This window comes from Rhizobium sp. CFBP 13644 (assembly GCF_014842165.1).
Lineage (GTDB): Bacteria > Pseudomonadota > Alphaproteobacteria > Rhizobiales > Rhizobiaceae > Agrobacterium > Agrobacterium tumefaciens_C.
Map to the genome: position 1 here is coordinate 1 of NZ_JACYVF010000001.1, position 57671 is coordinate 57671.

At 56.4% G+C, this 57671-nt stretch carries 51 protein-coding genes and 2 tRNA genes (1 of these 53 running past the window's edge); 28 read left to right on the plus strand and 25 right to left on the minus strand.

The window, feature by feature from the left end; all coding sequences use genetic code 11:
- On the minus strand, positions 1–388 hold a 388-nt coding region (locus IFT53_RS00005), incomplete at its 3' end, for a GTP-binding protein (RefSeq protein ID WP_192096922.1).
- Between the two features lie 355 nt (positions 389–743).
- On the opposite strand from IFT53_RS00005, the gene IFT53_RS00010 reads away from it, so the two are divergent.
- Positions 744–1376 carry a TerC family protein gene (locus IFT53_RS00010; protein ID WP_192063810.1) on the plus strand — a complete coding sequence of 211 codons (633 nt, stop codon included), beginning with the start codon at positions 744–746 and terminating at the stop codon, positions 1374–1376.
- 356 nt (positions 1377–1732) lie between these two features.
- Here IFT53_RS00010 and IFT53_RS00015 read toward each other — a convergent pair whose 3' ends face one another.
- The 3 genes from IFT53_RS00015 to IFT53_RS00025 form a co-directional block, all read right to left on the minus strand.
- Positions 1733–2149, minus strand: a complete 417-nt coding sequence (locus IFT53_RS00015; protein WP_192063809.1) for a PAS domain-containing protein — start codon at positions 2147–2149, stop codon at positions 1733–1735.
- A 258-nt stretch (positions 2150–2407) separates the two neighbouring features.
- Positions 2408–2481, minus strand: a tRNA-Gly gene (locus IFT53_RS00020).
- Between the two features lie 25 nt (positions 2482–2506).
- A tRNA-Tyr gene (locus IFT53_RS00025) sits at positions 2507–2591 on the minus strand.
- 303 nt (positions 2592–2894) lie between these two features.
- Here IFT53_RS00025 and IFT53_RS00030 point away from each other — a divergent pair.
- On the plus strand, positions 2895–3776 hold the full coding sequence (locus IFT53_RS00030; RefSeq protein WP_192063808.1) for a TrmH family RNA methyltransferase: 882 nt from the start codon (positions 2895–2897) through the stop codon (positions 3774–3776).
- 37 nt (positions 3777–3813) lie between these two features.
- Positions 3814–4200: an acyl-CoA thioesterase gene (locus IFT53_RS00035; RefSeq protein WP_192063807.1), complete on the plus strand. Its 387-nt coding sequence runs from the start codon at positions 3814–3816 to the stop codon at positions 4198–4200.
- Between the two features lie 67 nt (positions 4201–4267).
- Here IFT53_RS00035 and IFT53_RS00040 read toward each other — a convergent pair whose 3' ends face one another.
- Both IFT53_RS00040 and IFT53_RS00045 read right to left on the minus strand, forming a co-directional pair.
- Positions 4268–5449, minus strand: coding sequence for a DUF1501 domain-containing protein (locus IFT53_RS00040; protein WP_192063806.1), 1182 nt, complete (start codon positions 5447–5449; stop codon positions 4268–4270).
- A gap of 3 nt (positions 5450–5452) precedes the next feature.
- Positions 5453–6985 (minus strand): DUF1800 domain-containing protein, encoded by a 1533-nt coding sequence (locus tag IFT53_RS00045; protein WP_192063805.1) that lies wholly within the window; start codon positions 6983–6985, stop codon positions 5453–5455.
- A gap of 72 nt (positions 6986–7057) precedes the next feature.
- On the opposite strand from IFT53_RS00045, the gene IFT53_RS00050 reads away from it, so the two are divergent.
- Positions 7058–7579 carry a DUF2946 family protein gene (locus tag IFT53_RS00050; protein WP_244656213.1) on the plus strand — a complete coding sequence of 174 codons (522 nt, stop codon included), beginning with the start codon at positions 7058–7060 and terminating at the stop codon, positions 7577–7579.
- A gap of 85 nt (positions 7580–7664) precedes the next feature.
- Complete coding sequence (locus IFT53_RS00055) at positions 7665–9080, plus strand: PepSY-associated TM helix domain-containing protein (protein ID WP_192063804.1); 1416 nt, start codon at positions 7665–7667, stop codon at positions 9078–9080.
- A gap of 95 nt (positions 9081–9175) precedes the next feature.
- Here IFT53_RS00055 and IFT53_RS00060 read toward each other — a convergent pair whose 3' ends face one another.
- Positions 9176–9529 (minus strand): DMT family protein, encoded by a 354-nt coding sequence (locus IFT53_RS00060; protein ID WP_042618555.1) that lies wholly within the window; start codon positions 9527–9529, stop codon positions 9176–9178.
- A 250-nt stretch (positions 9530–9779) separates the two neighbouring features.
- Here IFT53_RS00060 and uvrB point away from each other — a divergent pair, with 250 nt between their 5' ends.
- The 3 genes from uvrB to IFT53_RS00075 all read left to right on the plus strand — a co-directional run bounded on the left by uvrB (position 9780) and on the right by IFT53_RS00075 (position 15311).
- The gene (gene uvrB, locus IFT53_RS00065) at positions 9780–12764 is read left to right on the plus strand and encodes an excinuclease ABC subunit UvrB (RefSeq protein WP_192063803.1); all 2985 of its coding nucleotides are present in this window, start codon (positions 9780–9782) and stop codon (positions 12762–12764) included.
- A 171-nt stretch (positions 12765–12935) separates the two neighbouring features.
- Positions 12936–14759: an RNA-directed DNA polymerase gene (locus tag IFT53_RS00070; protein ID WP_192063802.1), complete on the plus strand. Its 1824-nt coding sequence runs from the start codon at positions 12936–12938 to the stop codon at positions 14757–14759.
- Between the two features lie 84 nt (positions 14760–14843).
- On the plus strand, positions 14844–15311 hold the full coding sequence (locus IFT53_RS00075; RefSeq protein ID WP_192063801.1) for a PRC-barrel domain-containing protein: 468 nt from the start codon (positions 14844–14846) through the stop codon (positions 15309–15311).
- 216 nt (positions 15312–15527) lie between these two features.
- On the opposite strand, the gene parC is transcribed toward IFT53_RS00075, so the two are convergent.
- Positions 15528–17807, minus strand: coding sequence for a DNA topoisomerase IV subunit A (gene parC, locus IFT53_RS00080; protein ID WP_192063800.1), 2280 nt, complete (start codon positions 17805–17807; stop codon positions 15528–15530).
- 224 nt (positions 17808–18031) lie between these two features.
- On the opposite strand from parC, the gene IFT53_RS00085 reads away from it, so the two are divergent.
- The gene (locus tag IFT53_RS00085) at positions 18032–19222 is read left to right on the plus strand and encodes a hypothetical protein (RefSeq protein ID WP_192063799.1); all 1191 of its coding nucleotides are present in this window, start codon (positions 18032–18034) and stop codon (positions 19220–19222) included.
- 133 nt (positions 19223–19355) lie between these two features.
- Here IFT53_RS00085 and aspS read toward each other — a convergent pair whose 3' ends face one another.
- Positions 19356–21146, minus strand: a complete 1791-nt coding sequence (gene aspS / locus IFT53_RS00090) for an aspartate--tRNA ligase (protein ID WP_192063798.1) — start codon at positions 21144–21146, stop codon at positions 19356–19358.
- Between the two features lie 300 nt (positions 21147–21446).
- On the opposite strand from aspS, the gene rnd reads away from it, so the two are divergent.
- The 3 genes from rnd to IFT53_RS00105 all read left to right on the plus strand — a co-directional run bounded on the left by rnd (position 21447) and on the right by IFT53_RS00105 (position 25337).
- Positions 21447–22613 carry a ribonuclease D gene (rnd, locus tag IFT53_RS00095; protein ID WP_192063797.1) on the plus strand — a complete coding sequence of 389 codons (1167 nt, stop codon included), beginning with the start codon at positions 21447–21449 and terminating at the stop codon, positions 22611–22613.
- 202 nt (positions 22614–22815) lie between these two features.
- Positions 22816–23841: an adenylate/guanylate cyclase domain-containing protein gene (locus tag IFT53_RS00100; RefSeq protein ID WP_192063796.1), complete on the plus strand. Its 1026-nt coding sequence runs from the start codon at positions 22816–22818 to the stop codon at positions 23839–23841.
- A gap of 134 nt (positions 23842–23975) precedes the next feature.
- On the plus strand, positions 23976–25337 hold the full coding sequence (locus tag IFT53_RS00105) for an esterase-like activity of phytase family protein (RefSeq protein ID WP_192063795.1): 1362 nt from the start codon (positions 23976–23978) through the stop codon (positions 25335–25337).
- A gap of 54 nt (positions 25338–25391) precedes the next feature.
- Here IFT53_RS00105 and ppx read toward each other — a convergent pair whose 3' ends face one another.
- The 5 genes from ppx to IFT53_RS00130 all read right to left on the minus strand — a co-directional run bounded on the left by ppx (position 25392) and on the right by IFT53_RS00130 (position 31309).
- Positions 25392–26912, minus strand: coding sequence for an exopolyphosphatase (gene ppx, locus IFT53_RS00110; protein WP_192063794.1), 1521 nt, complete (start codon positions 26910–26912; stop codon positions 25392–25394).
- A complete protein-coding gene (locus tag IFT53_RS00115) occupies positions 26909–29110 on the minus strand; it encodes an RNA degradosome polyphosphate kinase (protein WP_192063793.1) in 2202 nt (733 codons plus the stop codon). Before IFT53_RS00115 ends, ppx begins: the two co-directional genes overlap by 4 nt.
- Before the next feature lie 152 nt (positions 29111–29262).
- Positions 29263–29976, minus strand: a complete 714-nt coding sequence (gene hdaA / locus IFT53_RS00120) for a DnaA regulatory inactivator HdaA (protein WP_192063792.1) — start codon at positions 29974–29976, stop codon at positions 29263–29265.
- Positions 29977–29979: 3 nt separating this feature from the next.
- Positions 29980–31134, minus strand: a complete 1155-nt coding sequence (locus IFT53_RS00125) for an AI-2E family transporter (protein WP_192063791.1) — start codon at positions 31132–31134, stop codon at positions 29980–29982.
- 13 nt (positions 31135–31147) lie between these two features.
- Positions 31148–31309, minus strand: coding sequence for a hypothetical protein (locus tag IFT53_RS00130; RefSeq protein ID WP_155398889.1), 162 nt, complete (start codon positions 31307–31309; stop codon positions 31148–31150).
- A 64-nt stretch (positions 31310–31373) separates the two neighbouring features.
- Here IFT53_RS00130 and purM point away from each other — a divergent pair, with 64 nt between their 5' ends.
- Together purM and purN are read left to right on the plus strand one after the other, a co-directional pair.
- Positions 31374–32447 (plus strand): phosphoribosylformylglycinamidine cyclo-ligase, encoded by a 1074-nt coding sequence (gene purM, locus IFT53_RS00135; protein WP_192063790.1) that lies wholly within the window; start codon positions 31374–31376, stop codon positions 32445–32447.
- On the plus strand, positions 32444–33103 hold the full coding sequence (purN, locus tag IFT53_RS00140; protein ID WP_192063789.1) for a phosphoribosylglycinamide formyltransferase: 660 nt from the start codon (positions 32444–32446) through the stop codon (positions 33101–33103). The genes purM and purN overlap by 4 nt, the downstream gene beginning before the upstream one ends.
- Positions 33104–33141: 38 nt before the next feature.
- Here purN and IFT53_RS00145 read toward each other — a convergent pair whose 3' ends face one another.
- The 3 genes from IFT53_RS00145 to IFT53_RS00155 are packed head-to-tail and all read right to left on the minus strand — an operon-like array spanning position 33142 to position 36572.
- Complete coding sequence (locus tag IFT53_RS00145; RefSeq protein WP_342365782.1) at positions 33142–33747, minus strand: NUDIX domain-containing protein; 606 nt, start codon at positions 33745–33747, stop codon at positions 33142–33144.
- Between the two features lie 17 nt (positions 33748–33764).
- Complete coding sequence (locus tag IFT53_RS00150) at positions 33765–34361, minus strand: NUDIX domain-containing protein (RefSeq protein WP_192063787.1); 597 nt, start codon at positions 34359–34361, stop codon at positions 33765–33767.
- A 3-nt stretch (positions 34362–34364) separates the two neighbouring features.
- Positions 34365–36572, minus strand: a complete 2208-nt coding sequence (locus tag IFT53_RS00155; protein WP_192063786.1) for a molybdopterin-containing oxidoreductase family protein — start codon at positions 36570–36572, stop codon at positions 34365–34367.
- Positions 36573–36589: 17 nt separating this feature from the next.
- On the opposite strand from IFT53_RS00155, the gene IFT53_RS00160 reads away from it, so the two are divergent.
- Complete coding sequence (locus tag IFT53_RS00160) at positions 36590–37435, plus strand: 23S rRNA (adenine(2030)-N(6))-methyltransferase RlmJ (protein WP_192063785.1); 846 nt, start codon at positions 36590–36592, stop codon at positions 37433–37435.
- Here the strand turns inward: IFT53_RS00160 and IFT53_RS00165 are convergent, their stop codons facing one another.
- Complete coding sequence (locus IFT53_RS00165) at positions 37436–38392, minus strand: lysylphosphatidylglycerol synthase domain-containing protein (RefSeq protein ID WP_192063784.1); 957 nt, start codon at positions 38390–38392, stop codon at positions 37436–37438. It lies immediately after the preceding gene.
- Between the two features lie 207 nt (positions 38393–38599).
- Here IFT53_RS00165 and IFT53_RS00170 point away from each other — a divergent pair, with 207 nt between their 5' ends.
- Positions 38600–39328 carry a ribonuclease T2 family protein gene (locus tag IFT53_RS00170; protein WP_192063889.1) on the plus strand — a complete coding sequence of 243 codons (729 nt, stop codon included), beginning with the start codon at positions 38600–38602 and terminating at the stop codon, positions 39326–39328.
- A 21-nt stretch (positions 39329–39349) separates the two neighbouring features.
- Positions 39350–39946, plus strand: coding sequence for a glutathione S-transferase (locus IFT53_RS00175; RefSeq protein WP_192063783.1), 597 nt, complete (start codon positions 39350–39352; stop codon positions 39944–39946).
- 59 nt (positions 39947–40005) lie between these two features.
- On the opposite strand, the gene IFT53_RS00180 is transcribed toward IFT53_RS00175, so the two are convergent.
- Complete coding sequence (locus IFT53_RS00180; protein WP_042618574.1) at positions 40006–40665, minus strand: outer membrane protein; 660 nt, start codon at positions 40663–40665, stop codon at positions 40006–40008.
- A 368-nt stretch (positions 40666–41033) separates the two neighbouring features.
- On the opposite strand from IFT53_RS00180, the gene IFT53_RS00185 reads away from it, so the two are divergent.
- From IFT53_RS00185 to IFT53_RS00205, 5 genes are all read left to right on the plus strand, one after another.
- The gene (locus tag IFT53_RS00185) at positions 41034–41801 is read left to right on the plus strand and encodes an SDR family oxidoreductase (protein WP_192063782.1); all 768 of its coding nucleotides are present in this window, start codon (positions 41034–41036) and stop codon (positions 41799–41801) included.
- Positions 41798–43840, plus strand: coding sequence for an excinuclease ABC subunit UvrC (uvrC, locus tag IFT53_RS00190; protein WP_192063781.1), 2043 nt, complete (start codon positions 41798–41800; stop codon positions 43838–43840). The genes IFT53_RS00185 and uvrC overlap by 4 nt, the downstream gene beginning before the upstream one ends.
- Before the next feature lie 101 nt (positions 43841–43941).
- A complete protein-coding gene (gene pgsA / locus IFT53_RS00195) occupies positions 43942–44529 on the plus strand; it encodes a CDP-diacylglycerol--glycerol-3-phosphate 3-phosphatidyltransferase (RefSeq protein ID WP_042618577.1) in 588 nt (195 codons plus the stop codon).
- Positions 44529–44783 carry a molybdopterin converting factor subunit 1 gene (gene moaD, locus IFT53_RS00200; protein WP_192063780.1) on the plus strand — a complete coding sequence of 85 codons (255 nt, stop codon included), beginning with the start codon at positions 44529–44531 and terminating at the stop codon, positions 44781–44783. The genes pgsA and moaD overlap by 1 nt, the downstream gene beginning before the upstream one ends.
- 2 nt (positions 44784–44785) lie before the next feature.
- Positions 44786–45295 carry a molybdenum cofactor biosynthesis protein MoaE gene (locus IFT53_RS00205; protein ID WP_192063779.1) on the plus strand — a complete coding sequence of 170 codons (510 nt, stop codon included), beginning with the start codon at positions 44786–44788 and terminating at the stop codon, positions 45293–45295.
- On the opposite strand, the gene IFT53_RS00210 is transcribed toward IFT53_RS00205, so the two are convergent.
- The 3 genes from IFT53_RS00210 to IFT53_RS00220 all read right to left on the minus strand — a co-directional run bounded on the left by IFT53_RS00210 (position 45269) and on the right by IFT53_RS00220 (position 47257).
- Positions 45269–45862 carry a methyltransferase domain-containing protein gene (locus IFT53_RS00210; RefSeq protein ID WP_192063888.1) on the minus strand — a complete coding sequence of 198 codons (594 nt, stop codon included), beginning with the start codon at positions 45860–45862 and terminating at the stop codon, positions 45269–45271. The genes IFT53_RS00205 and IFT53_RS00210 overlap by 27 nt on opposite strands.
- Before the next feature lie 179 nt (positions 45863–46041).
- Positions 46042–46464, minus strand: coding sequence for a nucleoside-diphosphate kinase (gene ndk, locus IFT53_RS00215; protein ID WP_042618581.1), 423 nt, complete (start codon positions 46462–46464; stop codon positions 46042–46044).
- A 100-nt stretch (positions 46465–46564) separates the two neighbouring features.
- A complete protein-coding gene (locus IFT53_RS00220; RefSeq protein WP_192063778.1) occupies positions 46565–47257 on the minus strand; it encodes a glutathione S-transferase family protein in 693 nt (230 codons plus the stop codon).
- Between the two features lie 217 nt (positions 47258–47474).
- Between IFT53_RS00220 and IFT53_RS00225 the strand changes: the two genes are divergently transcribed.
- From IFT53_RS00225 to IFT53_RS00240, 4 genes are all read left to right on the plus strand, one after another.
- The gene (locus tag IFT53_RS00225; RefSeq protein WP_244656212.1) at positions 47475–48515 is read left to right on the plus strand and encodes a GGDEF domain-containing protein; all 1041 of its coding nucleotides are present in this window, start codon (positions 47475–47477) and stop codon (positions 48513–48515) included.
- A 64-nt stretch (positions 48516–48579) separates the two neighbouring features.
- The gene (locus tag IFT53_RS00230) at positions 48580–50463 is read left to right on the plus strand and encodes an ABC-F family ATP-binding cassette domain-containing protein (protein WP_192063777.1); all 1884 of its coding nucleotides are present in this window, start codon (positions 48580–48582) and stop codon (positions 50461–50463) included.
- Between the two features lie 122 nt (positions 50464–50585).
- Positions 50586–51428 (plus strand): polysaccharide deacetylase family protein, encoded by an 843-nt coding sequence (locus tag IFT53_RS00235; protein ID WP_192063776.1) that lies wholly within the window; start codon positions 50586–50588, stop codon positions 51426–51428.
- Between the two features lie 94 nt (positions 51429–51522).
- The gene (locus IFT53_RS00240) at positions 51523–52449 is read left to right on the plus strand and encodes a Gfo/Idh/MocA family protein (protein WP_192063775.1); all 927 of its coding nucleotides are present in this window, start codon (positions 51523–51525) and stop codon (positions 52447–52449) included.
- Positions 52450–52468: 19 nt separating this feature from the next.
- Here the strand turns inward: IFT53_RS00240 and IFT53_RS00245 are convergent, their stop codons facing one another.
- The 3 genes from IFT53_RS00245 to IFT53_RS00255 are packed head-to-tail and all read right to left on the minus strand — an operon-like array spanning position 52469 to position 55502.
- Positions 52469–53497, minus strand: coding sequence for a GGDEF domain-containing protein (locus IFT53_RS00245; protein WP_192063774.1), 1029 nt, complete (start codon positions 53495–53497; stop codon positions 52469–52471).
- A gap of 32 nt (positions 53498–53529) precedes the next feature.
- On the minus strand, positions 53530–53979 hold the full coding sequence (locus IFT53_RS00250; protein ID WP_192063773.1) for a DNA polymerase III subunit chi: 450 nt from the start codon (positions 53977–53979) through the stop codon (positions 53530–53532).
- A gap of 32 nt (positions 53980–54011) precedes the next feature.
- Positions 54012–55502 carry a leucyl aminopeptidase gene (locus tag IFT53_RS00255; RefSeq protein WP_192063772.1) on the minus strand — a complete coding sequence of 497 codons (1491 nt, stop codon included), beginning with the start codon at positions 55500–55502 and terminating at the stop codon, positions 54012–54014.
- Positions 55503–55776: 274 nt separating this feature from the next.
- Here IFT53_RS00255 and lptF point away from each other — a divergent pair, with 274 nt between their 5' ends.
- Together lptF and lptG are read left to right on the plus strand one after the other, a co-directional pair.
- Positions 55777–56946, plus strand: a complete 1170-nt coding sequence (lptF, locus tag IFT53_RS00260) for an LPS export ABC transporter permease LptF (RefSeq protein ID WP_192063771.1) — start codon at positions 55777–55779, stop codon at positions 56944–56946.
- Positions 56943–57671, plus strand: partial view of an LPS export ABC transporter permease LptG gene (gene lptG / locus IFT53_RS00265; RefSeq protein ID WP_192063770.1) — the 5' portion only. The gene runs 360 nt beyond the window's last position; the window shows 729 of its 1089 coding nt (coding positions 1–729); it begins with the start codon at positions 56943–56945; its stop codon lies off the right edge, out of view. The genes lptF and lptG overlap by 4 nt, the downstream gene beginning before the upstream one ends.

Consider the following 57671-nt stretch of genomic DNA (forward strand, 5'->3'; position numbering starts at 1 on the left):
GGAACACAACGATGGCAGGAACGCCAACCTGACGAGCAAGCAGGATGTGCTCGCGGGTCTGTGGCATTGGGCCGTCAGCTGCAGAGCAGACCAGGATCGCGCCGTCCATCTGGGCAGCACCGGTAATCATGTTCTTGACGTAGTCGGCGTGGCCGGGGCAATCAACGTGTGCGTAGTGACGGTTTGGCGTCTCATATTCAACGTGAGCCGTCGAAATCGTGATACCGCGTGCCTTTTCTTCCGGCGCTGCGTCGATCTGATCGTACGCCTTGTATTCGCCGAAGTACTTCGTGATCGCAGCAGTCAACGACGTCTTGCCGTGGTCAACGTGACCAATCGTGCCAATGTTGACGTGCGGCTTGTTGCGCTCAAACTTGCTCTTTGCCATCTGAATTGCTTCCTGTGAACGTGAAGTAGTTTTTCCGGCGAACCGGTTTGGTGTCGCCGTTTAAGGCTTTGTAAGCGAATGCGCAAGACTTAATTGCGAGCGCGCTGAATGCGCTGCCAAAAGCGACGTGATCGGGGGCATATGGTGTGCCTGATCCCTGCCGTCAACGTCCGCGCTCGCGCGCGACAATATGTATGAGCCAGCCAGTGCTCTTTACGAAGATGTGTTTAGTGTCCTATTGACAAGGCAATCGACCTGTGGGGACAGGCGACATCCAACAATTTTGCAGGCACTTCGACGAGCGCCTATATGCCGTTTCTCCCGCGGCACCAATCCGTTCCACTCGGGATCCGCTATGGAAATTTTCACCGCTGCCGGTTTTACGGCATTTCTCCAGGTCATCGCCATTGACCTCGTTCTTGCAGGCGATAATGCAATCGTCATCGGCCTCGCCGCTGCGGGCCTTCCTGCACATCTTCGCCGCAAGGCCATTCTAGTCGGCATTATTGCAGCGACGGTGCTGCGCATCGTCTTTGCCGCCCTCACCGTACAATTGCTGGCAATTGTCGGCCTTCAGCTTTTCGGCGGCGTTCTTCTGGCGTGGGTTTGCTGGAAGATGTGGAGTGAACTGCGCTCGCAGAACGTCCATATGGGCGACGACGAGACAAACGACGAAGCCGATCTGACAAAGGGCCAGAAGACATTCTTCCAGGCCGCCACACAGATCGTTATTGCCGATGTGTCCATGTCACTGGACAACGTGCTTGCTGTGGCTGGCGCCGCACAGGACCACCTCACCGTTCTCATCATCGGCCTGGTCGTCTCCATCGCACTGATGGGCCTTGCGGCAAACTATGTTGCCAAGCTGTTGCACCGCCACCGGTGGATCTCTTATGTCGGCCTTCTTGTTATCGTCTATGTCGCCGCCAACATGCTCTATCATGGCTTCGTAGAAGTTTGGCCTTATATACTGCCCTACATGAGCTGAGTTTCATTCAGCCTCTTTAAAACCGGAGCCCTTCAGGTCTCCGGTTTTTTTATGAGCGGCTGAACCAGCGGAAAAGAACAAACGCAAATCACCCCAACGAGGGGGCGCAAGTCAAAGATTTTGCCTGTGCAATTTCATGATTGCCGCAATCCACGGGCAAGCTTAGACAGCTATTAGTTTCGACAATACTAATGAATATAAAGGCTGTCTGAACAATGGCTTATGACTGGTCAGGTGGGCGTGCAAAGCGCTCTCGCCGCTTTAAATTCGGCTTTGCGTTTGCAGCACTCGCCGTCGTCGCTATCTTCGCGCAATACTACCTTGGCATATCATTCAGCCGAAATGGGTGACTGGTTCTAATCGACCAGTACCGGAATATTGCCGTTTGAGGCATCTTCAGAGCGCGCAGGCGTCGTGCTATCAAAGACCACACCGGTGAACAAAGACGCTACGCCGTCAATATAGCGATAGCAACGCCCGACCTCCGTAATTTTCGCAAATCCATCGCCACGGCGCACGCGATACACCATCTGGAATGGCTCTCCAGACAGAACTGAATTCTTAATACCTTCCGATACATGCGGCCTGTCATCCTCGTGGATGAGGTCGAGCATCCGCTGGGCGGGCAATCCTTGATTCAGCTCATCTGGCTCCAGGCCCGTGATTCTCGCAAAATTTTCATCCGCCCAAAAGAGATTCAAGCACACATCCCAGGCGTAGAAGCCACCATTGCTGATAGCGACATATCTTTGGATCTGGTTATTATCGAGCATCTCTTATTCCCGGGCACTGTTTATACCGCTTTGAGTGATTTGCATCTGGGGTAGCAATCACTGTTCTTTCCAACAATCTGGAAGCAACGATTTTGTTCCCGGCAGTGTCGCGATATTGCAATATTCGCGGATAAAGCAACGCGGCATCACGGTTGACGCTCGCTGGTTGAAAAGCGCCGAATCAATGGACGGTCGCCGGAGACAACTCTACGAGCAATGTCAAAGTGAAATGCATTGGGAATGGTAATCGAAAACCGTTGGAGCGGGTAGCGGGAATCGAACCCGCGTATTCAGCTTGGAAGGCTGCTGCTCTACCATTGAGCTATACCCGCGGCGGTGGTTTCGATCCGTGCAGAATGGTGGAGGAAGTTGGATTTGAACCAACGTAGGCTGAGCCAACGGATTTACAGTCCGTCCCCTTTAACCACTCGGGCATTCCTCCAGTATTCTGCGAGGATCAAGCAACCAAGCTTAACCAGATTTCCGAGGCCGGCGCGTTGCCGTTTCGTCGTCTGTGGCCGCGTATATGACTGCCCTCGCCGCGTCTGTCAACACGATGTGTGACGAAAATTTGCGAAAAATGCGAACAGAGTCATAGGCCTGTGGATTAACCGCGCGTGTCGCTGAAAGATGCCCGGCTAATTGACGCAAAGTCCTTGCGCAAATGCGTGGACGGCAGACCCAGGCGGCAATCAGAGGATTGGGAGGGACTGGTGCTGGCGCATTGCTGACGATATAAGGCATCATGAGCAAAGACGATCCCAACGATAAATCCACCCGCGACACCCATTATGCAACGCTGCGCCGTCAGGTCCGCGATGCCAAGAGGGAACGTGGCGAAATTCCAACGCCCGCTTTTCAAAAGCGCAGACCGCGTGGCGGTGAAGACTGGAAGGCACCGCAACTGGCGCCCGATCAGGTTCATCTTTATGGCCTGCATACCGTGCGCGCAGCGCTGGCCAACAAAGAGCGGCAGATCATCAAGTTGTCCGTTACCCTGAACGCACTGGCGCGTCTGGAAATCGGATCTGCTGAAGAACAGCCCTTCCCGGTGGAAATGGTTTCGCCGCAGGATATCGACAAGGTTCTCGGCCCTGATGCTATCCACCAGGGTGTCATGCTGGAAACCCGGCCCCTGCCCGCCAAAAAGCTTGGCGCTTTGAAGAGCAGCCCGCTGATTCTCGTTCTCGATCAGGTCACAGATCCCCACAATGTGGGCGCCATCATGCGTTCGGCCGTGGCCTTCAATGCAGGCGCCGTCATTACGACCATGCGCCACAGCCCGACCGAGTCTGGCGTTCTGGCAAAATCAGCCTCTGGCGCGCTCGAAATGATTCCTTATATCCAGATTACCAATCTGGCCGATGCTCTCGCTGAACTGCACAAGCTGGGCTTCACTTCCATCGGGCTTGATTCGGAAGGCCCCGCGCCGCTTGAGGGAACGTTTCAAGGTGAGAAGATCGCGCTTGTGCTTGGTGCCGAAGGCAAGGGACTGCGCCAGAAAACCCGGGAGACCGTTTCTCTGCTCGCGCGCCTCGATATGCCGGGCGAGATCAAATCGCTCAACGTTTCGAATGCCGCCGCCATTGCGCTTTATGCAAGCCGTCAGTTTCTAGCCAAAAAATAATCTAGCTTTTCATCCAGATGTCTTTACGGGGGCCACAATGCCAGAACAGATCAAGCCAACCGGCGAACTGACGCTTCGCACGCTTGCCATGCCAGCGGATGCGAACCCTGCCGGCGATATTTTTGGCGGTTGGGTCATGTCTCAGATGGACTTGGCAAGCGGCATTCGCGCAGCGGAACGGGCACGCTGTCGCGTGGTCACGGCGGCAGTCAAGGAGATGGCGTTCGAGCTGCCCGTAAAGATTGGTGACACCCTGTCGATCTATACGACCATCGCCCGCGTTGGTCGCACGTCCATTACCCTCACCGTTGAAGCGTGGGCGCAGCGCGCGCGATACGACATTCTTGAAAAAGTAACCGCTGGCACATTTATCATGGTGGCGATGGATAGCGAGGGGCGGCCAACGCCCATCGTCAAGGAATAGGCTTTCAACGAGGGGCGCGAAGCCATATCGCGCCCCTCTTTTGTTTCCGCGTTTAAATATTCAAGCATCAGACCTTGAGATAAGGCGACGACCTGTCGAAGCTGAGACCGGGGAAAATGCCGTTGGTCAGTGCCTCACTGCTCACATCGAACTGTCGATAGAGCATGGCTGCCGCGATTTCCCGCACATCGCCTGTTGGCATAAGGTCGCGGTCATCGAGCAGCCTGCCCTCACCCAAACCCGGCCAGTTGCCCAACACGCGACCGCCATCGATTCCGCCGCCCGCAAGAATGGCGACGCCACCGGTGCCGTGGTCCGTTCCGCCCGTGCCATTTTCGCGCACGGTGCGCCCGAATTCCGTCATCGCTAGCACGACGGTCTTTTTCCAGACATCCGCTCCCAGCGCATCTTTCAGCGTTGTCAGCGCGATGGTCAAATCTTTGACGGTGCGTGCGAACTGGCCTTTCTGCCCCGCATGCGTATCCCAGCCATCGACGGAAAATGCGGCGATTCGGTAATCTTCCTGCAACAGGCCACCCGCCAGCTTGGCGACATCGCGAATGCCCGCGCCTCGCTTTTCATCCTGAAACAATTGCTCGGCGGACATGTCGGTGCGCAAGGCTTCCGCGAGAACGCGATTGAAGTCCGGATCATTGGCGTAGAGCCGTTTGAAAAACGCCACATCATCAGGCCCCATCGTCATATTGGACGTGGAGGCCCAGACGTCTGTATCGTTTGGCCCGGCGAGAATGAGCTCCATCGAGGTATTGATATCGATCGCCTTGCGGTCGTCGGGACGCGGAATGGACGACAGGGCCCGGTTCAGCCAACCGGTGCGCTCGCCATGCACATGGTCGGCACCGCTCTCCAGAATATCTTGCCCATCGAAGTGGCTTCTCTGGTCCCGATAGGGGGTGGAAACGGCATGAATGAAGGAAAGCTCCTTGTTTTGCCAAAGGGGCATCAAGGGTTGCGCTGCCGGGTTCAAACCGAAATGACCGTCGAGATCGATCAGACCCGTATCCGGCGTCAGAGCGAGCGTTGGCCGAAATCCGGCAAATGCCGCATCGCCATAAGGCTGAACCAGATCAAGCCCATCCATTGCACCGCGCAGGACGATGGTCACAAAGCGATTATCGCCGGGCATGGCCGCGAAGCTGACGGGTGAGAGCACCGGCAACGCTGCCGCACAGCACGCGGTGGCGAGAAAGCTTCTTCGGCTGATCAGCATATCCTGAGAGAAGGCCATATCCTATCTCCTGTTGAATTCTGGTGAGGATAAAGCGAGCGTCATTCCGCTGACGCGGCTTGGCGCCTGGCTGACGACGCGGATGGTGTCGTCACGCGCCAATTCGCCCATGGCCGCTTCCAGAAACATTCTAGGCTCAATGTCACCACCCAGTGAACTTGATGCTTTGCGCGCCCAAAGAATGCGCTCGCTCATCTGACTGGGAGAGAGCCAGGATGCGACACCTTCCTCAAACCCGGCAGGACTTGGCGGTTGCCACACGGGCTGCCCCATGCGCCGCAAGGATGCGAGAGTGAGCGTGCGCGCTAGGCTTTGCTTGGGTTTCGGCTTTGCCGGTTGCTCAGCCATCGCGTTCATGTCCCCGGTCGGCTTTTCCATTGCGGTCTGGTCTCCGCCCGGCAGCATGGCTTTTATATCGCTGGTTACAGCTGGCGCTGCGGCCTGCCCAACCTCGTCATCACCATTTGGTGACATCTTGTCTTGCCAGTTCTTCTGAGTGATGCCGAATGCCCGCAGCCCGGATACGACATAGTCAAAGGGCAGCTTCATTTTCCGCCCGGGATCAGCCCAGGCGCGAGGATGATTGAGCATGACAGCATAGACTTTGAGCAGATGTCCCTTGCTGGCTTTCCATTCATCTACCATGGCCGCCACGATTTCCGGTGGAGCCTCATCGGCAATGAAGTGTGCCGCCAGCTTACGGCAGATGTGGACCGCCGTTTCGGGCCGCACCGCCAGATCGTTGAGCATATCGAGACAGTCATCAGCAGTGCGCTTGCGCCCGCCATAGGAAACGCCGAGAACCTTGATCTGACCCGGCTGCGCCATGCGAGGCCGAAACAGCATTTCGTTTCGGTCATCCACCGTCATTCCTGTCAGCACAAGCGCGGCTGAGCGCACATCGGCCTGCGTATAACCACTGCCCGCGCCGACTGTGTGAAGTTCGAGCAGTTCACGTCCGAGGTTTTCGTTGAGACCGCGCTTGTTTTTCTCAGCAGCAACCGATTCCGGGCCTGCCGAACGGTTTTGATCCAGATAGATCAGCATGGCGGGATGAAGGACTGCCGCCTGCAGCAGGTCCCCAAATGAGCCAGCCAAATGCGGACGGATAGCCTCGACTTCATAGAGCGGGGTTATAAGGCGCATTGGCAGCGCCTTGCGTGCATTGACGGAGAAATGATCCACCCAGAACGAGGCGAGCCGCTCATGAAAACCATAGGGAGAGAATACGGCCTGCATCACGCGCGCCATGCTGTCACGCTGAAAACTCTGTTCGGCTTGTTTCTGGATCAATCTGCGGCCATCGCGATCCAGTTCGCCGCCGTTTTTACCGCCACTTGTGGCGATGATCCTGTCCGCCAGATCGGACGATCTCTGTCGCGCCGCAAACGCACCGCCGATGGGGAAATAGGAATCTCTGAGCGGCGCATCGGCGAGCTGCACCAGCAGGTCGTCGGAATTTCGGTTCAGCACTTGCCCTGGCGAGAGCCCGTAACCATAGCGTACCGCCGCCACCGTTGGAGAAAACGAAGCCATTTCAGCCACTCCTGCCAACATGAAGTTTGGAGGAAGGATCACAGTCAATCCGGGCAAAAAGGTTGCGAAACCATGGCATTTTCCGGACATGGACAATTTGTAACGCAGCATCGCCATGCCGATACCCACAATCTGGCCTATTCTGCCGCAGTGACATTGCGGAAAAACTGTGGCAGATCACGATTCATGGGGTTCGTGCGCAGGATAATGCAGGATAGAAGCTCGGCTGGCGCGGTCGCCATGCTGGCGCTTTTGCTGTTTTTGTTGCAGGGTCTCACCACTGGCGTCGCCCATGGCAACATGGCGGCTATGTCTATTGGCGCAGATGGCGTTATCTGCTCCACCCACATGCCCGATGGCGCTACCGGCAAGCAGAACCAAAACCCGGCAAAGCAGGCAAACGACTGTTGCGGGACGCTATGCCGCCTGGCCTTCGCTGCTGCTGTCGCGCTCCTTGCCTCTCCCATCGAGCTGACTGGCGGCATCGCCACCTCCGTCGACCTCGCCTTCTTCTACCCGGACGTGACAAGTCCGCCGCCGACAGCAAACCGGGACTCGCAACCGCGCGGCCCACCCCTTTTTCCGCACCTTTGAGACATAAATTCGGCTTCGAATGCGCCCGTCGGTACAGGCCGGTGCGCATCAAGCCGCAAACCTCATCGTCTTGCGGAGACATTTCATGTCCGTCATCACCTCCTTCGAAGGGGAGCGCCAGGCTGCGCAATCCTCATCTATCAATCTCTACCGCGCCGTGTGGCGCTGGCATTTTTATGCTGGCCTTTTCGTTTTGCCCTTCATGATTTCCCTTGCCATCACGGGCAGTCTTTATCTGTTCAGGGATGAGTTCGACGCCATCATCCATTCGGATTTGAAACGCATCGAGGCATTGCAAAACGTGGCTCCAGCCGCGCCATCCGCTATCGTCGCATCCGCACTCAGCCTCGTTCCGGGCACTGCGGTCAAATACACCACCCCCACCGATCCCGGCGCATCGACGGAAATCACCGTCAGCACGGCAGATGGAAAACGCGCTGTTTACGTCAATACCTACACCGCTGAGGCGCTCGGCTCCCTTCCAGACCGCGGCACCGTCATGTGGACGGTTCGATACATTCACAGCCTGAAATATTTCGGCACGTGGACCCGCTACTTCATCGAGATATCAGCAGGCTGGTCCGTCCTTCTTGTGGCAACGGGCATTTATCTCTGGTGGCCACGCAAGCAGACAGGCGGCGTGATAACCGTGCGTGGCACACCCAAAAAACGGGTGTTCTGGCGCGACACCCATGCGGTGACCGGCATATTCGTTGGCTTTTTCATCGTCTTCCTCGCGGTTACCGGCATGCCATGGTCTGGCGTATGGGGCGCCAAGGTCAATGAATGGGCCAACGGCAACAATTTCGGATATCCCGCCGGTGTGCGGGTTCAGGTCCCCATGTCGAACGACCGTCTCGATGATGTCGCCAAAACTTCGTGGTCGCTGGAGCAGGCGAAAATCCCAGTCTCGGAAGGTCACGACCACGGCCAGCATGTCCACGAAGCGCCGACTGTAGCCCTTGAAAAAAGCTCAACCCTGCAACCCATAGGCATTGATCAGGCCATTACCCGCTTCAACGCCATTGGTCTTGTTCCCGGTTACGCGGTCGCCCTTCCCACAAAACCAACCGGCATCTACAGCGGCTCGGTCTATCCAGATGACCTGTCGAAACAGCATGTCGTCCATCTCGACCAATATAGCGGTAAGGCTTTGATCGACATGACCTATGCGGATTACGGCCCGCTCGGCAAAGGTCTTGAATGGGGCATCAACGTCCACATGGGCCAGCAATATGGCCTCGCAAACCAGATATTTCTCGTCATTGTCTGCCTCGCCATCATCCTTCTGGCCGTCTCCGGCGGCACCATGTGGTGGAAGCGGCGTCCGCAAGGCTCCCTCGGCATACCGCCCATGCCTCAGAACAAGCGGGTCCTCCGCGGCCTGCTGGCGCTCCTCGCCATTGGCGGCATCATATTCCCGCTGGTGGGGCTAAGCTTGCTGGTGATGTTGGCGCTGGACTTCATTGTTCAAGCGGTCGGCAAGCGCCGCACGGCTTAAGACAAGAAAGGCCGGGAACAAGCCCGGCCATCTCGCCTGTAAACTACAACTGAAGTTAAGATGCTACACCTCTATCATGGGTGCAGCACCTGGCATCAAGACTTGAACAGAAACGACGCGCCAAAGGCGATCAGGGCAAAGCCGATCACGTGGTTGATGGTCAGGCTCTCCTTCAGCCAGAACACCGAGAACAGCGCGAAGACAGTGAGTGTGATGACTTCCTGCATCGTCTTCAGCTGTGCCGTCGAATAGACTTCCGAGCCCATGCGGTTTGCCGGTACGGCAAGGCAATATTCGAAAAACGCGATGCCCCAGCTCGTCAGGATGGCCATGAACAACAGGCTTCCCTTGTGCTTGAGGTGGCCATACCAGGCGAATGTCATGAAGACATTGGACGCAATCAACATGACAACCGGCCAGATGTGCGCAGGGGTGATTGAAAAAGGCATGATGGACCTTCAAAAATGGGAGAGGAAAACGATGGAAAAAGGGAACTTGTCTCGTCTTTCGGCGTATTGCTTAACGCAGGGCACGGCTTTCTAAAACAGGATTTTGCCGTTCTGATGGCTGAATATGTTGGCCGCGTGAAGAACGCAGAACCCCGCATACGGTTCCAGCGACAGAAATGTTTCCTGTTTGTACTCTGTTTTTTGCCGTCGCCTCTTCACTTTCAACCGCACAGTCTCCATATTCGCGGGCATGGCCAGATCACCAAAAAAACCCTCCGACAACACCTCCCGCTCTGATGGCTTCGCAGAAATGCCACAAGCCGCGTTTGAAGGCGCGCCGCTCAGCGGCAGCGTTTCGGACTGGGTGAAGCAGCTGGAAGCGGAGGCTGAGGCGTCTTCCGTGGAAACGCAGCGCGAGGTCGCATCCAAAGCGGGCAAGCACCGCAAAAAGATCGAGATCGAGGCGCGCAAACAGGCCATAGCCGAGGCGGAAGCCGCCAAGCCGAAAGCTGCCGGAAAATCCACAGCCCAGAAGACATCGCGGGGCGTATCCATCGGTGCGTCGAACGATCCGAAGACCCGCGCCGCCGCTGGCCTTAACCCGGTTGCGGGCATGGATGTGAGCCTTGAGGACGCGGAGAACCTCGCCACCGGTGCAGTGACGGCCACTGTCGAGGCTCTCTCAGCGCTGATCGAGAGCGGCAATCCGCTGTTCAAGGACGGCAAGATGTGGACGCCGCACCGCCCTGCCCGTCCGGCAAAATCCGAAGGCGGAATCACCATCCGCATGGCATCGGATTTCGAACCGGCGGGCGACCAGCCCACGGCGATTGCCGATCTTGTCGAAGGCATCAATTCCGGTGAGCGCAGCCAGGTTCTGCTGGGCGTGACCGGCTCGGGCAAGACCTTCACCATGGCGAAGGTAATCGAGGCCACGCAGCGTCCGGCGGTTATTCTCGCGCCCAACAAGACGCTGGCGGCGCAGCTTTATTCCGAATTCAAGAACTTCTTCCCAGATAATGCGGTGGAATATTTCGTTTCCTATTACGATTACTATCAGCCGGAAGCCTATGTGCCGCGCTCGGATACCTTCATCGAAAAGGAATCCTCGATCAACGAACAGATCGACCGCATGCGCCACTCTGCCACCCGCTCGCTGCTGGAGCGGGATGATTGCATCATCGTCGCCTCGGTCTCGTGTATCTATGGTATTGGCTCTGTGGAAACCTACACCGCCATGACCTTCCAGATGGCGATTGGCGATAGGCTGGATCAACGCCAGCTGCTGGCAGACCTTGTGGCCCAACAATACAAGCGCCGGGACATGGATTTCCAGCGCGGCTCCTTCCGCGTGCGTGGTGATACCATCGAAATCTTCCCCGCCCACTTGGAAGATGCCGCCTGGCGCATTTCAATGTTCGGAGATGAGATCGACGCGATCACCGAGTTTGATCCGCTGACCGGCCATAAGACCGGCGATCTGCAATCGGTGAAGATTTACGCCAATTCGCACTATGTCACGCCGCGCCCAACGCTGAACGGCGCTATCCGCGCCATAAAGGAAGAGCTGAAAGGCCGCCTTGCCGAGCTGGAAAAGGCCGGTCGCCTGCTGGAAGCGCAGCGTCTGGAACAGCGCACCCGCTACGATATCGAAATGCTGGAAGCCACGGGCTCCTGCGCGGGCATCGAGAACTATTCGCGTTACCTCACTGGCCGCAGCCCCGGCGAACCGCCGCCGACCCTGTTCGAATATATCCCTGACAACGCCTTGCTGTTCATCGATGAGAGCCACGTTTCCGTCAGCCAGATTGGCGGCATGTACCGGGGCGACTTCAGGCGCAAGGCGACGCTGGCCGAATATGGCTTCCGCCTGCCCTCCTGCATGGACAACCGTCCGCTGCGGTTTGAGGAATGGGACGCCATGCGCCCGCCGACGGTCGCCGTTTCGGCCACCCCCGGCAATTGGGAAATGGAACAGTCTGGCGGCGTCTTTGCCGAACAGGTCATTCGCCCCACGGGGCTGATCGATCCGCCGGTGGAAGTGCGCTCCGCCCGAAGCCAGGTGGATGACGTGCTGGGCGAAATTCGCGAGACAGCCGCCAAGGGCTACCGCACATTATGCACCGTGCTGACGAAACGCATGGCGGAAGACCTCACCGAATATCTGCATGAGCAAGGCGTTCGCGTGCGCTACATGCACTCGGATATCGACACGCTGGAACGCATCGAAATCATCCGCGACCTGCGTCTCGGCGCGTTTGACGTGCTGGTGGGCATCAACCTGCTGCGCGAAGGTCTCGATATTCCCGAATGCGGCTTCGTTGCCATTCTGGATGCCGACAAGGAAGGATTCCTGCGCTCGGAGACATCGCTGATCCAGACCATCGGCCGCGCCGCCCGTAACGTGGATGGCAAGGTCATTCTCTATGCGGATAAGGTCACCGGCTCGATGAAGCGGGCGATGGAAGAAACCTCCCGCCGCCGCGAGAAGCAGGTGGCCTACAACACCGAACACGGCATCACGCCAGAATCCGTCAAGGCCCGCATTTCGGATATTCTCGACAGCGTTTACGAGCGCGACCACGTGCGCGCCGATATTTCAGGCGCATCCGGCAAGGGCTTTGCCGATGGCGGCCATATGGTTGGCAACAATCTGCAGGTGCACCTCAACGCGATGGAAAAATCCATGCGCGACGCCGCCGCCGATCTCGACTTCGAAAAAGCAGCCCGCCTGCGCGACGAAATCAAACGCCTCAAAGCCGCCGAACTCGCCGCCATGGACGACCCGATTGCCAAGGAAGAAGCCAAATCGCTGGAAGGCGGTGGCAAAGGCAAGAAAGGCACGAGCCCCCGCACCTCAACTGCGCGAGATACGTCCAATGGGGCAGAAGCTGGTGAGCAAACCGGAAAGTCCCTCTTCGCCAAACCATCCCTCGATGATATGGGCCCCGGCACAGACACCGCCAAACCCCTGTTCCGCAAGAACAACCTTGATGAAATGACGGTGGGACGCACGGAAAAGCCCGTCAAAGGCGCGGCACCCGCCAAGCCCAAAACCGAAGACGGCAAACGCTTCTCACCCCTGCTGGAAGGCCAACCCGAGCGCGCAACCAACCCCAAAGACGACCCCCGCCCAATCGCGCGCGGCAAGGTAGGCGTGGGGAGCTATGAGGACCCGGGCGAGCAGAAGCGCAAGGGACGGACGAAGGGGAAGACTGGAAGGCCGGGGCGGTAGCGCATCAGTTTCACCATGGTGCGCATCACCACTAGCACCTCTTTAGGTCACAATGAAAATAGACTGCGAATTACGCACACAACCGCGTAAGCGTGTTTTATTTGTATTACTAAACTAATAGTTGTAAGATCATCTGGCATTGGCACTATAATCTCAAAAAGTGCCATCGGGATGAATACATTGCAGTCTCCAAAATTCAAATTTGTTGAGAGAACCCTCTCATCGGTGTTCTCGAATTCGGCACTGCAAGAAGAATGGAAAAAAAGAGTAAAGTATCAGATAAGAAAACAAGCTATCTTTGATCCTATCGAGTATCGCGATTTAAATCAAAACTTAGATGAGATGATTGACGGTATTAAAAATGACATTAAATCTGGTACATATCAAGTAAAGCAGTCAAAGCGTTTCCTAATTGAGAAATCTGGCGGACTGTGCCGACAGATGACTATTGTTCATCCACGTGATCTACTTGTCTTAGAGCGACTTTCAAGATCTTTTCATCATGAACTCAAAAATAAATCGCCGAGTAAGTCGGCATTTTTTGAACCGGATGATAGAAATTTTGTGAAAGGTTTTCAACAGTCCGATTTTGAATATGGATCGTTTGCAAGTTGGAAGCGGTTTCAAACGGCTGTGTTCGGATTTGCGGACGAGAAAAAGTACGTCGTCGTAACAGACGTCGCAAATTTTTATGATTTCATCAACTTCCAACATTTGCGCAATATAATTTCATCTCTCGTAGATGTTCGCGAGGAAATACTCGATATACTTATTTATTTGCTCAATAGATTGACATGGACGCCTGACTTTATGCCTTTAACTCAGGTTGGGATGCCACAGATAGAAACAACCGCTACACGTGTTCTTGCAAACGCGCTCCTCTACGAGGTCGATCGAATTTGCGAAGATTCCTCGAGCTTGAATTACGCTCGGTTCATGGACGACATGGACGTTGGTGTTGATACCGTCGCGGAGGCAAAAAAAATAATCCGGGACATAGACTTAACTCTTCAGTCCAGACAATTGCGTTTGAATTCGTCGAAGACAAAAATTCTGTCTCGGGAAGAGGCCTACCATCACTTTAGGATAGAAGAAAACAGTACTTTATCGGTTTTGGAGAACTCACTTACTACATCTGAGTTGCAGGGCGGCGACAAACCTGAGGTCATGCCCCTGTATGAAAAATGGATAACAGTTGAGGATGCAGGACCGAAGAAAAAAGACTCTCTACTTAAAGACGGCAATGGTCCCAAAATTCACAAGCGAATTTTGAGTCTTATTCATAAGTCAGGCGAAAAAGTACCAGACTTTGTTTTGTTAGATCTTGTAGAAAATGACCCTGGAATGAGGTCTACCGCCCTCAGGTATCTCGCACACTCTGAAATTACAGAAGTGACTTTATTTCACCTGCTTACGCTGTCAGCGAATGGCACGTTCGTCGATGATGCCTCAATAATAGAGCTATCTTCCCTCCTACTTCACGCTAGAATCACAAAGACGAATAAGAATAGTTTTCGAATTTCGAGATTCATTTCAAAAATATCTAAATCGGGTGACATTCAACTGTATTGCGCAATGTTTCTCAGCGGAAAATTTCAAGATCATACTTCAGGTCTACGTTTATTAGAGAAGAATATAGTTAAAATTAGAGGGGATTTTTGGCTTTCTAGGGCAGCGGGTGGGATGGCACCTATTTTTCTGGGAACAAACCTCTGGAGCGATTTTTTAGGACTCGTCCGACTATTAAGGGCAGACGATGCTGAATCCGTCGTCAACTTTATGAGAGATTTGCAAAACACCAAAAAACTATCTCAAAGCCAGAAAGCTTATTTCGAAAGCCCGAATAGGAGCTTTCCGCAAAAAATTTATTATCCTAAGATACTGCAGCTTTTAGCCGTTAAGAAAAATCCCTATTTGAAAGCCCAATACGAAAAAATTGCTTCACTCTATCCGTGTTTAAGCGAAGACCCATACATAAATGCGCTTGGCTTCTGATAGAGAATGTACAAAGGAACCAAAACCACCCTCGCCCGTTCTTCCCCCGAACACTATGTTCGATACTGAAAAGGAAGAAACACTATGAAAAACAAGGTTTTCGCGCTTGCTGCTGCTGCAGTTCTGACATCGTCTGTCGCGTTTGCGCAGACGGCGACGACGGCTCCTGCTTCGGCACCGGCTGCTGGTGCAGATGCGATGCTTTCGGGTCCTGGCATTACCATGGGCACCAAGGCGAGCGGTCCTTTGAAGTTCATCAATGTGCAGAAGACCGACCTCACAGCCTCGCAGCTTGACGGCATGGACATCTACAATGCCCAAAACGAGGAAATCGGTGAGATTGAAGACGTCGTGATTGGCGATGGCAAGGCTGTTATCGGTCTGGTTGCCAGCGTCGGCGGCTTCCTGGGCATCGACAAGAGCTATGTTGTTCTGGACCCTGCCTCTGTTGCCATCAACAACGACAATGGCACATGGAAGGCTTACGTAGACACGACCAAGGAAGCGCTCGGCGCGGCTCCGAAGCTCGACTACGACAAGATGGATGACTAATCCATGAAATAGGCGGTTTTCTTCCGCCGGTCTTTCAAGCCCACTGATTGTTGGCTCGCTCCAACGGTCGGTGGGCTTTTTTATGGGAGTGAGTGGGGCTGCTCCAGCAGAGGATGTCTGCCGCGTTGTGCTCGTTGAGATGTGGTTAGATCCTCGGCACAAGGCCGAGGATGACGACGTGAGGTGGATGACGTCGAGAGCGTGAGCGACCTGCCCTTACCCTCCGAATTTGCCGCTGCGGGGGAAGCCTTTGGGTACGAGGCGGCCGGCGGTGGCGCGGTCTGCCATCCATTCTACCAGTTCATCGGCGTTTTTGGAGAAGGAGCGTCCGGCGCTGTCTTCCCATGTCAGGCCGCTGGCCAGCGCGAAGCACTTGATGTCGGAAATGCCGCCATCCTTGTAGCGTTGCAGGCGCACGCCCTTGCCACGTGACATTTCCGGCACTTGCGAGAGCGGGAATGTGAGCATCTTGCGGTTTTCACCAACAACGGCAACGTGGTCACCAGTAACAGGCACCAGCATCTTCATCTCATCCGGCATGGCAACATTCATGATCTGCTTGCCCTTGCGGGTATTGGCGACCATTTCCGTTTCCGCAATCACGAAGCCATTGCCAGCCGTGGAGGCCAGCAGCAGTTTGCGCGATGGATCATGCACGAAGGCGCTCAGAATATCCTGATCGTTCTCCATATCCACCATGATACGAACCGGCTCGCCATGCCCGCGCCCGCCCGGCAGCTTGTCCGCGCCCAGCGTGTAGGCCTTGCCGCCCGTCGTTACCAGCAGCAGCTTGTCCGTGGTCTGCGCCGGGAAAGCCAGCTTCGGGCCGTCGCCTTCCTTGAAGGTCAGCGCCGAGGTATCGGCCATATGGCCCTTCAGCGCCCTGATCCATCCCTTCTGGGAAATGACGATGGTGACAGGCTCTTTCTCGATCATGGATTGCTGAATGGCATCCACATCCGCCGTCGGTGCCATGGCAAACACGGTACGGCGTGCGCCAAGCGCGGTGGCCTTGGCGTATTTCTTCTTCACATCCTCGATTTCACCCGAAACCGTCTTCCACTGCTTTTCTGGCGATGCCAGCAGCGACTCGATTTCAGCCTTCTCGCTGCTCAGGCCTTCGAATTCCGCGCGGATTTCGAATTCTTCCAGCTTGCGCAAGGAGCGCAGGCGCATGTTGAGAATGGCTTCGGCCTGAATATCGGTCAGCTTGAAGCGCGCCACCATAACGGGCTTCGGCTCATCTTCCTCACGGATGATGGCGATGATCTCATCGATATTGAGATAGGCGACGAGGAAGCCGCCGAGAATTTCCAGGCGGCGGTCGATGGCGGCCAGGCGGAAGCGCGAGCGGCGCAGCAGCACATCGCGGCGGTGGTCGAGCCATTCTTTCAGCACTTCGTTGAGCGCCATGACCTTGGGCACGCGGCCCATGGACAGGACGTTCATGTTCAGCGGAATGCGGTTTTCCAGATCCGACAGACGGAACAGCGATTCCATCAGCAGCGTGGCATCGACGGTGCGGTTCTTCGGTACCAGAACGACCCGTACGTCCTCGGCGGATTCATCGCGCACATCTTCCAGCAGGGGCAGACGGCGGGCCAGAAGCAGCTCGGCAATCTTTTCGATCAACCGCGATTTCTGAACCTGATAGGGAATTTCGGTGATGACGATCTGGTAGCCGCCACGGCCAAGATCCTCGATCTCCCACTTGGCTCGAACGCGAAAACCGCCGCGTCCGGTCTTGTAGGCCTCGATCATGCTTTCACGGCTCTCGGTGATAACGCCGCCTGTCGGCAGGTCAGGTCCCTCGATGCCGCCTCTTTCCGGATGAGCAGGATCGAACATCAGATCCTCGACTGTCGCATCCGGGTTCTTGATCAGCCGAAGAGCCGCATCGCAGAGCTCATGCGCGTTGTGCGGCGGAATGGAGGTGGCCATGCCCACGGCGATGCCGGAGGAACCGTTCGCTAGCAGGTTGGGAAACGCGCCGGGCATAACGACCGGCTCTTCGTCTTCCTCATTATAGGTCGGGCGAAAATCGACGGCGTCCTGCTCGATGCCTTCGAGCAGCAGCGCTGCGACATCGGTCATGCGCGCTTCGGTGTAACGATAGGCAGCGGCGCCATCGCCATCGATATTGCCGAAATTGCCCTGTCCATCGACAATCGGGTAGCGCTGGGAAAAGTCCTGCGCCAAACGCACCAGCGCGTCATAGACCGACTGGTCGCCGTGCGGGTGGAACTTACCGATCACGTCACCGACGATACGGGCGCATTTCTTGAACGCGGAATTGGGCCGAATGCCCATTTCGCTCATGGCGTGAATGATGCGACGGTGCACCGGCTTCAAACCATCGCGAACGTCCGGCAAGGCGCGGTGCATGATGGTCGACAGCGCATATGCCAGGTAACGCTCTTCCAGCGCTGCCTTCAGGTCAACAGGTATAATATTGTCGTCGTCTCCGCCGGACGGAGGAAGCAGATTTTTTCCCATAGTTCCTGACTAGCTGAAAGGGTTAATTCCGGCAAGAAACAAGGGCTTTTCGCCTGTGGATGACGGCGGTTGCGCACGTATTTTCCTTTGACCTTGTTTTTATGCCGCAATTCAGCCATTCGTTGCATCTTATGAATGCAATATACCGGCGCTAACCATCCGATATAGATGCACCATTTCAGCTTCGACATGCCTGTTTTTCGTACCTGTAGGGAAGAGATAGAATGAGACTTCAGACAACCCGCAATTTTCTGTTTGCCAGCGCCGCGGCAGTCGCTTTCGCGTCGCCTGCATTCGCACTTGACGGTGCAGACGTCCTCAAGAAAATCAACGCCGCTTATCACGTTCAGGGCGCGGAAATCGGCGCGAAATCCGTTACTGTTGATGGCTCCACGGTCAAGCTCAGCGGCGTTACCTTCGCGACGACGGCAACCAAGGAGCAGGTCATCCCTGTTGGTGACGTCACGCTTGAAGGCGTTGAAGAAGACAATGGCGGCTACACAATCGACAAGATGAGCTTCGACAATGTGAAATGCGCTCACGAAAATGTCGCCGTTGATGTGAGCGACATCTACGTTTCTGGCGTTGTCGTTCCGGCAGATCCAACCACTGGCACAGTGGATTCCATGATGCTCTATGATGAGGCCCATAGCGGCCCCGTCTCCGTGAAGGTGGATGGCACGGAAACCTTCTCGCTCGCCGAAACAACAACGACGATGACCAAGAGCGAAGATGACAGCACCATCAGCTTCGACCTGAACGCGACTGGCTTCAAGGCGGATCTCAGCAAAATCCAGGACCCTAAGTCCAAGGAAGCCATCGACAAGCTCAAGGTGCAGACGCTTTCAGGCGAAATGACCATGAGCGGTTCGTGGGAACTCACACCGGGCACGCTGACGATCGATGAGTATGCCGTCGACCTCAAGGATGTCGGCCGTCTCAACATGGCGTTCAGCTTCTCCGGTTACACGCTAAACTTCATCAAGACGATGCAGGATGCGGTCAAGGCGCAGGCCGAAAATCCGAACAAGGAACAGGCAGATCAGGCCGCCGGTCTCGCCATGCTCGGCCTTATGCAGCAGCTGAGCTTCAACAGCGCCGAAATCAGCTTCGATGATGCCAGTATCACCAAGCGCGCCATCGATTACGCCGCTGGCGAACAGGGCATGTCGGGCGAGCAGCTGTCGCAGACCATCAAGGGCATGGTTCCGATCATGATGGCCCAACTCAACGTACCGGAACTGCAGAACGCCGTTTCCGCAGCCGTGAACGCCTATATCGATGATCCGAAGAACTTCAAGATTTCCGCAGCCCCTGAAAAGCCCGTCCCCTTCCCCATGATCATGGGTGCAGCCATGGGCGCGCCAAACACCATTCCAAAGGTGCTGGGCGTAACGGTTACGGCTAACGAATAGTCGCTGATACCAAAGCTTCAAGCCGCCCTGTGAATTCTCACAGGGCGGCTTTTTTGTTGCGCGCTTTATTGCGAAAAACGAAAGGGCCAGCGTTTCCGCCAGCCCTTTTTTTTCAAACTCGGTATGACCGATATCAGTCTTTCTTCGGCGTCGGCACGACACGCAGTGCCAGTTCGCGAAGCTGCGTTGGCGTAGCTGGTGCCGGTGCGTTCATCAGAAGGTCCTGCGCCTGCTGGTTCATTGGGAACAGCGTGACTTCGCGCAGGTTCTTCGTGCCTGTCAGCAACATCACCACACGGTCCACGCCAGCTGCCATGCCGCCGTGCGGAGGCGCGCCGTACTGGAAGGCGCGGTAGAGGCCGCCGAAGCGGTCTTCCACGTCCTGCTGGCTGAGGCCAACCTTCTCGAACGCCTTGACCATCAGTTCTGGCGACTGGTTACGGATGGAGCCCGAGGCGATTTCGAAGCCGTTGCAGACCATGTCGTACTGGTAGGCCTTGATCGTCAGCGGATCCTGGTTTTCCAGCGCGTCCATACCGCCCTGCGGCATGGAGAATGGATTGTGGGCGAAGTCGATCTTCTTTTCTTCCTCGTTGTATTCGAAGAACGGGAAGTCAACGATCCAGCACAGCTCGAAGCGGTCGCGGTCTACAAGGTTCAGTTCCTCGCCAGCGCGGGTGCGGGCTTCGCCAGCAAACTTGTAGAACTTTGCAGGATCACCGGCAACGAAGAAGGATGCGTCGCCTGCTTCTAGACCGAGCTGGACGCGCAAGGCTTCCGTGCGCTCTTCGCCGATGTTCTTGGCAAGCGGGCCAGAGCCAACAACCTTGCCGTCTTCTTCCTTCCAGAAGATGTAACCGAGGCCAGGCTGGCCTTGGCCTTGCGCCCAGGCATTCATGCGGTCGCAGAATGCTCTGGAACCACCGGTCTTGGCTGGAATGGCCCAGACTTCAACCTTCGGGTTGGATGCAATCATGTTTGCAAAGACCTTGAAGCCGGAGCCGGCAAAATGGTCTGTAACGGCCTGCATCTCGATCGGGTTGCGAAGGTCCGGCTTATCGGAACCGTATGTGCGGATCGAATCGTCATAGGCAATGCGGCGGAAGTTCTGCGTAACAGGCTTGCCTTCGGCAAACTGTTCGAACACGCCGCGAATGACGGGCTCCATGGTTTCCCAAACGTCTTCCTGCGTCACGAAGCTCATTTCCAGGTCGAGCTGGTAGAATTCGCCCGGTAGACGGTCTGCACGCGGATCTTCATCGCGGAAGCACGGTGCGATCTGGAAATAGCGGTCGAAACCGGCAACCATCAGAAGCTGCTTGTACTGCTGCGGCGCCTGCGGCAACGCGAAGAACTTGCCTTCGTGAATACGGCTCGGCACGAGGAAGTCGCGCGCGCCTTCTGGCGAGGATGCCGTCAGGATCGGAGTGGAATATTCAGCGAAGCCGATATCGCCCATGCGGCGGCGCATGTCGGAGATGATCTGCGTGCGCTTGACGATGTTCTTGTGCAGCGTATCGCGGCGAAGATCGAGGAAGCGATACTTCAGGCGCACATCTTCCGGATAGTCAGGCTCACCGAACACCGGCAGCGGCAGTTCCTTGGAAGCGGCCAGCACTTCGATTTCCTGAGCGTAAAGCTCGATTTCGCCGGTCTCCATGGTCTTGTTAACAGTGTCTTCCGAACGCGCCTTGACGAGACCATCAATACGGATGACCCACTCGCCGCGAACGACTTCGGCAGACTTGAAGGCCGGGCTATCGGGATCGGCAACGACCTGCGTGATGCCATAATGATCGCGAAGGTCGATGAAGAGAACGCCGCCGTGATCTCGTACGCGATGGACCCAGCCGGACAGGCGAACGGTTTCGCCGACATGCGACTTGCGGAGTGCGGCACAGGTGTGGCTGCGGTAACGATGCATTTTATGATCCTGAAGAATACAGCGGCAACGGTCTGCCGCGCTGTCGAAAATTGGCCGGAAAAGCGCATGACTGACCCGATTTGTCAAGGTAAAGCGCAATTTCCATAGCCCTCTTTGCACCCCCACCACGCAGAGCGCAATCATCATTTTGGATGATGTGACAGGCAAATTTGCAATTTATGGTCACATTAGGTGCGGGAAACTTCGCATGTGAGCCAAGAAACGGCTTGATCATATTGACATGGGCCGACCAAAGGGAAAGTAAGACGGATCGATTTCCGTGACTGGCTGAACGACGCAATGATTGAAACGACAACAGCACTCGCCGAAGCCTGCAAGGAACTGGCGAAATCCGATTTCATTACGATTGATACGGAATTTCTTCGCGAGACGACATTCTGGCCGCAGCTTTGTCTGGTACAGATGGCAAGCCCGACGCTGGAAGTGCTGGTTGACCCGCTTGCCAAGGATATCGACCTCTCGCCGCTTTTTGAGTTGATGGCCGATCCCAGCGTCATCAAGGTTTTCCATGCCGCCCGTCAGGATATCGAAATCGTCCACCATCTGGGCGGACTTATCCCTCATCCTATTTTCGATACGCAGGTCGCTGCCATGGTCTGCGGCTTTGGCGACTCTATTTCTTATGATCAGCTGGTCCAGCGGATCAAGAACGTCCAGATCGATAAATCCTCACGCTTCACGGACTGGAGCCGTCGCCCGCTGACCGAAAAGCAGCTGGACTACGCGCTGGCCGATGTCACCCATCTGCGTGATGTCTATCTCGCCTTGAAAGCGCAGCTGGAGCGCGATGGTCGTTCTTCCTGGCTCAAGGAAGAGATGGATATTCTGGAATCGGTCGAAACCTATGACATGCATCCCGATGATGCGTGGCTGCGGTTGAAGTCGCGTCTGCGCAAGCCGACGGAACTCGCCATCCTCAAATTTGTCGCTGCATGGCGCGAACGGGAAGCGCGCTCGCGCAACGTGCCGCGCTCACGTGTGTTGAAGGATGATGCGATTTTCGAGATTGCTCAGCAGCAGCCGAAAGACACCGACGCACTCTCACGTCTGCGCACCGTCCCCAAGGGTTGGGAGCGCTCTGCATCCGGCGTCGCCATCATTGAAACGGTTAATGCGGCACTTGCGCTGCCAAAGGGCGAGATGCCGCAGGCTGCGCGACAAAGCCATTCCCCTGAGGGATCAGGCGCAGCGGTTGAGCTGCTGAAGGTTCTTCTGAAGCTGACTGCCGATAAACACGGCGTTGCCGCCAAGGTTATTGCCAATAGCGAAGATCTGGACAAGATCGCATCGGAAGGCGAAAAGGCCGACGTTCCCGCCCTTTCCGGCTGGAGGCGCGATCTGTTTGGCGAACCAGCATTGAAGCTTATTCGCGGTGAAGTGGCACTTCGTTTCGCTGGAAAGAAAGTGGAAGCGCTGGAGCTTCCGACCGCTGAAGAGACGGCCTGACAAGGTCTCCGACCCTGCCCCACAAAGCCGTTTGAGATTGATGCAAGTCCGTCACAGACGGCCCCTTTGCCCTGACATTACCGAAACATCACTTTTGGCCTGATCGTTTCCGCAATATGCTTCACGCCTAACGGGAATCATACCGATGCCCCGCCATGGATGGTAGTTCCCACTGCGTCCCCTTGCCGAACAAAGAGGCTGGATGAGAAAATTTCTCGCAATGCTGGATTATGTCATGCTGTTTCTGGCGGTTGCCGGAAGCGGTGTGGCCTATGCATTTCTGGAATATGGCGGCGGCGCCCTTATCGGCGCGACCTATGCGCTGTTTGCCTGCGCGCCCATTCTCGCCTTCGAGCGCGGCTACATCATGCCCGGGCTTTCGCGGCGCATCAGCATGCTGCCGACGCCAGCCTATATCGCATTTGGCCTCGTCATCTATGCCATTCTGGTGTTTTGCGGATTCGGCCTTGGCGGGACTATTCTGTGGGCCACGGGCATATTGCCGACAAGCTGGCGCAGCGCCGTTCATGCGGAAATGCAGACGCTTCTGTTCACGCTGGGCGTATGCGCCATCATCGTCTTCATCATGCGCGTGCGGGAATTGCTGGGCCGCGATATCTTCATCGATCTCATCCTCGGTCGTTATCGCCGTCCGGTCAGTGAAGAACGTGTCTTCCTGTTTGTGGACCTCGTCGGCTCCACGTCCTTTGCCGAAACCCACGGCGATCTTCGGGCGCAGGAATATCTGGGTGAGCTGTTTTCTGTTTATGCGGGGCCGGTGCGGCGGCACGGCGGCGTTATCGATGATTATATCGGCGATGCGGCCATCATAACCTGGCCTTACCATATGGCGATCCGCCGCGCGGCCTGCATCAATTGTGTCTTCGATATCCTGAAAGCCATCGAGAACAATCGCGCCGAATGGCTATCGCGTTTCGGCACTGTGCCAAAGCTGCGATTCGCTGTTCATGGTGGCCCGGTCATCACGGCTGAAATCGGCGTCGATCACCACAAGATCACCTATTTCGGAGACACCGTTAATACCACGGCACGGCTGGAATCACTCAGCAAGATGCTGGGTCATCCCATCCTGATCTCGTCCGATCTTGCCCATCAATTGCTGCTGCCAAAAGGCGTAAAAAGCGAGTATCTGGGCGAACACGCCGTGAAAGGCCGCGGTCAGACACTGGGTGTCTGTGCCCTCAGTTCTGCTGAGATTATCGCCTGACGCTCGCATGGGCACAAGCGTCATCAAATCTTCAACCCGGGTTCAAGCCTTTGTCATGAAGCGTGCCTAACGGTCCATGCATCGCAAATGCAGACACAAGGTTTGCATTGCAGATGCAAACCAAAGGTAATGTCATGAAAAAGACCCTCCTGGCCTCCGCAGCCATTCTTGTGCTCGCCACCACCTCAACCTTCGCGGCGGAAAAGGAATTCCCTGCAAAGCTCGTGTCACAGGCGGTCTTGCCGGCAAACACAATCATCGCGGCCCCTGCCGATGCGCCTGAGCATCTGAAGACATCGGGCAAGTTCACGACAGCGGATCGCAAGCGTGCCGAAGGCTTGGGCACTGTTGCGGGTAAGGATGGCGTGCGCAAAACCGGTTTGTCCATGCCGTTTGCAGGCCAGGCCATGCAGGGCTTTTCGGGCATCAAGACGATGAGCGACGGTACATTCTGGAGCCTTTCCGATAACGGCTTTGGCTCCAAGTCGAACTCCAGCGATTCGATGCTGATGCTGCATCACCTGAAAATCGACTGGGCCAATGGCAAGGTCGAACCGCAGGAAACCGTGTTCCTGTCCGACCCGGACAAGAAGGCACCCTTCCCCACCGTCATGGAAGGTTCCGAGAAGCGTTATCTGACCGGTGCGGATTTCGATGTGGAATCCATCCAGCCAACAAGCGACGGTTTCTGGGTTGGCGAAGAGTTTGGCCCCTATGTCCTGAAGTTCACCCGCGATGGAAAACTCACCGATGTTGTCTCGACCAAGGCTGGCGAGATCGACGTGAAGTCTTCTGACCATCCGACGCTCACGCTTCCTGCCAATCCGACTCAGAAGCTGCCTGCCTTCAACCTGAAGCGTTCCGGCGGATTTGAAGGTCTTGCCATGTCCAAGGATGGCACCAAGGCTTACGGACTGCTCGAAGGTCCGCTGTACAATGCAGAAGGCCAGGTCGAGAAGACTGAGGACGGCGCCACAGGCCTTCGTATCATCGAGCTGGATGTTGCATCCAAAAGCTGGACCGGCCGCACATGGCTGTATCCACTGGCAGAAGGCGGAGAAGCGATTGGCGACTTCAACATGCTGGATGATACCACCGCGCTGGTGATCGAGCGTGACAACGGCGCTGGCACAGCGGACAAGGCCTGCGCCGATCCGAAGAAGCCTGAAGAGAATTGCTTTGCAGTTCCAGCCAAGCTGAAGCGTATCTACAAGATCGAAATCAGCGACGCGAATGTGGGCAAAGCCGCACGCAAGATCGGCTATATCGATCTCATGAATATCGCTGATTCCGATGGCAAGGCACGTCAGGGCAGCGCAAACGGCATTTACACAATGCCATTCGTCACCATCGAGAACGTAGACCGCGTGGACGCAACGCACATCATCGTCGGTAACGACAACAATCTGCCATTCTCGGCGGGTCGCGCCCTGGACAAGGCAGATGACAATGAGTTCGTTCTGCTTGAGGTCAAAGACCTGCTCGACGCGAAGTAATCAGTAAAAGCGCGAAGCCCCCAACATGTGTTGGGGGCCTCGCTTCAAATTCCACTACTCGAAAACGAATGCCAGCTTTTTGCCTGTCAGCTTCGAAAGCTGCTGCAACCGACCCTCGAGCCTCTCGCCAGCAAAATCGCAATATTCATGCGGAACGACGAATTCGAGATCTATACCGTCCTGCTCGGACCGCCGGAATTTCAGGTGATCGACAACGCCCGGCATGGATGCGGAAAACAGATAGATGACCCGCAGCAGCCCACCCAGCAGCTTGGCAAGCTCCTGCATTCTCTCACCCGCAATCGATGTCAGGTGTTCGGTTGTCCCATTGTCGTTGAGGCCTTCGAAGCGATAATAATTCGCCAGCGCGATGTAGGCGCGACCCGGATGGGTGATGGCGATGAAAGACGAATGCGCGATGATGTTGAGCGCCTGCAATCCGCGATAATCGGGATGGGCGCGCCAGCTGATATCAGCCAGAAGGCACGCAGCCTGACGGTACCGCGCCTCGTCCTCGGTCTCATCGATGCCGAAAATTGGCACAGTCCGCCCGCTCCAGTCGGCAAGCTCGCGTGCGTGTTCTGGGGATCTGGCGCGAAGGATTGCCAGTTCATCTGCGACGACAAGAAGGGGATCCGACGCCTGCTCAGTCTCGGGCAGCAGTGAATAGAGATAGCCCTCACGAACGCCCTGAGCGGAAAACGCAATCTTTGCCGGCTTCATTGCTTCCAGCACTTCGCGCATGGCGACCGCGCCGAAGGGAAGCAACGTGCGGCGGTTTTTTGACACCGCCTGCCAGGCAGGATCTTTGCTGTCCTTTGAGGCAATGACCTCATCCAGAAAGCTCAGCATATCCGCGAGCGGCAACTCATAGCCCTGCATCATGTGCAGAGGGTAGCCGGTGATTTCCATGTGCAGCTTGGCTATGTTACGCCATGTGCCGCCGACCGCGTAGAATGTGCGCCCCTCGCCCTTAGCAAGCAGCTTCGCCGTCTTGACCTGCTTTTTCGTGTAGGCCGCAGCCTTCTCGATGGAGCCGCCGGAATGTTCCGACAACCGCAGGCCGCCGAGCGGCAAGGTGATGCCATCGCCGCAGGTTTTGCCCCTGATATCGATCAATTCCAGCGAACCGCCACCCAAATCACCGGCAATGCCATCAGCATCGTGGAAACCGCTGATCACGCCATAGGCGGAATAGAGCGCTTCCTTTTCACCGGAGAGAACCTCGATCTCGCAGCCGAGAATGCTTTCAGCATCGCGAATGAAATCGGGACCGTTGGATGCTTCACGGGCGGCGGCGGTGGCAAGCACATAGAGCTGTTTCGCCTGGGCCTGTTCCGAAAGAGCACGGAAACGGCGCAACGCCGCAAGCGCACGCGTCACGCCCTCTTCATCCATGCGCCCGGTCAGTGCGAGGCCTTTACCAAGGCCGCACAGGACTTTTTCATTGAAAAGCACCGCTGGGGCGCGCGAGAGTCCCTCATATACGACGAGACGAACGGAGTTCGAACCAATGTCTATGACGGAAACGGGGGCGAGACCAGTAAGGCGCCCCTGTGCTTCTGATCGTGTCATTCAGCCTGTTTCTTGCGGGCAGAGACCAGCCCGGCAATCAGTTTGGGCGCACTGGATTTCAAGGCTTCACCACGTCCCGACAGGCTTGGATTGGTCATGAAATAGTGCTGCGCGTTGAACGGTTCCTCGCCTTTGCGCACCTCGATGCGCCTAGACGTACCGTCCGGCAGTATCTCGTAGCTCTGCTGGTTGTCAATGAGATTGCCCAGCATGATCTGCGAAAGAACCTGCTCGTGCACAGTCGGATTGACCAGCGGGACCATGGTTTCAACCCGGCGATCCAGGTTGCGTGGCATCATGTCGGCCGATCCGATGTAGACCAGCGCCTTGTCGGAAGGCAGGCCATGGCCGTTGCCGAAGCAGAAGATGCGGCTATGCTCAAGGAAGCGTCCGACGATGGATTTCACGCGGATATTGTCGGAAAGGCCCGGCACCTGCGGACGCAGGCAGCAGATGCCGCGAATGACCAGATCGATCTCCACACCGGCTTCACTGGCGCGATAGAGCGAATCGATGATTTCAGGGTCCACAAGCGAGTTCATCTTCATCCAGATTGCCGCTGGAGCACCATTTCTGGCGTGTTCCGCTTCATCATTGATGTGCTTGAGAATGCGCGAGCGCATCGTATAGGGCGAAACGGCAAGCTTCATGCCCTCTTCAGGTTCACCGTAACCGGTGATGAAGTTGAAGATGTTTGCCATATCATGCGCAATCTTCGGATTGCAGGTGAAGAACGACAGGTCCGTATATACCTTGGCAGTGACCGGATGGTAGTTGCCGGTGCCGAGGTGGCAATAGGTCCGCAGCTTGCCATCTTCACGGCGCACGACCATGGACATCTTGGAGTGGGTCTTGAGTTCGATGAAGCCGAACACGACCTGAACGCCAGCCCGTTCCAGATCTCGCGCCCAGCGAATATTCGCCTCTTCGTCAAAGCGTGCCTTCAATTCCACCAGCGCCGTGACTGACTTGCCAGCATCGGCAGCGTCGATCAATGCGCGAACGATCGGGCTATCATTAGAAGTGCGGTAGAGCGTCTGCTTGATAGCGAGAACGTCTGGGTCACGTGCCGCCTGCAACAGGAACTGCACGACCACATCAAAGCTCTCATAGGGGTGGTGAACCACCATGTCCTTTTCGCGAATGGCCGCAAGGCAATCGCCCGCATGTTCACGCACACGCTCCGGGAACCGGGCATTGTAGGGCTCAAACTTCAGGTCATCGCGCGGTGCCTTGACGATTTCCGAGATTGTGTTCAGCGCCAAGAGGCCCGGCAGAACCGCGACGCGATTGTCCGGCACACCCAGTTCGTGAACAACGAACTGGCGCAAAGATGGAGGCATTTCGCTGTCGGTCTCGATGCGGATAACCGAGCCGCGACGGCGGCGCTTCAGCGCGCTTTCAAAGTAGCGGACGAGATCTTCCGCCTCTTCCTCAAGCTCGATATCGCTGTCTCTGATAATGCGGAACGTACCGAAGCCACGCACCGTGTAGCCGGGATAGAGCCTGTGGATGAAGAGGCCAACCACGTCTTCCAGCGTGATATAGCGGATCGCGCCCTTTTCGTCCGGCAGACGGATGAAGCGGTCGAGTGCGGGCGGCAGACGCAGGAGAGCCGTCATCGGCTCACGGCCATTGACGCTATCGAGCTGCAAGCCCATCGAAAATCCCAGATTGGGGATGAATGGGAAAGGATGCGCAGGATCGATCGACAGGGGCGTCAGAACCGGGAAAATCAATGCTTCGAATTCGTTTTCCAGCCAGACCAGATCCTGTTCGGAAAGTGCGGCCGGACGAACGATATAGATGTTTTCCTTGCCCAAATATTGCTGGAGAACCGCAAGCGAAGCCTGCTGCTCCATCTGGAGATTGTCGATCTCTTTCAGAATATTCTCAAGCTGCTCGGCGGGCGTCTTTCCATCCGGCGTCTTGACGGTCACGGACTGGCGAACCTGACCTTCCAGGCCAGCGACGCGCACCATGAAGAATTCATCAAGGTTGGCAGCAGAAATCGAGAGAAAGCGAAGACGCTCCAGCAGGGGGTGAGCCGTGTTGAGCGTTTCTTCAAGGACGCGGCGGTTGAATTGCAGCCAGGAAAACTCCCGGTTTACAAAGCGCGTCGGGCTGTCCCACAGGTCCGCGACCTCTGCTGCTGCCTGCGTGCCATCGTTCGAACCGTCCTGCACTGCCGAATCCATAAAATATCCCCCGCCCTTTAAAACCGGTTTCCCGAGGCCATGGCAGGACTAAGCCTGCAATGCTCTAGGTATTGTTGAAGCATCGGGGCGATTGAGAACCGCTTTCCGATGCCTACAGCCCGTATAACAGTTTGACGACGGAACTGTGACAGTCAATCATCGTCCACATCGCTACCGAGTTCAGTCAGCACTTCCGCCGCCATCGCCCGGCTGATCCGCGCTCCCCGTGCCAGCCCCAAACGATCAAGCCTCTCGACAATCGTCTGCGCCGTATCCAGAGAACGCTCCATCCGCGCAACGATATAGCTGACAAGTTTGTCATCTATGTAAAGCTGGCGGTCCGCGAAGAGTTTCATCAAAATCTGACCGAGCAGATCCTCATCCGGCTCACCGATTTCCACCACCGTTGCCGCCTTCAGTCGCGAGCGAAGATCGGGCAAGGTGACGGGCCATAGCGAAGGCGATTCCCGGCTGGTGATCAGCAGTGAGTTTCCGTTTTCCCGCACACTGTTGATGACGTGAAACAGCTCCGTGTCGTCAAACCCGTTGCGGTCGGCGTCTTCGAACAGGACGGGAGCCTTTTCTGCCACACGCGCGGCCTCTGCTCCTGCAACGGGTTGAATCTCGGCGGCGCCGCTGATGTTTTTCCAGATGCTGGCGAGATGAGATTTCCCCGAGCCCGGCGGCCCGACCAAAACCACAACCGGAGACGGCCAGCGCGGCCAGCTGTCCACGATGCTGACAGCCGCATCCAGAGGAGCGGCCACAAGCAGATCGTCACGACCGGTCGCCGTCTGGTGAGAGAAAGCCAGCGGAAGTTGTTCGGCCTTTGTTTTGATGGCGCCGGGCTTGTTTCTATCGCTCATCGTCTAGCTCTGAGAATCGATCTTTGTTGGAGGGAGCGCTTTTACCTGTTGTCCTGTACCATCCCACGGCAGGTTGGCGGCGCGGCCATGGTACAGATCGCTGTCGAGATAACGCGAGAGTGCGAAGCGCACCAGCACGCCCATTGCTGCTGCGGCAGGAACCGCCACAAGCAGACCGACGAAGCCGAACAGCGCGCCAAACGCGAAGAGGGCAAACATTAGCCAGACGGGGTGCAGACCGACGCTGCTGCCGACCAGTTTCGGCTGTAGAATATTGCCTTCGATGAACTGGCCGGAAAAGAAGACCGCTAGGACCAGAATGACATCAACATAGTCAGGCCAGAACTGAACCAGCGCCACGCCGACGGCCAGCACAAGCCCGATCATGGACCCGACATAGGGAATGAAGCTGATGGCACCTGCAAACAGGCCGATCAGAAGGCCGAAATTCAGACCGACCAGCGACAGACCGACACCGTAGTAAACGCCTAAAATGATGCAGAGAGAACCCTGACCACGGATAAAGCCTGCAATCGTCTTATCCATGTCGCGTGCAATCTGGCGAACGGTTGATACGTGGTCACGGGGTATCCAGCCGTCAACCTTTTCGATCATCCGGTCCCAGTCCAGCAGCAGGTAAAACGCGACAACTGGTGTCACCACCAGCAACGACATGACATCCACCAGCGACTTGCCAGAATTCCATATCTGCGTGAGCAGCGTGCCGATGAAACCCGCCCCTTCCGCCAGCAACTTCGAGAAGTTCTCCTTGACCGTATCGATCTGCGTGCTGACCCAACCCGGCAGAAGATTGCTATCGGCCCCGGCAATCAATGACTGGAGGGAGGAGATGTACTGCGGAATACGGGTAATAAATTCCGATGCCTGCGCGGCCACCAATGGAATGATGATGATGAGCGATAGCGCAAACACAAGCACAAAGGACACGAGGATCATGATGCTCGCCATCATGCGGCTCAAGCCCCTGCGTTCCAGCCAGTCTGCAATAGGATCAAGAAAGTAAGCGAGCGCCATTCCAGCCACGAAGGGCAGGAGAATGGAGCTGAACACCATCAGGAACAGCACAAAAACAGCGAGAGCACCGAGCCAGAAAAAAACCTGACGTCTCAGATTCATGCCTCTGATATGTGGTTGCATCGCCTGCTCCTTATTAAGCGCCCGTGGTCATAACGCCTTGGTCAGGAGATAGGACGCGTGGGCTGGACTGGTCAAGTGTCGCATGTTCGTCAATTTCGCCAAGGCCGAGCTTTCCCATAACAATACGGCTAAAACAGCCAAAAGGCGTGAAAAACATGCCTTTTGCGATGCTCATACTTGCATCGTCACCCGTCTCATGCGAATGGCGACGCCAAACGGAACGAGTGGAGACAAGAGCCATGAGCGAGCAAGGCAAGAACGGTCTTACCTACAGCGATGCAGGCGTAGACATCGACGCCGGAAATCTGATGGTCGAGAAAATCAAGCCTGCGGTGCGCTCCACCCGTCGCCCCGGCGCCGATGGTGAGATTGGCGGCTTCGGCGGCTTGTTCGATCTGAAGGCTGCGGGCTTCAAGGACCCGGTCCTCGTGGCTGCCAATGATGGCGTCGGAACCAAGCTGAAGATCGCCATCGACGCCGATTATCACGACACGGTTGGTATCGATCTTGTCGCCATGTGCGTCAACGATCTGGTCGTACAGGGTGCCGAGCCACTCTTCTTCCTCGACTACTTTGCGACCGGCAAGCTCGATCCCGATCAGGGTGCCGCTATCGTCAACGGCATTGCCGCTGGCTGCCGGGAATCCGGTTGCGCCCTGATTGGTGGCGAAACCGCCGAAATGCCGGGCATGTATTCGCATGGCGACTATGACCTTGCGGGCTTTGCCGTGGGTGCTGCCGAACGCGGCCAGCTTTTGCCAGCCGGCGACATTGCCGAAGGCGATGTCATTCTGGGTCTCGCCTCGTCAGGCGTCCATTCCAACGGCTTCTCGCTGGTGCGCAAGATCGTCACTCTTTCCGGCCTTGGCTGGGATGCAGCCGCTCCCTTCGCTGAAGGTCAGAAGCTGGGCGAAGCCCTGCTCACACCGACACGCATCTACGTCAAGCCGCTGCTCAAAGCTATCCGCGAGACGGGTGCCCTGAAGGCGCTGGCCCATATTACCGGCGGTGGTTTCCCCGAGAATATTCCGCGTGTTCTGCCAAAGCACCTCGCGGCTGAGATCGATCTGACGGCAATCAAGGTTCCCTCCGTCTTCTCATGGCTCGCCAAGACGGGCGGCGTGGCGCAAAATGAAATGCTGCGCACCTTCAACTGCGGCGTTGGCATGATCGTGGTCGTTTCTGCTGAAAACGCACAGACGGTAACAGACGCGCTGACAGCGGAAGGCGAAACCGTATTTCCGCTGGGCCGCATGGTCGCGCGTGAAGATGCGGCGCATGGCACCATCTACAAGGGCACGCTCGGCCTATGAGTATTGCCCCTGCCCGCAAGCGCGTCGTCGTTTTCATTTCCGGCAGCGGCTCCAACATGATGGCGCTGGCGCAAGCCTGCCAGGCGCCGGATTTTCCGGCGGAAATCGCATGCGTCATTTCCGACAAGGCGACGGCGGGCGGGCTGGCCAAGGCGCAATCCCTTGGCATTCCAACGCTCGTCTTCGAGCGCAGGATTTACTCGACCAAGACTGAACATGAGCAAGCCATACTGGCCGCGCTCGGTGAAATCGACCCTGATATCATCTGTCTTGCGGGCTACATGCGGCTGATCTCAGGCGACTTCATCGCGCCCTATGCTGGCCGCATCATCAACATCCATCCATCGATCCTGCCACTTTTTCCCGGCCTTCACACCCATGAACGCGCCATTGAAAGCGGCATGAAGATCACCGGCTGCACGGTTCATTTCGTGACCGAAGGCATGGATGAAGGCCCGGTCATCGGCCAGGCCGCTGTGCCGGTGCTGGTGGATGACACCGCCGAGACGCTTGCAGCACGCGTTCTGACCATCGAGCATCAGCTTTATCCCCTGACCCTCAAGCTTCTGGCAGAGGGCAAGGTGCTGATGGAAGGTGGCAAGGCTGTGCGCAGTGCGAATGCCTGCGAGGCCACACAGCAGCTGCTCTCGGCCTGATCGCTCACCCGGCCGTCTGCCGCCGAGCTTTTTTTAGTTCATAATTGCTGCCGGTTCAGCATCGCCCATTGCAGCAGAATGATCGTCTTGGCGTCAGTGATGCCGCCTGTCGTGATCATCCCGAACGCATCGTCCAGAGGAATGGTGAGAACCTCGATGTCCTCCCCTTCCGTATCGAGACCGCCGCCAACCCCTGCTTTCTCATCGAGATCGATGCGCGCGTAAAATAGTGCGACTTTTTCCGTCAGCGTGCCGGGGCTGGCATAGGTTTCGAAGAGACATTGCACCTCTTTAACGGCATAGCCGGTTTCTTCCATCGCCTCACGGCGGATGGCCTCATCGGGTTGGTCGTCGTCGATAAGGCCTGCGGGAACCTCCAGCATGAAGCTGGGGTCACCATTCACGAAGGCCCCCGGGCGAAATTGCCGGACGAGGACGATGGCGTCTTTTTGCGGATCGAAAAGCAGGATAGCGGCGGCGCTCCCGTGGTCGTGCACTTCGCGGTCGATGCGGATGACACGACCATCCGGCATTTTCTGATCGAAGATCAAAGTCTGGAGGTGTACGAAACGCTTCCAGACCGTCTCTTTCGAGACGAGCTTTACCCTGTCTTCATCACGCGTTGCCGTCGTTCTTTCGTCCACATCAAACTCCGTGAGATTTATGACGTCAGTGATGCCCGGTTGAGAGCAGCCCATTGCAGCAGCATGATGGTCTTGCCATCGCAGATATCGCCGTTTTCGATCATTTTCATAGCGTCATCCAGCGGAACCACGACGACTTCGATGTCCTCATCCTCATGGTCGGCACCGCCGCCCTCTTCGATGCGGTCGGATGCGTCAACGATCGCCGCGAAGAAATGCAGGATTTCGGTGACTGAGCCGGGCGACATGAAGGATTTGAACAGGAAACGCGTGTCGCGCAGCTTGTAGCCGGTTTCTTCCATCACTTCGCGCGCGATGGCGTCTGCCGGATTATCGCCATCCAGAAGGCCAGCAGGCGTTTCCAGCAGCCAGCCATGGTAGCCGTTGACATAGGTCGGCACCCTGAACTGACGAACCAGGATGACGCTGTCAATCTTCGGATCGTAGAGCAGAATAGTCGCGCCGTTGCCGCGGTCATAGGCCTCGCGCTTCAGCGTCTTCGTTTCACCCTTCGAGTTGGTGTAATTGTAGGTGATATTACGAAGGTGGTACCAGTTCTTTGAAAGTGTTTCGTCTTTTAGAATTTCAATCGTCACATTATCAAATTTCTGCATGTCTTATTCCTGCGAAAATGTCTTCAACCAAACTTTGTTGTCGTGGAAGGCCGCGCCACCATAAGGTGCCGCTGCGTCTGCGCCTGTCAGCACATTGATGCCCTCGCCATCCAGATGCGCCTTGTTGGGCCACAGGCCCTCAGCAATCAGCACGCCTGCCTTAGCGCCATCGACAATCCGCGCATGAATACGGACTTGGCCGCGGCCATTGCCGATCTGAACAACATCACCATCTGCCACACCGAGCCTGATGGCATCGGTGGGACAGATCATCACTTCTGGGCGCCCTTCTTTCTGCACCGATGTTTTCGTCTCGGCGAATGTGGAGTTGAGGAAGTTGCGGGCGGGTGATGTCGCCAGCCGGAACGGGTGTTCGGCATCGACCACTTCAATGATATCCACCTGATCGGGAAATTTCGGAAGCTCAGCGACCGGACCCATAACCGGCACATTGTGCGGTGGCTTGTTAGGCGATGGACCGCTCTGCCAATCCGGGCTGAACCGGAATTTGCCATCGGCATATCCGAAGCCTTCCAGATAATGGGCAACCTCGAAGGCAGGCTGGGCATCGATCCATTTTTCGTCGGCAAGGCTATCGAAATCGCCCCATCCGCCCGGTTCCAGAATGCGGTCAATATGTTGGCGCTCGCTCATGCCGAAGCCCGGCATATCGGCAACACCCAGACGCTTGGCCAATTCCTCGATGACAAACAGGTTGGTGCGAACCGTCTCAGGCGGCTCCACCAGCTTGGGTCCGAGCAGAATGTGGTTCTGGCCACCGGCGCGATAGATATCGTCATGTTCAAGGAACATGGTGGCTGGCAGCACAATATCGGCCACCTCAGCCGTCTCGGTCATGAACTGCTCATGCACCGCTACGAACAGATCACCGCGCAGGAAACCCTGACGCACCAGCCGCTGCTCAGGACAGACATTCACAGGATTGGTGTTCTGGATCAGCAATGCCGTGACCGGCCCTCCGTGGCGAAGCGCCTCGGCGTCGCCAGTCAGCACGCGGCCGATCTGTGATTGATCGAGTTGGCGGACATTGGGGTCGGCATAGGCCGTGCCCATGAGCTCCGATTTATCCAGCCGGAAGATATCGCCATTGTTATGAAACGCGCCGCCGCCCTCATATTGCCAGGAGCCGAGAACGGTGGAAATGGAGAGCGCCGCATGCATGGCGACCACGCCGTTGCGCTGCCGGGCAAAGCCATATCCAAGGCGGAAAAAGCTCTTCTTATTGGTTCCGACGAGCCTAGCGAAGGTTTCTATTTCTTCGACATTGAGACCGGTGATTTCTGCTGCCCATTGCGGTGTCTTGGAAACAAGATGCGCCTCTAGACCGGCGGGATCATCGGCAAATTTCGCCATATAGGCACGGTCGGCATATCCATCACGAAAGGCGATGTGCATGACGGCGCAGGCAAGCGCGGCGTCCGTGCCGGGCCGCACGATCAGCTTTAGGTCGGCCTGTTTCATGGTGGGGTTATCGTAGATATCGACGACGACAATCTTTGCGCCGCGGTCCTTGCGGGCCTTGATCGCGTGGGTCATGACATTGACCTGCGTCGCCACCGCATTGGTGCCCCAAATGACCACGACATCGGCCTTGGCCATCTCACGCGGGTCGGGCCCGCGCAGCGCACCGGTGCCCATCACGTAGCCCGTCCACGCCATGTTGGTGCAGATGGAGCCGAAGAAACCGGAATATTTCTTGGCGTGACGCAGGCGCTCTATGCTGTCGCGCTGCACCTGCCCCATGGTCCCGGCATAAAAATAGGGCCAGATGGCCTCTGCCCCGTGCTTTGCTTCCGCTTTGACGAAGGCATCGGCAATTTCGTCCAGCGCCGCATCCCAGCCGATTTCCTGCCAATCGCCCGCACCCTTGGCACCTTTACGGCGTTTCGGGGTCAGCAACCGGCCCGGATGGTAGATCCGCTCCGAATACCGCGCCACCTTGGCGCAGATAACGCCAGCGGTGTAAGTGTTGGCATTGGCACCGCGCACGCGGCCAATCCGGCCATCGGCGTTGATATCCACCTCCAGCGCGCATGCGCTTGGGCAGTCATGGGGACAGACGGTATGGCCGATGCTGACAGCACCAGTCACGGCTTTCGTGGAAATCGGGGTCGCATCATTCATGACTTTTGTATATTGCAAAGGCAATGCGGCCAAAAGGCCCAAGTGACGACCATCAAGATTATTCATAAAAGGCATCGGCGCGCATGAACTATCGGCACATATACCACGCAGGCAATTTCGCCGATGTTCTCAAACATGCGGTCATGGCGCGGCTCGTTCGCTATTTGCAGAACAAGGACAAGGCATTTCGCGTGCTGGATACGCATGCGGGCATCGGCCTTTACGACCTGTCTTCGGTCGAGGCGCAAAAAACCGGCGAATGGCAGACCGGGATTGGCAAATTGCTGGAAGCAGACCTGCCGCCAGCGGTGGCGGAGCTGTTGGAGCCATATCTCACAGCCGTGAGAGAGCTCAATCCTGAAGGCGGGCTTCAGTTCTATCCCGGCTCGCCAAAGCTTGCGCGCATGCTGTTTCGCCCGCAGGACCGCCTGTCTGCGATGGAACTTCATCCCGAAGATTTTCGCGCCTTGTCCCGACTGTTCGAAGGCGATTACCAATCGCGTGTGACGGAACTTGATGGCTGGCTGTCGCTGGGCGCGCATCTGCCGCCGAAGGAAAAACGCGGGCTTGTGCTGGTCGATCCGCCATTTGAAAAAGAGAATGAATATGAGCGGTTGGCGGAAGGCCTTCACAAGGCTTATCGCCGGTTTTCAACCGGTACCTATTGCCTGTGGTATCCGCTGAAAAAGAGCGCGCCGATCAAGGATTTCCACGAACAGCTTCAGTCCTACGATATCCCGAAGATGCTGTGCGCCGAGCTTTCGGTGCGCAGCGACCGTGTGGAAGGCTTGAGCGGCTCCGGCCTTATCATCGTCAATCCTCCCTTCACATTGAAGGAAGAGCTGCACGCCATGCTGCCAGTGCTGAGAGCCACCATGGCGCAGGATCGTTATGCCTCGCACCGCGCATTCTGGCTGCGCGGCGAATAGTTATTTAAGCTCTGTCTCTCGCTCCTCCCGCTCTGCCGCTGCCAGTTGTGACCTCTCGAAAAAGAGGATGATGAACAGGCCGATGACAAAGGGAATGATGAGGTAGAACAGGCGAAACACTAGCAGCGCCGCAATCACATCTGCCGGGTTCATATCCGGCAGACCGGTGACGAACACCAGCTCCAGAACGCCCAGACCGCCGGGCGCATGAGAAATCAGCGCTGCGGAAAACGATATCAGGAAAATCCCCAGAACCACCATGAATCCGGGATTTCCAGCGTCCGGCAGGGCGAAATAGATAATGCCTGCGGCACCAAGAAGTTCGATGGGGCCAATGACGAGCTGCTGTATGACCAGATGCGGAGCTGGATAAAACAGCGTGAATGAGCCGATCTTCAGTGGCCGCAGCTTCAAGAGGCTGCCGAGCAGGTAGAGCCCCGCAATACCCAGCAGAAGAACGCCCGTCGTGGCCGATGCCTCGACCGGGAGAACACCGACAAAACGTTCTGTGATTTCAGGTTCATACACCAGAATAAAGCCCATCAGCATGATGGTGCCGATGGCAAAGGTGAAGGAACACAGGGCGACGAGGACGCCGATTTCCGAGACGCTCAACCCCTTTGACGTATAGGCCCGGTAACGAACGACAGCGCCTGAAAACACCGACGCGCCGACATTATGCGAAAGCGCATAGGTGGTGAACGATGTCAGCGTTATGAAAATCCAGCCGACTTTGCGTTTGAGATGCTGAAGCGCAATCCGGTCATATCCCGCCAGTGCCGAATAGGCCACCAGCGTGCACAGGCCCGACATCAGCCAATGATGGGGATCGATGGCAGCCAGACTGCCCCAGACATCATCAAGCGAGAGATGGCGCAACTCCTTATAGAGAAGCCATACGGAGAACCCGATCGTCGCCACGCCCACCAGGGGCCAGATGTATTTTTTCAATTTCATACGGACATGCCTGGATTCACTCCCCACCCGACAGTTTGGCCTTTTGCCGGATTCGCTGAGCTTATTCTTTATGCAAGCCCCGTTTCAACCATGACTATCATGAATGGTTGATTTTCGGTCGCCTGTTTGCCACAGGGTTGGGATGGTATAAAAGCCGATAGCGATCAAGTCTTCGTCATCATGGCTCTGGGGCATCAAGTGAACCCGATAAAACAATATGCCGGCATCATTGCCATGGGTGTCCTTGCTCTGGCAGCAGCGGGGTGGTCGATATTCTATCCGCATGGAACGGAAACTGCGCGCGAACCTACAACGACCGCAGCCACCGCAGCATCCCCGCGCCAGACTTTGCAGCCGCCCGTTGGTTCGGGATTCGATTTCTATGTCCTGTCCTTGTCGTGGTCCCCGGCCTTTTGCGCCAGTGATGCGGGCAAGAACAGCAGGCAGCAATGCGGAAGCGATCGCAAATATGGCTTCGTGGTGCACGGTCTGTGGCCTCAGAACGAAACCGGCTATCCCGAATTTTGCGGCGAGGACAAGAAAGAGCGCGTGCCGCAAGAGCTAGGGCGCGGCATGTTCGACATCATGCCATCCATGGGCCTCATCGGCCACCAATGGCGCAAGCATGGATCATGCAGCGGCCTTTCGCAGAAAGATTATTTCGACACTATTCGCGCCGCGCATCAGCGCGTGACCGTGCCGCAAGACCTGTCATCGGGCAACAGCAGCAAGACACTTTCCGCAGATGCTGTGGAAACCGCCTTCATTGGGGCCAATCCTGGCATGGTGAAACAGGGTGTCGCCATAAGCTGCGAAGGACCGCTACTCGAAGAAGTTCGCATCTGCATGAACAAGGATCTCAGCTTTCGCACCTGCCCGGAAGTGGACCGCAGGGGCTGCCGATCAAACACCACCGAAATCATTCCCATCCGCTAAAACCTTGAAGGTAGACCAAACATGGAACTCCTCTATTCCCCGGCATCCCCCTACTCTGCCAAAGTCCGAATGGCGTCACGCTATCTCGATATCGGCATCACCGACATCAAAGTCGACACCAGCGCGGAACCATCCACATTGCTTGATAACAATCCGCTGGGCAAAATACCGGTTCTGCTGCTGGATGATGGCGGATCGATCTATGACAGCGTTGCCATCATGCATTATCTGGACCGGGTGTCTGGCGGAAAACTCTATCCGAAGAAGCACGACAAGCGCACGGAAGCGGAAGTGCTGGAAGCATTGTGCGACGGCATTATGGATTGCCTGATTGCGATCGTTTACGAGCGTCGCTCACGCCCGGAAAACCTCGTACACCAGCCCTGGATCGACAAGCAGTGGTCGAAGGTTGTCAGAGGTCTCGATTACCTGAATGCAAACCTGCCCAAGACAGGAAAGAAGCTGCACGGCGGCCATTTCGCGCTGGCAGCAACAATCGGATATCTGGATCTGCGCTTTGCTGGCGAGTGGGCTGCTGGTCGCAAGACATTGGCCGACTGGCCCGACAAATTCGGCAAACGCTTCACTGCCTATGCCGAAATGAAAACTCCGGCCTGAAGGCCATAAACGAAAAAGCCGGGGCGAACCCCGGCTTTCAACATCAATCCCGGATGGGATTAGAACTTTACGCCGATACCAGCCTTAACGCTGTGATCGTCGAAGCCGCGAGATACGCTACCGGTATCCAGCGAGAAGTCCTTGTCCTGGTAATCGCTGTAGCGGTATTCAACGCGAGCCGTGATGTTGTTGGTAACCATGGCTTCAACACCGGCACCGACTGTGTAGCCGAGCGCTGTTGCGTTGTCGCTGGATGTGGAATTGCTGACCTTGTTGTCAGAAATTGCCAAACCACCTGTACCGTAGAGCAGGAACGGGTTCATGTCATAACCAACGCGAGCACGCAGCGAGCCGTTTACGCCCTGCTTGCCACGAAGCGCTTCGCCTGCACCGCCGGTGCCAGCAGAACCCTTCTCGTCGCCGAGGTTTACGTCTGCTTCAGCACCGTAAACGATCTGGCCGCTCTGCATGTTGTAACCGCCGTAGAGACCGCCACCGAAGCCGTCGGCATCACGATCGCCGCCGTTACCTGTGAAACGACCCCAGTCATAGTTGCCGGTCGCGCCGAGGTACGCGCCAGACCAGTTGCTGATCGGAGCTGGCTGCTCGTAGGCAACAGGTGCCTGCGGCACTTCGTTCACCGCGTCGGCTGCCTTCGCTGCCGAAAACGCCGCAGCTGCCATAGTGGTGGCCAGTAGTGTTGCAACGATAGTACGCATGCTATTCTCCTTCTATACCCGCGGGGTGCTCAAACACATATTCCCAAAACGCGGTGTAAAACAGTTTGTTCCCTTGCCCGACTGATGATCAAAATGATGGGTGAATGAGGAGATCACACAGCCAAAATGTGAATTGATTGGGGCACCGGCGTGACGGAAATGGGACGTTGCTAAAATGACACAAAAATCTATTAAGGATAACGAGTGGTTAACTTCAAAAATCGTCATTTTACATGTATTTAAATCAAATTACTTCGGACGTAACGTGAAGGCATAAATCTGTATAATCAGCGCATTCGCTGTTCAAAACTCGATGTTTCGACTTATATTCGCATGTAGAACACACAGCAGCAGGGCGTGAATCAGCTTTGAACGAGACTATACCAAAGACGGTCCTTATTACCGGTGCCGCACGCCGCATGGGGCGCGCGATAGCAGAGTATCTTGCTTCACAGGGGTTCGCGGTGGGCATTCATGCCCGCTCCTCACTGGATGAAGCCGAGGCGTTCGCTAACACAATAAGGCAAAATGGTGGTCGTGCTGCTGTTGTGCAGGCAGACCTTGAAAATTCCGCCTCGACGGAAACATTGATGGACTCAGCCCGATCAGCGCTCGGAACCATTGGAATTCTGGTCAACAACGCCTCGGTTTTTCAGCATGATTCCGCAGATGAATTCGACAGCGCCGCTTTCGATTCCCATTTCGCCGTCCACGTTCGGGCACCATCGATCTTGGGGGCAGCGCTTGTCCGGCAATTACCTGACGACATGTCGGGCCTGATCGTCAACATCATAGACCAGCGGGTGCTGGCGCTTACGCCGCGCTTCTACTCCTACACGCTCTCGAAATCTGCCATGTGGACTGCCACGAAAACCATGGCGCAGAGCTTTGCACCGCGCGTGCGGGTGAATGCCATCGGGCCCGGTCCATCGTTTAAAAGTGAAAGACAGGAGCCTGAGGACTTTCAGGCGCAGATCGACGCCCTTATATTAAAGCGTGGGCCGCAGCCGGATGAGTTCGGTCGCACCATTCGCTTTCTATATGACTCCCCGTCGATCACCGGCCAGATGATCGCGCTCGACGGGGGCCAGCACCTTGGCTGGGAAACCCCTGACGTGGCGGAGATACCTGAATGAACGGAAAGAAGCTGCCCGATGGCGGCGTTCTCTTCGATGATAATGACGATGATGAAGATGACGTAGCCTCCGCCACCAGTGAAGTGGTGTCGGAATACGCACCTGCATCCATGGACTGGAATGCGGGATGGAAAAACGAGTCCGGCCTGAAGGGCATGGATCTCATCGGCGAATTCGTCAAACACCTGCCCAACAATCCCGGCGTCTACCGCATGTTCAACGATGCGGGCGATGTTCTCTATGTCGGCAAGGCGCGCTCGTTGAAAAAGCGCGTCAGCAATTATGCGCAGGGTCGCTTCCATTCCAACCGCATCGGCCAGATGGTGCGGCTGACCACGCATATGGAATTTGTGACGACGCGCACGGAAATCGAAGCGCTGTTGCTGGAAGCCAACCTGATCAAGCGATTGCGGCCGCGCTACAATGTTTTGCTGCGCGACGACAAATCCTTTCCCTATATTCTCATTACAGCCGATAACCGCGCCCCGGCGATTTTCAAGCATCGCGGCGCACGTGCGCGGAAGGGTGATTATTTCGGGCCTTTCGCATCAGCGGGCGCAGTCGGCAGAACCATCAATTCCCTGCAGCGCGCCTTTCTCATTCGCACCTGCACGGACAGCGTTTTTGAGAGCCGGACGCGTCCCTGTCTTCTGCATCAGATCAAGCGCTGTTCCGCCCCCTGCACCCATGAGATCAGTGACGAGGGCTATGCGGAACTGGTGAAGGAGGCGAAGGACTTCCTTTCCGGCAAGAGCCAGAGCGTGAAGGCCACCATCGCATCCCAGATGAACGAGGCCTCTGACGATCTCGATTTCGAGCGCGCCGCCGTCTACCGCGACCGGCTTGCGGCGCTGTCGCATGTGCAGAGCCACCAGGGCATCAACCCGGCGGGCATTGATGAGGCAGACGTATTCGGCATTCACCACGAAGGCGGCGTGTCCTGCATTCAGGTCTTCTTTTTCCGCACCGGTCAGAACTGGGGCAACCGCGCCTATTTCCCAAAGGCAGACCCCTCGCTTCCCGGCGCTGAAATTCTGAGCGCGTTTCTGGCGCAGTTTTACGATGACAAGCCCGTGCCGAGGCAGATCCTGCTTTCGGAAGCCGTGGAGGAGCAAGAGTTGCTCTCTGCCGCCCTTGCGGAAAAAGCCAACCACAAGGTCACCATCTCCGTGCCGCAGCGTGGAGAGAAGAAAGATGTGGTCGATCACGTGCTTGGAAACGCGCGCGAAGCACACGGGCGCAAGCTTGCCGAGACATCATCGCAGGCTCGGTTGCTGAAAGGTTTCGCGGAAACCTTCGCCCTGCCCTATGTGCCTCGCCGCATCGAGATATACGATAACTCGCATATGATGGGCACCAATGCCGTGGGCGGCATGGTGGTTGCGGGGCCGGATGGCTTCACCAAAAGCCACTATCGAAAGTTCAACATCAAATCGACCGACATCACCCCCGGCGACGACTTCGGCATGATGCGCGAAGTGATGACGCGCCGCTTTTCGCGGCTGCTGAAGGAAGAAGGCAGACCGGACCGCACCCAGGTCACAGCGCCAGAAGACGCCGCTGACGCGCCCTTCCCCGCATGGCCTGATGTTATCCTCATCGATGGTGGCCAAGGGCAGATGACCGCCGTGCGCACCATTCTGGATGAACTCGGCATCCGCGATTGCGTGACCGCTATCGGCGTGGCGAAGGGCGTTGACCGTGATGCGGGCCGCGAGCGGTTCTTCACCGATACGCGCAGCGATTTTTCACTGCCACCGCGTGATCCCGTGCTGTATTTCGTCCAGCGCATGCGGGACGAGGCCCACCGTTTCGCCATCGGCTCTCACCGCGCTCGCCGCAAGAAAGAACTGGTCAAGAACCCGCTGGATGAAATCGGCGGCATCGGGCCCGGTCGCAAACGCGCCCTTTTGCAGCATTTCGGCACTGCAAAGGCGGTATCGCGGGCGGCACTGAGCGATCTGATGGCGGTTGGCGGCATTTCTGAAACGGTAGCGCGACAGGTTTACAATCACTTCCACGAGAGTGGTCGAGACTAAGTGCATGGTTTTGAGCGGTACCCGCAAAAAAACATAATAGGGTGTTGACGCTTGCTGCATAGGGCTGCATCAACGCTGTATCTCGAATGACAGGTTCCCCCATGGCTTCGCGCGCATACAACATCCCCAATCTCCTGACCTATGGCCGCATTCTGGCGGTTCCGGTGATCGTTCTATGTTTCTTCATAGAGGGGAAGCTTGAAAGTTCGGATTTTGCTCGATGGACGGCGTTGTGGCTTTTCATCATTGCCTCGCTCACCGACTTTCTGGACGGTTATCTGGCGCGTATCTGGAACCAGACATCGAATATAGGACGCATGCTGGACCCAATTGCGGATAAACTGCTGATTGCATCCGTGCTGCTCTTGCTGGCGGCGGATGGAACTATTGCTGGCTGGTCGCTCTGGGCTGCTATAACGATCCTGTGCCGCGAAATACTGGTCTCTGGCCTGCGCGAATATCTGGCGGCGCTGAAGGTTTCCGTGCCGGTCACGCAGATCGCAAAGTGGAAGACGACGATCCAGATGGTCTCAATCGCATTCCTCCTTGCAGGCCCGGCGGGTGACAAGGTGCTGCCCTACACGACCGAAATCGGCATTACCCTGCTTTGGGTCGCAGCCGCACTGACCATCTACACCGGCTATGATTATTTCAGGGCTGGCATCAAGCACATCGTGGATGCTGATTAATGGTTCACATTGTCTATTTTGCCTGGGTACGCGAGAGAATTGGCAAATCCGAGGATGATCTTGATCTTCCTGCCAGCGTGAAGACAGCGGGCGACCTGATCCAGTATCTGGTGACACTGGGCGAAGAATACGAAGCCGCCTTTGAATTTCCGGATGTAATCCGCGTCGCGGTCAATCAGGAACATATCGAGCATGATGAGAGCATCGCAGGCGCGCGCGAAATCGGTATCTTCCCGCCGATGACAGGTGGCTAGCCATGACGGTCGAGCCGACCATTCGTGTGCAGCAGCAGGATTTCGATGCGTCCGCTGAAGCTCGGCTGTTATCGCAGGGCGACAGAAACATCGGTGCCGTCGTGACCTTCACCGGTCTCTGCCGCGACGATGGCGGCACGCTATCAGCCCTTGAGCTTGAGCATTATCCCGGCATGGCGGAAGCCGAAATGCTGCGCATCGCCAAGCTTGCCATCGAGCGCTTCGAACTTCTGGGCCTCACAGCAATCCATCGCTACGGTCGTATCGAGACGGGCGACAATATCGTCCTGGTCATCGCCGCGTCCCGCCACCGGCAAGCCGCCTTCGATGGGGCGAACTTCGTGATGGACTATTTGAAGACTGCCGCCCCCTTCTGGAAGAAGGAGCATGGCAAAGACGGCACCGCAGGCGACTGGGTATCAGCCAAAGATACCGATGACGCTGCGAAGGATAAATGGCGCCAGCAGTCTGGCGCCTCTAAGACGCTAATATCTGACAGCGGTAACATGTAGCCAGTCCGTCGGCATTTTATCATACCCGCTGCCGGCTTCGGCTTTGATATCGATCTCAAGCCACTCAAGGGCGCCATAGACATTGGTCAACCAGTCTTGCGATGGATAATTGTAGTACCGGTCAAGCTGGTCTCGGCCTTCGGATTGCCCAGCCTTGAAGCTGGCATAGAACACTCCGCCCGGTTTCATCGCCCTGTGTATCAAGCTCAATATGCTCGGCAACTCCGCCTTGGGCGCATGCAAAAGAGACGCATTGGCCCATACACCATCATAGGCCGCCGTTTCATCCAGATCGCTGAACAACAGAGTATCTACGGGAATGTTCAGGCGCTGTGATGCCGCTTTTGCCATTTCTGGCGTGCCGTCTGTCGGGCGAACGTTAAATCCTTGGGCGAGCATAAATTCGCTGTCTTGCCCCGCCCCGCACCCCAGTTCGATAATAGCGGCCTTGGGTGGCAGGCGTTTAAGGAAAGCCTCGATATGCGGACTGTGTGGCTGACCTCTTGAGGTGTAGGCCTCGGATTCCTGCGCGTAAAAGCGAAGAGTTGTCTGGTCCAAAGTCAATATCGATCCCCCTGTCTACTGACCAAAATCCAATTGCTTTCAACCCTACATGGTTTTTAACAAACAAAAAGCCCGCGCATTTCGATCCCTTCAAAGATCGTAAATACGCGGGCTTTTTCGTTTCAGTTCAATCACTTAAGGCAATCGCCTTAGAGACCGATTCCGATACCTGGCAGATTGATTCAGCCGACGATTTCGGTTTCTGCGAACCAGTAAGCGATTTCCTGAGCTGCTGTTTCAGGAGCGTCAGAACCGTGAACGGAGTTTTCACCGATGGACAGAGCGAACTGCTTACGGATCGTGCCTTCGTCAGCGTTTGCTGGGTTGGTCGCGCCCATGATTTCGCGGTTCTTGAGGATTGCGTTTTCGCCTTCCAGAACCTGAACGATGGTTGGGCCAGATGTCATGCCTTCAACCAGTTCACCGAAGAAAGGACGCTCTTTGTGAACAGCGTAGAAGCCTTCTGCTTCGCGCTTGCTCATCCATACGCGCTTGGACGCGATGATGCGCAGACCGTTGTCTTCGAATACCTTGGTGATGGCACCAGTCAGGTTACGCTTGGTCGCGTCCGGCTTGATCATCGAAAAAGTGCGTTCAATCGCCATATCTCTATTCCTTATTCTTGGAGAAAGTGGGCGGTGTTTACCCGCCTGAGGGGCCGAAAACAAGGGGTATGCCGGGATTTGCCCACGTCTCCATCACATTTCACGCCGCTGTCACACTTCTTCCGCGCGCGCCGTGCAGATCAAGGCAACGCTCGAACCAGTCGCGGACTGCATCGTTCTTTCCGAACAGGTCCACGCCCGATGTGACACGCGCCCACTGGAGCGCGCCGAAAACAATATAATCGGCAAACAGCGCGGTATCTCCACCCAGAAATGGTTGTGATGCCAGCATCCGACGAATAGGCGCCAGCTTCTCCGGGAAGACTGCGATTTCGGCGTCGCGATCCGAGATCACATCTTCCAAGGTTTTCCCCAAAGCTTTGGTGCGGGTTTCACGGAAATATGCGCGGTCCGCCTCATCCAGCATGTCGTGAATATCGAGAACGGCAATCTTGACGATGGCCGGGTGCAATTGCGTTTGCGACCAGCTTTCGACGAAACGTGACAGGGCCTTGCCGCCCTCACCGTTAAACAGCGATGGCGCGTTTGGGTATGCCTCATCCAGATAGACTGCGATCTCGAAACTATCTTTCACCAACTCATCGCCATCGCGAAGAATGGGCACCGTTTTGGAAAAGCCGTTTTCCACGCCCGGTATTGCAGTGAAGGCCAATGGCCTTTCCTCGAAATCCAGCCCCTTATGGGCCAGAGACATGACAGCTTTCCAACAATGGGGAGAAAACGGGCGGGCGTCGTCACTGCCGCAGAGCGAGTACAGGGTTCTGGAAGTCATCGCAGGTCCTTCTCATGAGGTTTCGTCGCCATCAAATCACTGAAGGGGATCATGATCAAATGACTAGATGTCATGGAACCCATCACGCGCGAAAATATGCATTCATGAACAATGATGCCTGCCATTTATGGTATTTTAAAGCGTCGCGAACAATAGAATGCTGAACAAGCAACGTGCCGCGCCAATCGGCAGTTCATATTCATGGAGATGCGGGGGCATGGCTTCACAAACCGTCAGCACTATCAGGGACACATCCAAAGGCAGCCTTGTTGTGACGAAGGTGACGCAGTTCATCTCGAAAATGAACCTTGCGCCGCTGCCGCGTAATTACGAACTATTCTTTGAGGTGCTGAGCGGGCACAATGCAGCCATGGGCCAGGATGTGCTGGCGCTGGGCAATGCGCCGCAGCAGCATGACATCGACATGATCGGCCAGAAACACAATCTGCCCAGCTTTTCGCGCCTTGCGGCGTCGGAGGCGGCATCGGAAGCAGCGATCATGATCGCCCAGATCGCGGCGAGGCTCACGGCCGCTCTGGAGCGCTCCGATGCGCTTTTGACAAATCTAACCGACCGACCGCGGGAGCATGTCACGCCGGAATATCTGGCCGAGCTGCTTCTCGACGTTCATCACGAGCAGGCAAGTCTGCATAATTTCGTGCGACAGGGTCTGGAAAAAATCATTGATCAGGAAGAGCGCAGCACGCAGCTTAGGGCAGCATCACTCAAAGACGCCCTGACAGCATTGCCGAACCGCCCAGCCTTTCTGGGCAAGCTCGCAGACCTTTTCCAGGCAGAAACCAACACATCCGTCTGCCTCGCACTCGTGAATATCGATCATTTCAGGGACATCAACGAGAAATACGGCACCGTTGCTGGCAACAAGGCCTTGCGGCGACTGGCCGCCCTGTTTCGCAAATCGATCAAGAAAGACGATTTCGCAGCGCGGATCGAAGGCAATGAGTTTGCCTTCCTGTTTTCTGGCGTGTCACAAAACACGGCTCTCAGCATCGCCGAACGCCTGCGCCACACGGTGGAAAATCTTCGTTTCGCTAGCAGGGAAGGCGATGGCGAACGCCTCACAGTGTCCATCGGGGTGGCCGCTTCGGAGGGCACGATCAGCGCGGCGGAACTGTACGGAAATGCCGAGCTGGCACTTCTGACAGCTCGCAGCGGAGCTCGAAACTGCGTTGTTCCCTACAGCCGTGAAGTGGCTCAACGCTCCCGCAACAGTTACCTGCTACAGATCGGCGGATAAAAGCGGTTGATACTTTGGCTTTCGCGCTCTTGCGTTCGGAGTTGAGTTCGGCCAAAACGGCGGCATGATTACCATTTCAGACGTTTCCGCCCGTATTGCCGGGCGCTTGCTCCTCGACCACGCCAGCGTTTCGCTGCCCACTGGCACCAAGGCTGGCCTCGTTGGCCGCAATGGTGCGGGTAAATCCACGCTGTTCCGCGTCATTACCGGCGATCTGGGGGCAGAGACAGGCTCTGTCTTCATTCCCAAGAATGCGCGCCTCGGACAGGTGGCTCAGGAAGCCCCCGCAACGGAAGAAAGCCTGATCGACATCGTGCTGGCTGCCGACAAGGAGCGTGCTGCACTGATGCTGGAAGCAGAGACCGCAACAGATCCGGGCCGCATCGCAGATATCCAGATGCGCCTTGTCGATATCGATGCGCATTCCGCCGAAGCGCGTGCATCCAGCATTCTGGCTGGTCTGGGCTTTGATCAGGAAGCCCAGCTTCGCCCCGCATCTTCCTTTTCCGGCGGCTGGCGCATGCGCGTGGCGCTGGCTTCCGTTCTGTTTGCCGAGCCTGACCTTCTGCTGCTCGATGAGCCTACCAACTATCTCGACCTTGAAGGCACGCTCTGGCTGGAAGATTACATCCGCCGCTATCCCTATACGGTCATCATCATCAGCCATGACCGCGACCTGTTGAACAATGCCGTTAACGCCATCGTGCATCTGGACCAGAAGAAGCTGACCTTCTATCGCGGCGGATACGACCAGTTCGAGCGCCAGAAGGCTGAAGCTGACGAGTTACAGACAAAAGCCAAGGTCAAGAACGATGCCGCCCGCAAGCACTTGCAGAGCTTCATCGACCGTTTCAAGGCGAAAGCCTCCAAGGCAAAGCAGGCCCAGAGCCGTGTAAAGGCGCTGGAGCGTATGGGAACCGTGTCATCCGTCATCGAAGATCACGTTCAGCCGATCACCTTCCCTGAACCGGAAAAGCAGCCCGCCTCGCCTATCGTTGCTATCAATGGCGGTGCGGTGGGATATGAGCCGGGCAACCCTATCCTCAAAGGCTTGAACCTGCGCATCGACAACGATGACCGCATCGCGCTTCTGGGTTCTAACGGTAACGGCAAGTCCACCTTCGCCAAGTTCATCTCCGGTCGTCTCGCACCTGAAAGCGGCGATTTGCGGCTGGCACCAGCGCTGAAGATCGGCTTCTTCGCTCAGCACCAGCTGGATGATCTTGTGCCGGAAGAAAACCCGGTCGAGCATGTGCGCAAGCTGATGCCCCAGGCACCGGAAGCCAAGGTCCGTGCCCGCGTGGCGCAGATGGGTCTCGCAACGGAAAAAATGGCAACGCCCGCCAAGGATCTGTCCGGTGGCGAAAAGGCGCGCCTTCTGATGGGCCTTGCAGCGTTTCACGCGCCGAACCTGCTCATTCTCGATGAGCCGACCAACCACCTTGATATCGATAGCCGTCGTGCGCTGATCGAGGCGTTGAACGACTATAATGGCGCCGTCATTCTCATCTCGCATGATCGCCACCTGATCGAAGCCACCGTCGACCGCCTCTGGCTCGTCAACAACGGCACGGTGACGACCTTCGAAGGCGATATGGATGAATACCGAGATCTGATTGTCTCTTCGGGTAAAAAAAAAGACGAAAAAATTGAAGTCGTCTTAGACGGCGCTTCGAAAGCAGACCAGCGCAAGGCTAATGCTGAAAAGCGCGCCGCGCTGGCCCCATTGAAGAAAAAGATCAACGATATTGAATCCTTGACGGCAAAGCTTGAGAAGCTGATTCAGGCGCTTGATAAGGAACTTGGCGATCCAAGCCTTTACGAGAAGGCGCCTGCCAAAGCCGCGTTGAAAGTGAAGGAACGGGGCGAAGCTGCCAGCAAACTCGCGGACGCGGAAGAGCAGTGGTTGATGCTCTCAAGCGAATATGAAGAAGCAATGGCCGGATAATCGGCTCTTAGGTGCTGTCGTTCATCGGCGTTATTCTAAGACCGCCCGGAAGTAACCAGTCATTAACCATAATCATGGAAACCATGCTGTAACACTTCAGTGATTCCAGCCTCGAGTTTTTCATGTCATTTCAAACCATACTGGCCAATATTGCACTGGCCACATGCCTTGTTGCCTGCGCGGGAAAGCCGCCGGTTGATGGCTCATTGAAGACCTCCTTTGCGGCATCTGCGCCGGTGGGCTCATCGCTCAAGGCAGATGATCCGGTTGCTCTGTCTCCCGTGGCGTGGATGCGTCCGCGAAACCCAGCCGGGCTTGCGGGACGTGATATTTACGTTTCCTCCGCGGACGATATCGCCCTTGCCAACAAGGAGGTTGTGCTGAGCTTCGATGATGGCCCGGTGCCCGGCAAGACCGAGAGCATTCTTGCCACGCTGGATGAGTTCGGCGTCAAGGCCACCTTCCTCATGGTGGGAGAAATGGCGCAGGCTCACCCTGACATTGCCAAAAAGGTCATTGCTGACGGCCACAGCGTTGGTAGCCACACTTATAGCCACCCCAATTTGCGCGCCCTGTCTTTTGATCGCGCACTAGCGGAAGTCTCCCGTGGTGCCAGCGCGGTTTCAAAGGCGACGGATAACGGCGCGTCATTCTTCCGCTTCCCATATCTGGCGGACAATGGCCGTCTGCGCCATATGGTCTCGGACCGTGGCATGGTCATCATGGATGTGCAGATCGATTCGAAGGATTACTTCAAGGATGCGCCCGCCGTCGTCGCATCGCGCACCATGGCAGCGCTTCGCCATCGCGGCAGCGGCATCATATTGATGCACGATATTCACAGACGCACAGCCGCCATGTTGCCGGCGCTGCTGACCCAGTTAAAGGCAGAGGGCTACAAGGTCGTGCACCTTGTCTACAAGAAAAACAGCCACAAGCCGATGGTTGTCGCCTCTTTGAACTGATGGACATCTCGGAGCCTTGCCGACTCCGATGTTTCTGATAGAACTGCATAAAGTACTATTTTTCGAGTGAAACATTCAAACGGGTTTTTCTTTCATGTCAGCCACCAAACTTGCCATCGTCGGCGTCGGCAAAATCGTTCGCGATCAACACCTTCCAGCCATTGCCGCCAATCCGGATTTTGATCTGGTCGCCACTGCCAGCCGTCATGGTACGGTTGAAGGTGTGCCGTCCTATGGCACTATCGAGGCTCTGCTGGAAGCAGTTCCCGATGTGCAGGCCGTGTCTCTCTGCATGCCGCCGCAATATCGTTACACCGCTGCCTATGCCGCGCTCAACGCTGGCAAGCATGTGTTTCTGGAAAAGCCACCAGGTGCGACACTGTCCGAAGTGCAGGATCTTTCGCGACTGGCTGATGCCAAGGGCGTTTCACTGTTTGCAAGCTGGCATTCGCGCTACGCGCCTGCTGTAGAAGCCGCCAAAAGCTTCCTGTCCTCCACGAAGATCAACAGCGTGCACGTCATCTGGAAGGAAGACGTTCGCCACTGGCATCCTAATCAGGAATGGATATGGCAGGCTGGTGGCCTCGGCGTTTTTGATCCCGGCATCAATGCTTTGTCGATCATCACCCACATTCTGCCGCGCGCGCTCTTTATTACCAAAGCGACGCTCGAGTTCCCGGAAAACCGTGACGCGCCAATCGCTGCCGACATCCGCTTTTCCGACGTGACTCAGATGCCGGTTCACGCCGAGTTCGACTGGCGTCAGACGGGCAAACAGAGCTGGGATATCGTAGCGGAAACCGAAGCGGGCCAGATGGTTCTGTCCGAAGGCGGTGCTAAGCTCTCGATCAACGGCGAGCAGACGATGGCCGCGCCGGAGCGGGAATATCCCGCCCTCTACGAACGCTTCGCGGAGATCATCAAATCAGGCACATCGGACGTGGATCTTGCCCCGCTCATGCACGTCGCTGATGCGTTCCTGCTCGGCCGCCACAAGTTCGTGGATTCCTTCTTCGACTAAGCGAAAGCGTCGATAAACACTACGACTGGGCGCGGCTGATGAATCGGTTGCGCCCTTCTTTTTTGGCCTGATATAGCGCTTCATCCACGCGCCGTAATAGCGCCACCCTGTCATTGCCCGCCTGCGGGGCCATCGCACCACCGATGCTCAGATTGGCAACAACGCTTCTGCCGTTGATGACAAAAGGCTCGCGGAATGCATTCAGCAGCCGCTCAGCAATTTTCTCCAGTGTTTCCGGTGCCTGCGGGCGCGGCAGGAAGACGGCGAACTCATCCCCGCCCATGCGCACAACAGTGTCCTGTGAGCGGACGCAGCGCCTGATGCGCGCAGCAGATTCCTGCAGCACGGCATCACCCGCATCGTGGCCATGCTCATCATTGATGGATTTGAAACCATCCATATCCAGATAAAGTGCGCCGAATGTTCCGTTATCCCGCAACACCTCGCTCATCTGTTCATCGACAACCAGCTCCAAGGCATTACGGTTGAAAAAGCCTGTCAGTGGATCTGTCATGGCTGCATTCCGCAACTCGCGTTGTGCAAGGCTCATGGTGAAATTAGCCCGCTGCAATCGAAGCAGCGCACCGGCAATCGTCGCAAACCGTTTCAGATTGGCCTGCTCATCCGCGCTGAACTGGCGCGGTTTCGGATCGGTAACGCAAAACGAACCGACCACCAGCCCCGACTCCAGCTCGATGGGCGCTCCGGCGTAGAAACGGATGTGCGGAGTTTCGACAACATAGGGCATGGAGCGCCATTGCGGTTCTTCAGCAAGATCAGGAATGACGACCAATTCATTGGTCAAAACTACTACGTTGCAGGTGGTGATATCCCGCGCGCATTCACTGACCTCTTCGCCAGACTGGTGGACAATGTGCAGCCAGTTATCATCGAGAATGTGAACCGCTGCACGCGAGGTGCCAAACATTTCCCTCGCCAGCCTTGAAAGCGATTTCAGCTCCTGCGCAGCACCGGACAGAGGCAATATTTCGCGCACGGCCATGAGCCGCGCGGTATCCTGGTCCGAAGGTGGTGTTGTTTTCGCCATGGAAGTATCCTCCTCGCGATGCCTGATCAGCTTCAAGCCTTCTTCTGCCAGCGACCTTCCGGTGATTGCTGCCAGTAGGTTAATGTGTGCCCTTCGCCTTTAAGCTTTTTCCACTTGGTGCGAGCACCTTCCAGTTGAGCCGCATCATAGCCATCGAACATAAACACGATGCGGTCATAGACATCCAGCGCCGGAGGGTCTGCACCATCGACGATGAAACGGACATTGGCCGCATTGGCATTATCAGACGTTGCCGTCAGCAAGATCGGCTGATCGGCGGCCTTGTCTGATGCGTCGGTGGCATGGGGCGTGAAACTGTCATCCCGAAATGTCCAAAGGTGCACGTCGAGCGCATCACGGCGCTCCACAGCAGCGGTCTGGACCGCGACCTTCCAGCCGCGCTCCAGAGATTTTTCGAGAAGCGGCGGCAGGGCATCTTCCAGCTTTGATTCCGTCAAGTGGTAGAAAAGTATCTCTGTCATCGAAACGCCCGCAGCCCCTTCCTCATCAACATTCAATCCTCATAATGCGCGCGAACAAGCTCATTGAGGAGACGAACGCCGTAACCGGAGCCCCAGGACTGGTTGATCTCGGTGAGCGGCGAGCCCATGGCTGTTCCTGCAATATCAAGATGCGCCCAAGGCGTCTCACCCACGAAGCGCTTGAGGAACTGGGCCGCCGTAACCGATCCGGCGAGACGGCCAGAGCTGTTCTTCATATCCGCAAACTTCGAATCGATGATCTTGTCGTAATCCTTGCCCAGCGGCATGCGCCACAAGCGTTCCTGGGTGGTGTCACCTGCCGTCGTCAGTCGATCTGCAAGCTCATCGTCATTCGAGAACAGGCCAGCCTGAAGATTGCCGAGTGCGACAGTGATAGCGCCGGTCAAGGTGGCCAGGTTGATAATGAATTTCGGCTTGAAGCGATCATTGGTGTACCAAAGCGCATCCGCCAGAACGAGGCGACCTTCCGCATCCGTGTTGATGATCTCGATGGTCTGGCCAGACATCGACGTAACGATATCACCCGGACGCTGCGCGTTACCGTCAGGCATGTTTTCCACAAGGCCGATGACGCCGATGACATTGGCCTTTGCCTTGCGCGCAGCCAGCGTGTGCATCAGACCTGTCACAGCCGCCGCTCCGCCCATGTCGCCCTTCATGTCTTCCATACCAGCGCCGGGTTTCAGGGAGATACCGCCGGTATCAAACACCACACCCTTGCCGACAAAGGCAATCGGATCGTCTTTCTTGGAGCCACCTTTCCACTGCATGATGGCGAGCCGTGGTGGCCGAACGGACCCTTGAGCAACGCCCAAAAGCGCACCCATGCCAAGCTTCTTCATTTCCTTTTCGCCAAGGATTTCAACCTCAACGCCGAGTTTCTTCAACTCTTCTGCCTTTTCGGCAAACTCGACCGGCCCCAGAACATTCGGAGGAAGGTTCACAAGATCGCGGGCGAGGATAACGCCCTCAGCCTCCGCCTCAGCCGTTTCGAACGCGGCTTTCGCCTGCGCGTGGGCGGCTGTTACAATCGTCACCTCCACGCTTTTCGGCAGCTTTTCATCGTCGGACTTCTTTTTTGTCTTGTAGGTATCGAAGCTGTAGGCCCGCAGCATCAAACCGAGCGCAAAATCAGCCGCCGCCTTGCCATCGACCTCAACGCCGAACGCATCGAGAAAGATGACCACTTTTTCGGCTTTCTTGAAGTTGGCAGCCGCTGTTCCACCGGCACGCAACCAGTCATGCGCCGTGAGTTTCGCGGCTTTGCCGAGACCGATCACAACGATTCTGTCTGCATCGGAACCCTGAGGTGCCAACACATCCAGAACGCTCATGGATTTAGCGGCAAAACCGGCAACTTTGACCGCTTTCTCAAGCACACGGGCAGGGTCAACCTGCGCCTGGCCGGCGGCTGCGTTGTCGCCAGATACCTGCAAAAGAAATGCACTGGCACCTTCGAGAGTGGCGGAATTGGCAAAGGATATATCAAATTTCGCGGACATGTTCTCGCTCATCATCGTATTTCAGGATGCCACCGATCATGGCCTTTTCCCAGCCCGGCGCAACCCTGCCATCGTATCTGTCAGTGTCAATTTTGTGAATCAGTGGAAGGACATGGCGAAAAACCCTCATCAAGAAAAAGACACAGAGGTCATAAAAATGATCTTACAAATGAGATTTGTGAGCCGGGCGGAATAGCCATCCGTAATTGTTGCGGCTAGATAGGAGCCGTTCCCACGGGGGGAACCGGCACGAAGACACCTCATCAGGGACCGAATGACGCTTCTTGAACGATACATATTGCGACGTGCGACGCAGATGTTTCTGGTCGCGCTGCTGCCTGTTCTGGCGATTATCTGGACGATTCAGGTTCTTCAGCGAATCAATCTCGTCACGGATACCGGCCAGTCCATGGGTTCGTTCGCCACCCTGGCGACCATGCTGCTGCCCACACTGATCCCCGTTGTTCTGCCATTTGCGCTGGTCATTGCCATTACGCAGACGCTGACAGCGATGAACACGGATTCGGAGCTGGCGATCATCGATGCAGCCGGTGCGCCGCGCTCGATCATCGTTCGGCCCATTCTCATCCTCGGTGCAGTTCTGAGCCTAGTCTCATTCGGCATTACCAATTTCGCGGAGCCGCCAGCCCGCACCGCTGCGCGGCAAATGGTGGCCGCGGCCTATGCCGACCTTCTGTCCTCGGTCATCGAGGAAAAGACCTTCCGCACCATTCAGGACGGCCTCTATGTCCAGATCGGCGAGCGGCAGGGCCGCATTCTGCGTGGGCTGTTCGTGGCGGACAGACGCGATCCCAATTACGATCTGATCTATTATGCCAAGGAAGGCATGATCGATGAGGGCGGCACGTCGCTGACGATGCGCGATGGCGAGGTCCAGCAGAAGACGCCAGACGGCAAGGTATCCGTCGTCAAGTTCCTGTCCTACGCTTTCGACCTCTCCACCATGTCTGAAAAGGCGGATGCCGAGCCTTCGATCTCATCGAGTGATGCGAGTCTCGCCTTCCTTTTGTCGCCCGATGAGACCGTAGACAGCTACAAGAAGTCACCCGGTGGCTTCCGTTCGGAACTGCATCGTCGTTTGGCGGATTGGCTGTTTCCCTTCGTTTTTGCCTTGATTTCGCTGGTCGTCGCTGGTGATGCGCGCTCCCACCGCGAAGCACGGCTGCATCCGATGGTGGCTGCGCTCATCACGGCCTTCATGCTCCGCTGGCTCGGTTTCTACGTCACCAATCAGGTGAAGCAAAGCGCCGCATTCATTCCGCTGGTTTACGCCGTTCCTGTCGTCAGCGGCGCAATCGCTACCTTCCTCTTGCTGACCGGCAAGAAGCTCCATTTGCCAAAGGCATTTGGCAACGCGATCCAGAACATTCAGAAGCGGTTCTCGCCGTCCACGGCAGCAGGCACCGGAGGTAACGGCGCATGATGTTTGGCACCCTCGCCCGCTATTTCCTCAAGCGCTATGCCATGACGACGTTCTGGTTCCTGCTTGGCGTATCCTCGATTATCTTTCTTGCCGATTTCAGCGAGACAGCCCGACGCATGTCCGGTCTGCCGGGATATTCCGTCCCAGCGGCCCTTGGTCTGACTGCGCTGCGTCTTCCGCTTATTCTTCAGCAAACGGTGCCGTTCATCGCGCTGTTTGTTGGCATGACGACGCTGATCTCGCTCAATCGTCGCTACGAGCTGGTGGTCACGCGGGCAGCCGGAATTTCAGCGTGGCAGTTCATTCTGCCGTTTGTCGGCGGCGCTGTGCTGCTTGGCATTCTATCAGTGACGGTTCTCAATCCCATCGCGGCATGGGGCGAAAGCAAGTCGTTGGCTGTTGAATCGGGTTGGCGCAATGAAGGCGATGCAGGCCGTCAGCAGCAAACCCTTCCCTGGCTGCGTCAGAGCAGCGGTGGCCAAGACACGATCATTGGCGCCAAGAGCTTTGAAGATAACGGAACGCTTCTGAAGGATGTGGTGCTCGTACACCTCGATCAGGACGGCAATATCCTTTTTCGGCAGGACGCGATGTCCGCGAAGTTGGAAGATGGTTACTGGCTTCTTAACGACGTGGCCGAGATCAGACCCGGTCATGTGCCGACCCGACAAGCGACCGCGAGAATCAGTACCAATCTGAGACAGGAATTCGTTCAGGAGCGCCTT

Excerpts from the sequence above, each read along its gene's own strand:
- pgsA (WP_042618577.1), top strand. The coding sequence starts at position 43,942 with ATGGCTTCGCGCGCATACAACATCCCCAATCTCCTGACCTATGGCCGC.
- aspS (WP_192063798.1), bottom strand. The coding sequence starts at position 21,146 with ATGCATCGTTACCGCAGCCACACCTGTGCCGCACTCCGCAAGTCGCAT.
- hdaA (WP_192063792.1), bottom strand. The coding sequence starts at position 29,976 with ATGAGCGATAGAAACAAGCCCGGCGCCATCAAAACAAAGGCCGAACAA.
- IFT53_RS00250 (WP_192063773.1), bottom strand. The coding sequence starts at position 53,979 with ATGACAGAGATACTTTTCTACCACTTGACGGAATCAAAGCTGGAAGAT.
- IFT53_RS00050 (WP_244656213.1), top strand. The coding sequence starts at position 7,058 with ATGGCATTTTCCGGACATGGACAATTTGTAACGCAGCATCGCCATGCC.
- IFT53_RS00255 (WP_192063772.1), bottom strand. The coding sequence starts at position 55,502 with ATGTCCGCGAAATTTGATATATCCTTTGCCAATTCCGCCACTCTCGAA.
- IFT53_RS00035 (WP_192063807.1), top strand. The coding sequence starts at position 3,814 with ATGCCAGAACAGATCAAGCCAACCGGCGAACTGACGCTTCGCACGCTT.
- IFT53_RS00015 (WP_192063809.1), bottom strand. The coding sequence starts at position 2,149 with ATGCTCGATAATAACCAGATCCAAAGATATGTCGCTATCAGCAATGGT.
- IFT53_RS00150 (WP_192063787.1), bottom strand. The coding sequence starts at position 34,361 with ATGCAGAAATTTGATAATGTGACGATTGAAATTCTAAAAGACGAAACA.
- moaD (WP_192063780.1), top strand. The coding sequence starts at position 44,529 with ATGGTTCACATTGTCTATTTTGCCTGGGTACGCGAGAGAATTGGCAAA.
- IFT53_RS00155 (WP_192063786.1), bottom strand. The coding sequence starts at position 36,572 with ATGAATAATCTTGATGGTCGTCACTTGGGCCTTTTGGCCGCATTGCCT.
- IFT53_RS00165 (WP_192063784.1), bottom strand. The coding sequence starts at position 38,392 with ATGAAATTGAAAAAATACATCTGGCCCCTGGTGGGCGTGGCGACGATC.
- IFT53_RS00075 (WP_192063801.1), top strand. The coding sequence starts at position 14,844 with ATGAAAAACAAGGTTTTCGCGCTTGCTGCTGCTGCAGTTCTGACATCG.
- uvrC (WP_192063781.1), top strand. The coding sequence starts at position 41,798 with ATGAACGGAAAGAAGCTGCCCGATGGCGGCGTTCTCTTCGATGATAAT.
- purN (WP_192063789.1), top strand. The coding sequence starts at position 32,444 with ATGAGTATTGCCCCTGCCCGCAAGCGCGTCGTCGTTTTCATTTCCGGC.
- parC (WP_192063800.1), bottom strand. The coding sequence starts at position 17,807 with ATGGGAAAAAATCTGCTTCCTCCGTCCGGCGGAGACGACGACAATATT.
- ppx (WP_192063794.1), bottom strand. The coding sequence starts at position 26,912 with ATGACACGATCAGAAGCACAGGGGCGCCTTACTGGTCTCGCCCCCGTT.
- IFT53_RS00205 (WP_192063779.1), top strand. The coding sequence starts at position 44,786 with ATGACGGTCGAGCCGACCATTCGTGTGCAGCAGCAGGATTTCGATGCG.
- rnd (WP_192063797.1), top strand. The coding sequence starts at position 21,447 with ATGATTGAAACGACAACAGCACTCGCCGAAGCCTGCAAGGAACTGGCG.
- IFT53_RS00085 (WP_192063799.1), top strand. The coding sequence starts at position 18,032 with ATGAGACTTCAGACAACCCGCAATTTTCTGTTTGCCAGCGCCGCGGCA.
- IFT53_RS00225 (WP_244656212.1), top strand. The coding sequence starts at position 47,475 with ATGGCTTCACAAACCGTCAGCACTATCAGGGACACATCCAAAGGCAGC.
- IFT53_RS00235 (WP_192063776.1), top strand. The coding sequence starts at position 50,586 with ATGTCATTTCAAACCATACTGGCCAATATTGCACTGGCCACATGCCTT.
- IFT53_RS00115 (WP_192063793.1), bottom strand. The coding sequence starts at position 29,110 with ATGGATTCGGCAGTGCAGGACGGTTCGAACGATGGCACGCAGGCAGCA.
- uvrB (WP_192063803.1), top strand. The coding sequence starts at position 9,780 with ATGGCCAGATCACCAAAAAAACCCTCCGACAACACCTCCCGCTCTGAT.
- IFT53_RS00070 (WP_192063802.1), top strand. The coding sequence starts at position 12,936 with ATGAATACATTGCAGTCTCCAAAATTCAAATTTGTTGAGAGAACCCTC.
- IFT53_RS00105 (WP_192063795.1), top strand. The coding sequence starts at position 23,976 with ATGAAAAAGACCCTCCTGGCCTCCGCAGCCATTCTTGTGCTCGCCACC.
- IFT53_RS00040 (WP_192063806.1), bottom strand. The coding sequence starts at position 5,449 with ATGGCCTTCTCTCAGGATATGCTGATCAGCCGAAGAAGCTTTCTCGCC.
- purM (WP_192063790.1), top strand. The coding sequence starts at position 31,374 with ATGAGCGAGCAAGGCAAGAACGGTCTTACCTACAGCGATGCAGGCGTA.
- lptF (WP_192063771.1), top strand. The coding sequence starts at position 55,777 with ATGACGCTTCTTGAACGATACATATTGCGACGTGCGACGCAGATGTTT.
- IFT53_RS00125 (WP_192063791.1), bottom strand. The coding sequence starts at position 31,134 with ATGCAACCACATATCAGAGGCATGAATCTGAGACGTCAGGTTTTTTTC.
- IFT53_RS00100 (WP_192063796.1), top strand. The coding sequence starts at position 22,816 with ATGAGAAAATTTCTCGCAATGCTGGATTATGTCATGCTGTTTCTGGCG.
- IFT53_RS00245 (WP_192063774.1), bottom strand. The coding sequence starts at position 53,497 with ATGGCGAAAACAACACCACCTTCGGACCAGGATACCGCGCGGCTCATG.
- IFT53_RS00055 (WP_192063804.1), top strand. The coding sequence starts at position 7,665 with ATGTCCGTCATCACCTCCTTCGAAGGGGAGCGCCAGGCTGCGCAATCC.
- IFT53_RS00160 (WP_192063785.1), top strand. The coding sequence starts at position 36,590 with ATGAACTATCGGCACATATACCACGCAGGCAATTTCGCCGATGTTCTC.
- IFT53_RS00060 (WP_042618555.1), bottom strand. The coding sequence starts at position 9,529 with ATGCCTTTTTCAATCACCCCTGCGCACATCTGGCCGGTTGTCATGTTG.
- IFT53_RS00175 (WP_192063783.1), top strand. The coding sequence starts at position 39,350 with ATGGAACTCCTCTATTCCCCGGCATCCCCCTACTCTGCCAAAGTCCGA.
- IFT53_RS00010 (WP_192063810.1), top strand. The coding sequence starts at position 744 with ATGGAAATTTTCACCGCTGCCGGTTTTACGGCATTTCTCCAGGTCATC.
- IFT53_RS00030 (WP_192063808.1), top strand. The coding sequence starts at position 2,895 with ATGAGCAAAGACGATCCCAACGATAAATCCACCCGCGACACCCATTAT.
- IFT53_RS00240 (WP_192063775.1), top strand. The coding sequence starts at position 51,523 with ATGTCAGCCACCAAACTTGCCATCGTCGGCGTCGGCAAAATCGTTCGC.
- IFT53_RS00045 (WP_192063805.1), bottom strand. The coding sequence starts at position 6,985 with ATGGCTTCGTTTTCTCCAACGGTGGCGGCGGTACGCTATGGTTACGGG.
- IFT53_RS00220 (WP_192063778.1), bottom strand. The coding sequence starts at position 47,257 with ATGACTTCCAGAACCCTGTACTCGCTCTGCGGCAGTGACGACGCCCGC.
- ndk (WP_042618581.1), bottom strand. The coding sequence starts at position 46,464 with ATGGCGATTGAACGCACTTTTTCGATGATCAAGCCGGACGCGACCAAG.
- IFT53_RS00130 (WP_155398889.1), bottom strand. The coding sequence starts at position 31,309 with ATGAGCATCGCAAAAGGCATGTTTTTCACGCCTTTTGGCTGTTTTAGC.
- IFT53_RS00180 (WP_042618574.1), bottom strand. The coding sequence starts at position 40,665 with ATGCGTACTATCGTTGCAACACTACTGGCCACCACTATGGCAGCTGCG.
- IFT53_RS00230 (WP_192063777.1), top strand. The coding sequence starts at position 48,580 with ATGATTACCATTTCAGACGTTTCCGCCCGTATTGCCGGGCGCTTGCTC.